At 54.8% G+C, this 57,671-nt stretch carries 52 protein-coding genes, 6 tRNA genes and 1 other RNA gene (2 of these 59 cut by a window edge); 11 read left to right on the top strand and 48 right to left on the bottom strand.

Annotated elements, in window-relative coordinates; translation table 11 throughout:
• From rpoC to VFO10_RS03550, 19 genes are all read right to left on the bottom strand, one after another.
• Window positions 1-1,779, bottom strand: the beginning of a protein-coding gene (rpoC, locus tag VFO10_RS03640) for a DNA-directed RNA polymerase subunit beta' (protein ID WP_325137316.1). 2,355 nt of this gene lie to the left of the window's left edge; only the first 1,779 of its 4,134 coding nucleotides appear in the window; its start codon is at window positions 1,777-1,779; the stop codon falls past the left edge of the window.
• 65 nt (window positions 1,780-1,844) lie between these two features.
• The gene (gene rpoB / locus VFO10_RS03635) at window positions 1,845-5,972 is read right to left on the bottom strand and encodes a DNA-directed RNA polymerase subunit beta (RefSeq protein WP_325137315.1); all 4,128 of its coding nucleotides are present in this window, start codon (window positions 5,970-5,972) and stop codon (window positions 1,845-1,847) included.
• Between the two features lie 571 nt (window positions 5,973-6,543).
• The gene (gene rplL / locus VFO10_RS03630) at window positions 6,544-6,921 is read right to left on the bottom strand and encodes a 50S ribosomal protein L7/L12 (protein WP_325137314.1); all 378 of its coding nucleotides are present in this window, start codon (window positions 6,919-6,921) and stop codon (window positions 6,544-6,546) included.
• A 59-nt stretch (window positions 6,922-6,980) separates the two neighbouring features.
• Complete coding sequence (rplJ, locus tag VFO10_RS03625; protein WP_325137313.1) at window positions 6,981-7,505, bottom strand: 50S ribosomal protein L10; 525 nt, start codon at window positions 7,503-7,505, stop codon at window positions 6,981-6,983.
• A gap of 14 nt (window positions 7,506-7,519) precedes the next feature.
• Window positions 7,520-8,215, bottom strand: a complete 696-nt coding sequence (rplA, locus tag VFO10_RS03620; RefSeq protein ID WP_325137312.1) for a 50S ribosomal protein L1 — start codon at window positions 8,213-8,215, stop codon at window positions 7,520-7,522.
• 77 nt (window positions 8,216-8,292) lie between these two features.
• Window positions 8,293-8,715: a 50S ribosomal protein L11 gene (gene rplK, locus VFO10_RS03615; RefSeq protein ID WP_325137311.1), complete on the bottom strand. Its 423-nt coding sequence runs from the start codon at window positions 8,713-8,715 to the stop codon at window positions 8,293-8,295.
• Window positions 8,716-8,852: 137 nt separating this feature from the next.
• Window positions 8,853-9,398 (bottom strand): transcription termination/antitermination protein NusG, encoded by a 546-nt coding sequence (gene nusG, locus VFO10_RS03610; RefSeq protein ID WP_325137310.1) that lies wholly within the window; start codon window positions 9,396-9,398, stop codon window positions 8,853-8,855.
• Window positions 9,399-9,569: 171 nt separating this feature from the next.
• Entirely contained in the window at window positions 9,570-9,947 is a 378-nt protein-coding gene (gene secE, locus VFO10_RS03605; protein WP_325137309.1) for a preprotein translocase subunit SecE, read from the bottom strand.
• Window positions 9,948-9,980: 33 nt separating this feature from the next.
• Window positions 9,981-10,053 (bottom strand) — tRNA-Trp (locus tag VFO10_RS03600).
• Between the two features lie 75 nt (window positions 10,054-10,128).
• Window positions 10,129-11,322: an elongation factor Tu gene (gene tuf, locus VFO10_RS03595; protein ID WP_325137308.1), complete on the bottom strand. Its 1,194-nt coding sequence runs from the start codon at window positions 11,320-11,322 to the stop codon at window positions 10,129-10,131.
• 112 nt (window positions 11,323-11,434) lie between these two features.
• Window positions 11,435-11,509, bottom strand: a tRNA-Thr gene (locus VFO10_RS03590).
• A gap of 186 nt (window positions 11,510-11,695) precedes the next feature.
• Window positions 11,696-11,772 (bottom strand) — tRNA-Gly (locus VFO10_RS03585).
• 44 nt (window positions 11,773-11,816) lie between these two features.
• Window positions 11,817-11,901: transfer RNA gene (locus VFO10_RS03580), tRNA-Tyr, on the bottom strand.
• Between the two features lie 28 nt (window positions 11,902-11,929).
• Window positions 11,930-12,005 (bottom strand) — tRNA-Thr (locus tag VFO10_RS03575).
• Between the two features lie 95 nt (window positions 12,006-12,100).
• Window positions 12,101-13,024, bottom strand: a complete 924-nt coding sequence (locus VFO10_RS03570; RefSeq protein ID WP_325137307.1) for an RNA methyltransferase — start codon at window positions 13,022-13,024, stop codon at window positions 12,101-12,103.
• Window positions 13,021-14,262: a DUF4388 domain-containing protein gene (locus VFO10_RS03565; RefSeq protein ID WP_325137306.1), complete on the bottom strand. Its 1,242-nt coding sequence runs from the start codon at window positions 14,260-14,262 to the stop codon at window positions 13,021-13,023. The genes VFO10_RS03570 and VFO10_RS03565 overlap by 4 nt, the downstream gene beginning before the upstream one ends.
• Before the next feature lie 5 nt (window positions 14,263-14,267).
• Window positions 14,268-15,653, bottom strand: coding sequence for a sigma-54 dependent transcriptional regulator (locus VFO10_RS03560; RefSeq protein WP_325137305.1), 1,386 nt, complete (start codon window positions 15,651-15,653; stop codon window positions 14,268-14,270).
• The gene (locus VFO10_RS03555; RefSeq protein ID WP_325137304.1) at window positions 15,646-17,943 is read right to left on the bottom strand and encodes a sensor histidine kinase; all 2,298 of its coding nucleotides are present in this window, start codon (window positions 17,941-17,943) and stop codon (window positions 15,646-15,648) included. The genes VFO10_RS03560 and VFO10_RS03555 overlap by 8 nt, the downstream gene beginning before the upstream one ends.
• Window positions 17,944-17,960: 17 nt before the next feature.
• On the bottom strand, window positions 17,961-18,602 hold the full coding sequence (locus VFO10_RS03550) for a hypothetical protein (protein ID WP_325137303.1): 642 nt from the start codon (window positions 18,600-18,602) through the stop codon (window positions 17,961-17,963).
• 85 nt (window positions 18,603-18,687) lie between these two features.
• Between VFO10_RS03550 and VFO10_RS03545 the strand changes: the two genes are divergently transcribed.
• Both VFO10_RS03545 and tadA read left to right on the top strand, forming a co-directional pair.
• Complete coding sequence (locus VFO10_RS03545) at window positions 18,688-19,584, top strand: tyrosine-type recombinase/integrase (RefSeq protein WP_325137302.1); 897 nt, start codon at window positions 18,688-18,690, stop codon at window positions 19,582-19,584.
• Window positions 19,581-20,063 (top strand): tRNA adenosine(34) deaminase TadA, encoded by a 483-nt coding sequence (gene tadA / locus VFO10_RS03540; protein ID WP_325137301.1) that lies wholly within the window; start codon window positions 19,581-19,583, stop codon window positions 20,061-20,063. The genes VFO10_RS03545 and tadA overlap by 4 nt, the downstream gene beginning before the upstream one ends.
• Before the next feature lie 49 nt (window positions 20,064-20,112).
• On the opposite strand, the gene VFO10_RS03535 is transcribed toward tadA, so the two are convergent.
• Window positions 20,113-20,694 carry a sulfite oxidase heme-binding subunit YedZ gene (locus VFO10_RS03535; protein ID WP_325137300.1) on the bottom strand — a complete coding sequence of 194 codons (582 nt, stop codon included), beginning with the start codon at window positions 20,692-20,694 and terminating at the stop codon, window positions 20,113-20,115.
• An 87-nt stretch (window positions 20,695-20,781) separates the two neighbouring features.
• On the opposite strand from VFO10_RS03535, the gene VFO10_RS03530 reads away from it, so the two are divergent.
• Window positions 20,782-21,144 (top strand): hypothetical protein, encoded by a 363-nt coding sequence (locus VFO10_RS03530; RefSeq protein WP_325137299.1) that lies wholly within the window; start codon window positions 20,782-20,784, stop codon window positions 21,142-21,144.
• Between the two features lie 74 nt (window positions 21,145-21,218).
• Here the strand turns inward: VFO10_RS03530 and VFO10_RS03525 are convergent, their stop codons facing one another.
• Window positions 21,219-21,752: a peptidylprolyl isomerase gene (locus VFO10_RS03525; protein WP_325137298.1), complete on the bottom strand. Its 534-nt coding sequence runs from the start codon at window positions 21,750-21,752 to the stop codon at window positions 21,219-21,221.
• Window positions 21,753-21,828: 76 nt separating this feature from the next.
• Here VFO10_RS03525 and VFO10_RS03520 point away from each other — a divergent pair, with 76 nt between their 5' ends.
• A complete protein-coding gene (locus VFO10_RS03520) occupies window positions 21,829-23,022 on the top strand; it encodes a class I SAM-dependent RNA methyltransferase (RefSeq protein ID WP_325137297.1) in 1,194 nt (397 codons plus the stop codon).
• A gap of 42 nt (window positions 23,023-23,064) precedes the next feature.
• On the opposite strand, the gene VFO10_RS03515 is transcribed toward VFO10_RS03520, so the two are convergent.
• Window positions 23,065-23,454, bottom strand: a complete 390-nt coding sequence (locus VFO10_RS03515; protein ID WP_325137296.1) for a CBS domain-containing protein — start codon at window positions 23,452-23,454, stop codon at window positions 23,065-23,067.
• A gap of 232 nt (window positions 23,455-23,686) precedes the next feature.
• Between VFO10_RS03515 and VFO10_RS03510 the strand changes: the two genes are divergently transcribed.
• The gene (locus VFO10_RS03510) at window positions 23,687-24,286 is read left to right on the top strand and encodes a hypothetical protein (protein ID WP_325137295.1); all 600 of its coding nucleotides are present in this window, start codon (window positions 23,687-23,689) and stop codon (window positions 24,284-24,286) included.
• A 285-nt stretch (window positions 24,287-24,571) separates the two neighbouring features.
• Window positions 24,572-25,495: a hypothetical protein gene (locus VFO10_RS03505; RefSeq protein WP_325137294.1), complete on the top strand. Its 924-nt coding sequence runs from the start codon at window positions 24,572-24,574 to the stop codon at window positions 25,493-25,495.
• Window positions 25,496-25,575: 80 nt separating this feature from the next.
• On the opposite strand, the gene VFO10_RS03500 is transcribed toward VFO10_RS03505, so the two are convergent.
• Genes VFO10_RS03500 through VFO10_RS03490 form a run of 3 tightly spaced genes read right to left on the bottom strand, consistent with a single transcriptional unit; the run spans window position 25,576 to window position 28,141 of the window.
• The gene (locus VFO10_RS03500; protein ID WP_325137293.1) at window positions 25,576-26,370 is read right to left on the bottom strand and encodes a hypothetical protein; all 795 of its coding nucleotides are present in this window, start codon (window positions 26,368-26,370) and stop codon (window positions 25,576-25,578) included.
• A gap of 44 nt (window positions 26,371-26,414) precedes the next feature.
• Window positions 26,415-27,281 carry a DUF4382 domain-containing protein gene (locus VFO10_RS03495; RefSeq protein WP_325137292.1) on the bottom strand — a complete coding sequence of 289 codons (867 nt, stop codon included), beginning with the start codon at window positions 27,279-27,281 and terminating at the stop codon, window positions 26,415-26,417.
• 8 nt (window positions 27,282-27,289) lie between these two features.
• The gene (locus VFO10_RS03490; protein WP_325137291.1) at window positions 27,290-28,141 is read right to left on the bottom strand and encodes a TIGR02147 family protein; all 852 of its coding nucleotides are present in this window, start codon (window positions 28,139-28,141) and stop codon (window positions 27,290-27,292) included.
• A 278-nt stretch (window positions 28,142-28,419) separates the two neighbouring features.
• Here VFO10_RS03490 and VFO10_RS03485 point away from each other — a divergent pair, with 278 nt between their 5' ends.
• Window positions 28,420-29,085, top strand: coding sequence for a hypothetical protein (locus VFO10_RS03485; RefSeq protein ID WP_325137290.1), 666 nt, complete (start codon window positions 28,420-28,422; stop codon window positions 29,083-29,085).
• A gap of 30 nt (window positions 29,086-29,115) precedes the next feature.
• Window positions 29,116-29,547, top strand: a complete 432-nt coding sequence (locus VFO10_RS03480; RefSeq protein ID WP_325137289.1) for a hypothetical protein — start codon at window positions 29,116-29,118, stop codon at window positions 29,545-29,547.
• On the opposite strand, the gene VFO10_RS03475 is transcribed toward VFO10_RS03480, so the two are convergent.
• The 5 genes from VFO10_RS03475 to VFO10_RS03455 form a co-directional block, all read right to left on the bottom strand.
• Entirely contained in the window at window positions 29,548-30,339 is a 792-nt protein-coding gene (locus VFO10_RS03475) for a TrmH family RNA methyltransferase (RefSeq protein ID WP_325137288.1), read from the bottom strand. It abuts the gene before it with no gap.
• A 1-nt stretch (window position 30,340) separates the two neighbouring features.
• Window positions 30,341-31,201, bottom strand: a complete 861-nt coding sequence (locus VFO10_RS03470; RefSeq protein WP_325137287.1) for a class I SAM-dependent methyltransferase — start codon at window positions 31,199-31,201, stop codon at window positions 30,341-30,343.
• A gap of 53 nt (window positions 31,202-31,254) precedes the next feature.
• Window positions 31,255-32,361 (bottom strand): alanine dehydrogenase, encoded by a 1,107-nt coding sequence (gene ald / locus VFO10_RS03465; protein WP_325137286.1) that lies wholly within the window; start codon window positions 32,359-32,361, stop codon window positions 31,255-31,257.
• A gap of 69 nt (window positions 32,362-32,430) precedes the next feature.
• A complete protein-coding gene (locus tag VFO10_RS03460) occupies window positions 32,431-33,210 on the bottom strand; it encodes an MBL fold metallo-hydrolase (protein WP_325137285.1) in 780 nt (259 codons plus the stop codon).
• A gap of 39 nt (window positions 33,211-33,249) precedes the next feature.
• The gene (locus VFO10_RS03455; protein ID WP_325137284.1) at window positions 33,250-34,710 is read right to left on the bottom strand and encodes a RecQ family ATP-dependent DNA helicase; all 1,461 of its coding nucleotides are present in this window, start codon (window positions 34,708-34,710) and stop codon (window positions 33,250-33,252) included.
• A 122-nt stretch (window positions 34,711-34,832) separates the two neighbouring features.
• On the opposite strand from VFO10_RS03455, the gene VFO10_RS03450 reads away from it, so the two are divergent.
• Window positions 34,833-36,032, top strand: coding sequence for an aspartate kinase (locus tag VFO10_RS03450; protein WP_325137283.1), 1,200 nt, complete (start codon window positions 34,833-34,835; stop codon window positions 36,030-36,032).
• A gap of 57 nt (window positions 36,033-36,089) precedes the next feature.
• Window positions 36,090-38,834 (top strand): ATP-binding protein, encoded by a 2,745-nt coding sequence (locus tag VFO10_RS03445; RefSeq protein ID WP_325137282.1) that lies wholly within the window; start codon window positions 36,090-36,092, stop codon window positions 38,832-38,834.
• Here VFO10_RS03445 and VFO10_RS03440 read toward each other — a convergent pair.
• The 12 genes from VFO10_RS03440 to VFO10_RS03385 form a co-directional block, all read right to left on the bottom strand.
• A complete protein-coding gene (locus VFO10_RS03440) occupies window positions 38,831-39,649 on the bottom strand; it encodes a hypothetical protein (RefSeq protein ID WP_325137281.1) in 819 nt (272 codons plus the stop codon). The two genes, VFO10_RS03445 and VFO10_RS03440, sit on opposite strands and share 4 nt — an antisense overlap.
• Before the next feature lie 40 nt (window positions 39,650-39,689).
• Window positions 39,690-40,175 carry a hypothetical protein gene (locus tag VFO10_RS03435; protein WP_325137280.1) on the bottom strand — a complete coding sequence of 162 codons (486 nt, stop codon included), beginning with the start codon at window positions 40,173-40,175 and terminating at the stop codon, window positions 39,690-39,692.
• 8 nt (window positions 40,176-40,183) lie between these two features.
• Window positions 40,184-40,759: a GTPase domain-containing protein gene (locus VFO10_RS03430; protein ID WP_325137279.1), complete on the bottom strand. Its 576-nt coding sequence runs from the start codon at window positions 40,757-40,759 to the stop codon at window positions 40,184-40,186.
• A gap of 23 nt (window positions 40,760-40,782) precedes the next feature.
• Window positions 40,783-43,620, bottom strand: a complete 2,838-nt coding sequence (gene dnaX, locus VFO10_RS03425; protein WP_325137278.1) for a DNA polymerase III subunit gamma/tau — start codon at window positions 43,618-43,620, stop codon at window positions 40,783-40,785.
• Between the two features lie 86 nt (window positions 43,621-43,706).
• Window positions 43,707-43,803: signal recognition particle sRNA small type (ffs, locus tag VFO10_RS03420), an RNA gene on the bottom strand.
• Between the two features lie 22 nt (window positions 43,804-43,825).
• Window positions 43,826-43,915: transfer RNA gene (locus VFO10_RS03415), tRNA-Ser, on the bottom strand.
• Window positions 43,916-44,057: 142 nt separating this feature from the next.
• Entirely contained in the window at window positions 44,058-46,856 is a 2,799-nt protein-coding gene (locus tag VFO10_RS03410; RefSeq protein ID WP_325137277.1) for a 2-oxoglutarate dehydrogenase E1 component, read from the bottom strand.
• Window positions 46,857-46,887: 31 nt separating this feature from the next.
• Complete coding sequence (gene lpdA, locus VFO10_RS03405; RefSeq protein WP_325137276.1) at window positions 46,888-48,291, bottom strand: dihydrolipoyl dehydrogenase; 1,404 nt, start codon at window positions 48,289-48,291, stop codon at window positions 46,888-46,890.
• Between the two features lie 5 nt (window positions 48,292-48,296).
• Complete coding sequence (odhB, locus tag VFO10_RS03400) at window positions 48,297-49,544, bottom strand: 2-oxoglutarate dehydrogenase complex dihydrolipoyllysine-residue succinyltransferase (RefSeq protein ID WP_325137275.1); 1,248 nt, start codon at window positions 49,542-49,544, stop codon at window positions 48,297-48,299.
• Window positions 49,545-49,782: 238 nt separating this feature from the next.
• The gene (locus VFO10_RS03395) at window positions 49,783-50,610 is read right to left on the bottom strand and encodes a hypothetical protein (RefSeq protein WP_325137274.1); all 828 of its coding nucleotides are present in this window, start codon (window positions 50,608-50,610) and stop codon (window positions 49,783-49,785) included.
• Between the two features lie 9 nt (window positions 50,611-50,619).
• On the bottom strand, window positions 50,620-50,964 hold the full coding sequence (locus VFO10_RS03390; RefSeq protein ID WP_325137273.1) for a hypothetical protein: 345 nt from the start codon (window positions 50,962-50,964) through the stop codon (window positions 50,620-50,622).
• A gap of 141 nt (window positions 50,965-51,105) precedes the next feature.
• Window positions 51,106-51,615, bottom strand: coding sequence for a polymer-forming cytoskeletal protein (locus tag VFO10_RS03385; protein ID WP_325137272.1), 510 nt, complete (start codon window positions 51,613-51,615; stop codon window positions 51,106-51,108).
• A 77-nt stretch (window positions 51,616-51,692) separates the two neighbouring features.
• Here VFO10_RS03385 and VFO10_RS03380 point away from each other — a divergent pair, with 77 nt between their 5' ends.
• Entirely contained in the window at window positions 51,693-52,400 is a 708-nt protein-coding gene (locus VFO10_RS03380) for a hypothetical protein (protein WP_325137271.1), read from the top strand.
• 79 nt (window positions 52,401-52,479) lie between these two features.
• Here VFO10_RS03380 and VFO10_RS03375 read toward each other — a convergent pair whose 3' ends face one another.
• From VFO10_RS03375 to VFO10_RS03350, 6 genes are all read right to left on the bottom strand, one after another.
• The gene (locus VFO10_RS03375) at window positions 52,480-52,800 is read right to left on the bottom strand and encodes a hypothetical protein (RefSeq protein WP_325137270.1); all 321 of its coding nucleotides are present in this window, start codon (window positions 52,798-52,800) and stop codon (window positions 52,480-52,482) included.
• 86 nt (window positions 52,801-52,886) lie between these two features.
• Window positions 52,887-53,279, bottom strand: coding sequence for a 30S ribosomal protein S9 (gene rpsI, locus VFO10_RS03370; protein WP_325137269.1), 393 nt, complete (start codon window positions 53,277-53,279; stop codon window positions 52,887-52,889).
• 13 nt (window positions 53,280-53,292) lie between these two features.
• Entirely contained in the window at window positions 53,293-53,733 is a 441-nt protein-coding gene (gene rplM, locus VFO10_RS03365; protein WP_325137268.1) for a 50S ribosomal protein L13, read from the bottom strand.
• Window positions 53,734-53,924: 191 nt separating this feature from the next.
• A complete protein-coding gene (gene asnS / locus VFO10_RS03360) occupies window positions 53,925-55,310 on the bottom strand; it encodes an asparagine--tRNA ligase (RefSeq protein WP_325137267.1) in 1,386 nt (461 codons plus the stop codon).
• 35 nt (window positions 55,311-55,345) lie between these two features.
• Complete coding sequence (locus VFO10_RS03355; protein WP_325137266.1) at window positions 55,346-56,626, bottom strand: glycosyltransferase family 1 protein; 1,281 nt, start codon at window positions 56,624-56,626, stop codon at window positions 55,346-55,348.
• 2 nt (window positions 56,627-56,628) lie between these two features.
• Window positions 56,629-57,671, bottom strand: the 3' portion of a protein-coding gene (locus VFO10_RS03350; RefSeq protein WP_325137265.1) for a glycosyltransferase family 1 protein. Its footprint extends 139 nt past the window's final position; 1,043 of the gene's 1,182 nt are visible here — the last part of the coding sequence; its start codon lies off the right edge, out of view; it ends in the stop codon at window positions 56,629-56,631.

Raw genomic sequence — 57,671 nt, 5'->3', positions numbered from 1 at the left:
GGCCAATTCTTTTTTGCCCATGCGCTTGTTGATCGCTTCGAAAGGCAGTTCGCTCGGCAGACTTTCCGACAGGAGCACGCGGCCCACTGTGGTGTCGTAACGCTTGCCGTTGAAACGCACGATGATGGGAGCCTGGAGGCTCACTTCATTATGGTCATAGGCCACGCGCACTTCGTCGATCGAACCAAAGATCTTGCCGGCGCCTTTGGCCGAAATATCTTCCTTGGTCAGATAGTAGATACCGAGAACGATATCCTGGGTCGGCACGATCACGGGTGAACCGGATGCAGGCGACAGGATGTTGTTGGTCGACATCATGAGAACACGGGCTTCCATCTGGGCTTCCACCGAGAGGGGCACGTGAACGGCCATCTGGTCACCGTCGAAGTCCGCGTTGAACGCGAAGCAGACGAGCGGGTGCAGCTGGATGGCTTTACCTTCGATCAGAACCGGTTCGAAAGCCTGGATACCGAGACGGTGAAGTGTAGGAGCACGGTTCAGAAGAATCGGATGCTCTTTGGTTACTTCTTCGAGGATATCCCAAACTTCGGGACGCTCTTTTTCCACCAGTTTCTTGGCGGATTTGATCGTCGACACGATGCCGTGTTCTTCGAGCTTGTTGTAGATAAACGGCTTGAAGAGCTCGATCGCCATTTTCTTGGGCAGGCCGCACTGATGAAGTTTCAGAGTCGGACCGACCACGATCACGGAACGACCGGAGTAGTCAACACGCTTACCGAGAAGGTTCTGACGGAAACGGCCTTGCTTACCTTTCAGCATGTCCGACAGCGAGCGGAGGGCGCGCTTGTTAGGACCTGTGAAGACTTTACCGCGACGGCCGTTATCGAAGAGGGCATCAACCGCTTCCTGAAGCATGCGCTTCTCGTTACGGATGATGATCTCGGGCGCGTTGAGTTCGATCAGACGGAGCAAGCGATTGTTCCGGTTGATCACGCGGCGGTAGAGGTCGTTCAAGTCAGAGGTCGCGAAGCGGCCACCGTCCAAGGGCACCAGAGGGCGCAGGTCGGGAGGCAGAACCGGAATTACGGACAGCATCATCCATTCCGGTTTCGCTTCGTTATTTTTGAAAGCCTCAACGACTTTCAGGCGTTTTTGCAGTTTCTTGCGCGCGGCTTCCGAGGAAGCTTCGAGCAACGCTTTGCGCAGGTCGTCACCAAGGTCTTCGATGCGAAGGCCCGACAGGAGTTCCTGGATGGCTTCCGCGCCGACACCGACGTTGAACGCACCGTTGCCGTGTTCCTGGAGCAGTTGCTCGTACTCGTCTTCGCTGATGACCTGGCCGGCGTGCAGCTTGGTCAGCTCGTCATTGCCTGGATCCAGGACAACGTACGATTCACTGTAAAGAACGCGCTCGACGTCTTTCAAAGAGATGTCGAGGATCGCGCCGATACGCGAAGGCAAGGACTTGAGGAACCAGATGTGGGCCACTGGTGTCGCCAAGTTGATGTGACCGAGGCGTTCACGACGAACCTTGGAGTGGATGACTTCCACGCCGCACTTGTCGCAGACGATACCGCGGTGCTTCATGCGCTTATACTTGCCGCAGATACATTCAAAATCGCGAACGGGTCCAAAGATCTTCGCACAGAAGAGGCCGTCGCGTTCCGGTTTAAAGGTACGGTAGTTAATGGTCTCGGGTTTCTTCACCTCACCGAATGACCAGCTCCGAATCTTTTCCGGGGAAGCCAGCGAGATTTTGATCGCGCTGAAGCTTAAGGGATCCGTAGGCTTATCAAAAAAGTTTACCAGATCGTTCAAGTGAGTTACCTCCATGAGGACGGACGAAACCCCAGGTCAATGACCTGGAGTACCATGTTCGGTGATTACTGGGTGAAGCTCTCAAGACCAATTTCCTGATCATCGCGGATCAGGTTCACATCAAGCGCCAAGGACTGAAGTTCTTTCACGAGAACGTTAAAGCTCTCGGGGAGACCTGGCATCATCATGTTCTGGCCTTTCACGATGGACTCGTACATACGGGTCCGGCCCAGCACGTCATCGGACTTCACTGTCAGGAACTCTTGCAGAGTATTCGCTGCACCGTAAGCTTCCATCGCCCACACTTCCATCTCACCCAGACGCTGACCACCGAACTGCGCTTTACCGCCGAGGGGCTGCTGAGTAACGAGAGAGTATGGACCAATCGAACGTGCGTGGATCTTCTCGTCAACCAAGTGGTGGAGTTTCAACACGTACATCACGCCAACCGTCACGCGGTTATCAAACTTGTTACCGGTACGACCATCGTAAAGGTCGCTCTGGCCATCGGCGTCGAGACCGGCCAGTTCCAGGTAACGCTTGATGTCTTCTTCGCCAGCACCGTCAAAGACGGGATTCGCGAGATGGACACCTTCGCGGTATTTCCGCACGAAGGTCATGAGTTCTTCATCCGAGCAGGACTTCACGAATTCGCGAGTCTCGGCATCGTCCCAGATGGAGAAGATGAACTTCTCGATTTCAGGACGATTGATGCTCTGCTCGATAAAGGTCTGGAGCTTCTCGCCCAAGCCTTTGGCAGCCCAACCCAAGTGGGTTTCCAGAATCTGACCGACGTTCATACGCGAAGGAACACCAAGCGGGTTCAACACGATATCAACAGGGCGGCCATCAGTCAGGAAGGGCATGTCTTCTTCAGGCAGAATACGGGACACCACACCTTTGTTACCGTGGCGACCGGCCATCTTATCACCGACCTGAAGCTTACGCTTGATCGCGACATAGACCTTCACCATCTTGATCACGCCAGGAGGCAGCTCGTCGCCCTTGCGAACTTTCTTGATCTGCTCTTCCGTCATGAAACGGATGAGGTTGATCTTCTCGCGCAGGCTCTCCACGACTTTCGTCAGGGTGGAGTTCTTCTGGGCGTCTTTAACAGCCAGATGTTCCCAGTAGATGTAGTCAAGGTTATTGAGGAAGTCGGCAGTCAGAACCGTTCCCGACGTCGCGATGGTTCCACCATCACGGCCGCGGATTTCACCAGCCAAAGTCTCACCAGCCACGATCTTCACGATCTTACGGGCTGCCGAGTCCTTGATGATGGAGATACGGTCGCTTTCGTCCTTCCGCAAACGGGAAATTTCTTCTTCCTCGATCTGCAGCGAGCGGGCGTCTTTCACAGCACCTTCACGGGCATAGACTTTCGCACCGATCACAGTACCGACCACACCGGGTGGCACGCGCAGCGAGGTATCACGGACGTCACCGGCTTTTTCACCGAAGATCGCGCGGAGAAGTTTTTCTTCCGGCGTCAGCTGGGTCTCACCTTTCGGCGTGATTTTACCGACGAGCAGGTCGTTCGGCTTCACATCAGCACCGATGCGGATGATACCGGCTTCATCCAGGTTTCTGAGAGCTTCTTCACCGACGTTCGGGATATCGGAGGTGATCTCTTCCTGACCCAGTTTGGTGTCGCGGGAGATACATTCGAATTCCTGAATGTGGATCGAAGTATAAAGGTCTTCCTTAACAACGCGCTCGGAGATGAGGATGGAGTCCTCAAAGTTGTAACCACTCCAGGGCATGAAGGCTACGACCACGTTTTGGCCCAGAGCCAGCTCACCCATTTCGGTGGCGAAACCGTCGGCGATGATATCACCCTTCTTCACCGTCTCGCCTTTGACGACGATCGGCTTCTGGTTGATACAGGTATCGACGTTCGAACGCTTGTTTTTCTCAAGCTTGTAAATATCAACCTCGGCACCGACTTCCGTAAGGTTGCCGCTGTTGTCCTCGGTTTTGATGACGATACGTTCAGCGTCAACCGCCACGACCAGACCATCACGTTTTGCAACGATGGTGGCACCGGAGTCACGGGCAACGATCCGCTCCATCCCGGTACCAACGAGTGGCGCACGGGTCTTCAGGAGAGGCACGGCCTGCCGCTGCATGTTCGAACCCATCAAAGCGCGGTTCGCATCGTCATTCTGCAGGAACGGAATCAGGTTTGCAGCGACCGATACGAGCTGGCTGGTGGACACGTCCATCAGGTCGGCTTCTTCCGCACGCACGATCTCGGATTCACCGGCGCGGCGCGCATAAACGAACTCTTCCTCGGACTGGATGTTACTCGCCTGGGCGATCACATGGTCCTGATGCTCTTCGGCTGCGGAATAATAGCGAACCTTATTCTTGCCACCGCTTTCCTCAGTCAGACTGCGGAACGGGGTTTCGATAAAGCCGTAATCATTCACTTTCGCATACGAAGCGAGGGATGAAATCAGACCGATGTTCGGACCTTCAGGCGTCTCGATCGGACAGATACGGCCGTAGTGAGTCGGGTGAACGTCGCGGACTTCGAAGCCAGCGCGCTCACGGCTCAAACCGCCCGGCCCCAGAGCGGAAAGACGACGCTTGTGCGTGACTTCCGAGAGGGGGTTGGTCTGGTCCATGAACTGGCTGAGCTGCGAACTGCCGAAGAATTCCTTCACAACAGCCGAAGCCGGCTTATTGTTCACGAAATCGTGGGGCAGAAGCGTATCCACGTCGCCCAGTTGGAGGCGTTCGCGGATAGCGCGTTCAATACGAAGGAGACCGATGCGGTATTGGTTTTCCAAAAGCTCACCGACAGCGCGGACGCGGCGGTTACTCAGGTTATCAATATCATCGATCTGGCCTTTTTCATTTTTCAGACCGATCAGATACTCGACTGTCCGCAGAATGTCTTCCTTGGTCAGCGTTCTGGTTTCCAAAGGAATATCCAGGCCGAGTTTCTGATTCAGCTTCATACGACCCACGGCGCTCAAATCGTAGCGGTCGGGGTTGAAGAAGAGGTTATCAAACAGCGAAGTCGCTGGTTCGATCGTTGGGGGATCGCCCGGACGCATACGCTTGTAAATTTCGAGGATGGCGTCTTCCTTGGTCTCGATCTTGTCGGATACGAGCGTATTCCGGAAGGAAGCATCCGCGTTCACACCGTCGATGAAGAGAACCGAGAATTCCTTCACGCCGGCTTTGATCATCTTTTCCAGATGCTCAAGACCGAGTTCGGTATTCAGAGGAACGATAGCTTTGTCAGACTTGTCGAGGATGTCTTCGGCGGTGATTTTTCCGACGAGTTCATCCTGTTCCATGGCCACGTACTCGATACCGGCCTGCTCCATCTGGCGAATAGCGCCGACGGAGATACGACGACCTTTTTTCACCAGGACTTTGCCGGTCGCCGGATCCACGAGGTCGGTCAAAGCTCTCTGACCACGAAGGATTTCGTAGTTCAGTTTTTTCTCGAGCTTGCCTTCACGAATACGAACCAGTTCTTTCTTATAGAAACGGTCCAAAAGCTGCTGGTCGGTGTAACCGAGAGCTTTCAGAAGGATCGTGCCGTGCATCTTACGACGACGGTCGATACGGAGATAAAGGATGTCCTTGGAGTCGAACTCGAAGTCGAGCCAGCTGCCGCGATAAGGAATCACGCGAGCCGTGTAGAGCAGCTTTCCGGATGCACTATTGCGTCCCTTGTCATGGTCAAAAAATACACCAGACGAACGATGCAGCTGCGATACGACAACGCGTTCAGTTCCGTTGATAATAAAGGTACCATCGTCAGTCATCAGCGGGATTTCACCGAAGTAAACTTCCTGCTCTTTGACGTCGCGGATGGACTTGACATTGGTTTCTTTGTCGAGGTCCCAGACAACCAGTCGGATCACGACTTTAAGAGGAGCTGCGAAGCTCATACCACGCTGACGGCACTCGTCCACGGTGTACTTGGGCTCTTCAAACGAATAGCTGACGAATTCAACCGATGCTGTCTCAGCAAAGTGAGTGATCGGGAACACCGAGTTAAACACGGCTTCCAGACCCACAGCCTTCCTATTTTGCGGAAGTTCGGTCGCCTGCAAGAACATGTTATAACTGTTCTTCTGCAGCTCGATCAGGTAAGGTATGTCGATTGCCGGGGTAATTTTTTCAAAGCGTTTTCGAGGACGTGTAAAACTGGAAGCGAGGGAGGTCATTTAGCACTCCTATGAAAGGAATCCCGTTTTCTTCCACGCAATAACCGGCCGCACTTCCGGCTTCTCGCGTGGCACCGCAACCGCGCTATCCCATCGATGCCGCTAACAGAAACAGAGTCTCTGCTATACGCCGGATTCGGGAGAGAAACCCCGCAGCCGGGCGATTACGAATAATGTCTCTGGCGAAGAAATGTTTGCTGTCCGCCGTCACTCGCTTCATCAGACGCTGAAGGGTCCTGTAACCGTCGTCACAGAACCTTTAGGCTCAAAAAGGCAAAAAGTACCGCCTATCCTCAACCTCGTCGGAGAGAATAAAAGGTGAAAGGCAGACACCCTCCACGTACGTTGCGGTAGCCTTTTGCATTTAGTGTCCGATGAAACGGGCTGAGGAATCTCCGAACGAACTTAGGCCGCGTCGATCAACTCGACTACCGGCAATTCATTCGTCGTAAATTCGTCAACTTCACATATCCTCAAGGAAGTTAGGATATATGGAATCAAAGCAATAAAAAAGCGGAAAGATGAGCCCTGCCAATTTTCACTAGCTGGCTGCATCTTTCCGATCTGTATATTACTTGAGCTCAACCTTGGCGCCAGCTGCTTCAAGGGTAGCCTTGATTTTGGCAGCTTCTTCCTTAGGAACGTTAGCTTTAACTTCCTTAGGTGCACCTTCAACGAGGTCTTTAGCTTCTTTCAAGCCAAGACCAGTGATCGCGCGGATTTCTTTGATCACGTTGATTTTCTTGTCGCCCGAGTCTTTCAGAATGACGGTGAATTCGTCTTTTTCTTCAGCAGGAGCAGCAGCGGCGGCAGGAGCGGCAGCGAAAGCAACAGGTGCAGCAGCGCTTACACCGAATTTTTCTTCCAGCTCTTTTACCAGCTCAGCAGCTTCCAGCAGAGTCAGGTTCTCAAGAAAAGTAACGACTTGTTCTTTTGTCACGTTAGCCATGAAAATTCTCCTCCCAAATCACATCCAGCTAGCTTCGAACTTAAACGAAAGCCCTAGGATTAAGATGTTTTCTTATCTTTAATTGCGTTAATAACCTGAACCAAATTGCGGTTGACGCCGTTCAAGACGCCCAGGATCCCTCTATGAGGCGCGATGAGCGTCCCGACGAGCTGACCAAGGAGCACTTCCTTGCTGGGCAGATCGGCGATCGACTGCAACTGAGCCTTGCTCAGAGCCGCATCTTCCATGTAGCCGGCAGTCACTTTGAAGTTCGGATGATCCTTTTCAAAGTTCAGTGCAGCTTTGGTCGCCTGAGCCGAGTCGCCGTAAGCGCAGATCACGCCTACTGGGCCAACAAGAGCCTTCGAGAGACCTTCCATTTCCTGGACTTCCAGGCCAATGGCTTTCTTGGCAATGCGGTTCTTGATCACGCGGAATTCAGCACTGGCTTGCCGCAGGGACACGCGCAGCTGGGTCAGCTCTTCTACCGTGAGACCACGGTATTCAGCGACGATCACAGCATTCGATTTTTTGAATCGGGCTGTGGCTGATTCGCGGAGCACTTGTTTCTGTTTACGATCCATGTGTGATTTCCCCCTTAAATCTTAAAGGGCGTCGTATCGACGCGAACACCAGGACCCATCGTTGCGGACAGCGTTACCTTCTTCAGGTAAGTACCCTTAGCGGTCGAAGGCTTTGCGCGAAGCAAAGTGTCAACGATCGTACGGGCGTTTTCTGCCAGCGCCTCAGGAGTGAAGTTGGAACGACCGATCGAGGTGTGCACGATACCGGCTTTGTCCACACGGTATTCGGCGCGACCAGCGCGCAGTTCAGTAACTGCTTTCTCAACTTCAAACGTCACTGTGCCCAATTTTGGGTTTGGCATCAGGCCGCGGGGACCGAGAACTTTACCAAGCTTACCGACAACGCCCATCATGTCAGGGGTTGCGATTACCTGGTCGAAGTCGAGCCAGCCATCGGTGATACGTTTGGCAAGGTCATCACCGCCCACTGCATCGACGCCAAGTCCATTGGCTTCAGCAGCTTTTTCGCCTTTAGCGAAAACAACGATGCGAACTTTCTTGCCAAGACCGTTGGGGAGGACAGTTGCACCCCGAAGGTTTTGGTCTGCGTGACGAGGGTCTACACCCAGGTTCACAGCCAAGTCGACGGAGGCATCCATTTTGGAGTAGGATGTTTCCTTGACGAGTTTGCAGGCCTCGAGAAGATCGTAATTTTTTTCACGATCAACTTTGGCGAGGGCTGCGCGATACTTCTTACCTCGCTTAGCCATAATATTCTCCGTAGTCCAATCGAGCCCGAGGGCTCTCCTACTATGTCAGTGCCTGCTTTATGCAGACGCTATCGAACTTATTTAACTTCCAGACCCATACTGCGAGCCGAACCCATGATGATCTTCACAGCGGCTTCTTCATCGTATGCGTTCAGGTCGTCTTTCTTGGTTTTTGCGATCTCACGGACTTGATCCATGGTCACAGAACCGGCGACAGCTTTACCAGGAGTCTGGGAAGCTTTCTCAACCTTGGCAGCTTTCTTCAGCAAGTCAGAAGCCGGAGGGCTTTTGGTGATGAAGGTGAAGGACTTGTCGGCAAAGACGGTAATAACAGTTGGCAGAATCGAGCCAGCCTGCTTTTGAGTCTTAGCGTTGAATTCCTTACAAAAGGCCATAATATTCACGCCCCTCTGGCCGAGAGCAGGGCCAATGGGAGGAGCCGGGTTCGCTTTACCTGCCGGAATCTGCAGCTTGATAAATCCGACAACCTTCTTTGCCACGTTCTTCGCTCCTTCTTTTTCGCCACTGTGCAGCGATCTGAATCAAGACTTGGAAGACGGGGTTTACGCTATTTTACACGCCCCGTCAAGCATCTAATAGAAAACGCACCTGGTCGAAGAGGTGCGTACCAACTGTTTTAAATTTTTTCGACCTGTCCAAACTCGAGTTCCACTGGGGTTTCACGCCCGAAGATACTCACGAGTACCCGCACTTTACCTTTATCAGGACGAACTTCATCAATAACGCCGTCAAAGTTACTGAATGGACCATCCATAACTTTAACCGCTTCGCCCTTGCTAAAGCGGACTTCCTGGACAACTTCCTTCCGCTGATCTTTCACCAACTCAGGGTTGGTCAGGCGCAGAACTTCATGATCAGGCAGGGCCTTGGGATGGCGGGCATTGCCGACAAATCCCGTAATTTTTGGCGTGCTCTTGACCACGTGCATGCTCTCGTCATCCAGGTGCATCTGGACGATGATATAACCCGGGAACGAAGTACGAGAGACAGCCTTCTTCTTACCTGCCTTATTCACCGACTCACTGACTGTGTGAGGGATGTAGATATCTCCAAATTTCTCAGCCTGACCTTCGCTTTTGGCGCGGTCGATCAGTCCAGACTTGGCCTTCTCTTCAAAGCCTGAGTAAGTATGTATGACATACCATTTCAAATCGTAAGCCATGCTATCTGCCTCGTGTTTCAATGGATTCCCCTGCATCATTCCACAGCGGAACCTCGTGCCCCAATGGCACAACAACAGTTTCCAGGAACTGCATCAAAGGCAAGCGCTGCGGGGTCGCAAACGTTTGCCATATTGTAACACCCTGCCGGGGTTTCTTGCTATCTTAGGTGCTTAGGCGATGAGAAGACCAAGCATCTTGGCCCAAATGAAGTCAAAGATCGCCAGGATGACTGCGAAGATGCCGACAACGACACACACAATCACCGTCATGCGCCGCGTGTCGGGCATGCTGGGCCAGGTCACTTTCCTCAGTTCGCCAATGGAAGCCAAAAAGTACTCGTGACGCTCTTTATTCGATCCGAGATAGAAGGCAGCGGCCACACCAAGAGCCAAACTGGCTGCGGTTGTCGCTGGCTGATACCAGTCAAATCGATCCGCCCAACCCGTTTGTACACCCGCCGTGCCAAAGGCTTTATAGACCGCTAGCGCGACCAAAGCAGCAAAGGCAACGTAAGCCAGTTTGAGCCAATAGGAATCATCTTTATTCATGGGTGTTCTCCGGACTGGGCTGGAGGGGCAGAGCAGGCGAGGAGGGACTCGAACCCACAACAGTCGGATTTGGAATCCGATGCTCTACCATTGGAGCTACTCGCCTAGATCAGAAACTTGAGTCGCTCGAAGCCGACCGCATCCAAAGATACGGTCGGCCTGCGAACTACTAGACTATCAATTACTCGACGATTTCAGCAACAACGCCGGCGCCAACAGTACGGCCACCTTCGCGGATAGCGAAGCGGAGCTCTTTGTCCATGGCGATAGGCTGGATCAACTCGACTTCGATGTCGATGTTGTCACCTGGCATAACCATCTCAACGTTGTCTGGCAGTTTGATACTACCAGTTACGTCCGTTGTACGGAAGTAGAACTGAGGACGGTAACCTTTGAAGAATGGGGTATGACGGCCACCTTCTTCTTTGGTCAACACGTACACAGAAGCTTTGAACTTCTTGTGAGGCTTGATCGAGCCCGGCTTGGACAAGACCTGACCGCGCATAACTTCTTCACGCTTGGTACCACGGAGAAGGATACCCACGTTGTCACCAGCGCGACCTTCGTCCAGCAACTTGCGGAACATTTCAACGCCAGTACAGGTGGTTTTGGTCGTGGGCTGAAGGCCGACGATTTCCATATCTTCACCGACTTTGATGATACCGCGTTCAATACGACCGGTAACAACAGTACCGCGACCCGAGATCGAGAACACGTCTTCGATCGGCATCAGGAACGGACGGTCGATAGGACGCTCTGGCAGAGGAATGTACTCATCACAGGCGTTGATCAGATCAACGATTTTCTGCGCCCACTGGTCTTGAGCGTTAGCCGCTTCCAGACCTTTCAGAGCCGAACCCTTGATGATAGGAGTGTCGTCGCCTGGGAATTTGTAAAGACTCAGGAGTTCGCGCACTTCCATTTCGACGAGCTCGAGGAGCTCTGCGTCATCAACCATGTCGCACTTGTTCATAAACACGACGATGCTTGGCACGCCGACCTGACGAGCAAGCAGGATGTGCTCGCGTGTCTGAGGCATAGGGCCGTCAGCAGCGGAAACCACGAGGATAGCGCCGTCCATCTGAGCAGCACCCGTGATCATGTTCTTCACATAGTCAGCGTGACCAGGACAGTCAACGTGAGCATAGTGGCGGTTAGCCGAGGTGTACTCGACGTGCGAGGTATTAATAGTAATACCGCGCGCCTTTTCTTCGGGAGCGTTGTCGATTTCGTTAAACGCTTTCGCCACCCCGCCGTACGCCAAGGACATAACCTTAGTGATGGCCGCTGTCAGGGTTGTTTTACCGTGGTCAACGTGACCAATGGTACCGATGTTAACGTGGGGTTTTGAACGCTCGAACTTTTCTTTTGCCATGATTTCCTCCCGCTAAAGGCAGAAAGCGAAGTTGATTTCTTCGATATAATAGCTTCTTGTCTATGATTTTCATCGCAGAGACTGTTTTAGGTCTCCCGCTTTGAGGTAAGCGTGGAGCCCAGAAGGGGCTTTGAACCCCTGACCTCGTCCTTACCAAGGACGTGCTCTACCCCTGAGCTACCTGGGCTGATAGCGATTAAAAAAATCGCTGACACGTCCTGATGACCCATCAGAACTTCCCACTGCACATCTTAGATTAGCAATAGGCGTAACTTCCCGCCTGTCTGGCGGTAGGACATTGGCTGCAATCGACCGGTAGTTTGTACCCTTTTATCGAAGCCTTCGTCAATTGCTCATCATCGAGAGAGACGGATGGAGCGGGAAACGGGATTCGAACCCGCGACCCTTAGCTTGGAAGGCTAATGCTCTAGCCAGCTGAGCTACTCCCGCTTTATTCCGACTGATCACGATTCCTAGTCACAGGGCCTTGCGGCTGGTGGAGGATGGTGGATTCGAACCACCGAAGGCTACGCCGGCAGATTTACAGTCTGCTCCCTTTGGCCACTCGGGCAATCCTCCGCTCGTTTCCTGCTTCTAAGCTTCCCAGTGGAGCTGGTGATGGGACTTGAACCCGCAACCTGCTGATTACAAGTCAGCTGCTCTACCAATTGAGCTACACCAGCAACTGGAAACTCGTAACAATAAACAAAAAAATTCGTTTAGCGCCTCGAGCGTTAGAAGGAATTACACTCTCCCCGAGTTTTCTGTCAAGTGAAAGCTACCCCTGCGGGAGAATTTTGCCTGAGGCATGGGCAGCGCGCAGCGCGTGAATAAGAATACCAGCAGCGACCGAGACATTCAGCGACTCCAGCTTTCCACCGTACGAAGGAATCGAAAGCGTGAAGTCACTCTTGTTCAAGATCTGAGCGGCCACGCCTTTGTCTTCGGAGCCCAGCACAAGCACGAGCTTCTCATAACGGGTCGGCATTTTATCAACCGGCGTTCCCACCATATCGGCCGCGGCAATCCAATAGCCGCATTCCTTAAGAGCCAGCAGCGTGCGACCGAGGTTGGTCACTTCGGTGGGCGCGACCGTCGCGAAAGCTCCCTGAGCCGTGCCCAGAGTCGCAGACGTGATGGGTGCCTGGCGATCTTTCGGCATCAGGATCGTTGAAAGTCCGAAAAAAGCAGCCGTTCGTGCGATGGCTCCGAGATTTCTCGTGTCCGTCACATGATCACAGGCGATGATCAGATCTTCGGTCCGAGTGGCAGCTTCACGGAGCAGCTGCTCTTCGTCTTTATAACGAACCGTGACCTTCGCCGCGAAGCCGGTCTCCATCTCCTGGTCCTCTTCACAGGACAAGGTGACACCGTGCTCGCTCAGAAGCTGGTGGATGCGTTTGGTCTCGCGCGAGGCATGATAGATCTTTTGCAGAGCATCCGGCTGAACACGGAGATATTCGCCGAGTGCGGACCAATTGTTGATGAAGAGTCCCTCGCGCCCGGTCTGATGGGAGCGTCGGGCCTTTTGACCTTCGCGCGGGGGCCGTCGTTCGTCCTGAGGACGCGATGGTCGACCACCATCCTGCGCACGCGGCGCCTTACGCGCATCTTCCTGCGGCGGGCGAGACGCCCTCCGCGTGTCTTCTCGGGACGAGTTCGGTTTCGGAGCGGCCGGACGATTCTTCTGTGTTTTTTTCACGTGACCAAATTCTGAAAGGAGCGCTTCAGCTCCCAGCCTTTGCCGCTGGGAAGGAGATCGCCGATCACCTGCAAAAGGAAGAGGATAAGACCTTGCATCTGATTGGCCATCACTTCAGCCTGGCGCGCGCTCGTTCGTGCCTTGGTATAGATGCTCACGATCGCCTCCGGGGCTATCGTGCCGTCCTGCAGGACAAAGACCGGCGAATGCTTGAAGCTATACTGCTGATCCAAAAAGAGTTCAACGTCCAGAACGGGAAATTCAATCCCTTCTGCCGTAAATGCTTTTTTGGCACCATCAATAATGAGGTGATAGGCATCAATCAAACCTTTGAGCTCTTTCGCCATCGGACCGTTGTCCAGTCCACGAGTCGATGTGTCATAGCCGTCAATACGGATGATGTGGTGATTCAGAAGATCAAAGAGAGCACAGAGGCTGTTGGCCTCCGTTAATTTGGAATGCTCCAAAAAGCCATCAATCTGCGGATGCGCCGTGACGAGTTCCACGGTGTCACCCACAAAGGTACCCGGTTTGGCCCCGATGCGATCGAGCACGAAATCCACGCCCGCCATCTGACAGCCCTTATCGAGCCGCTGCCGGAACTGTCGATAGATATCCGCATAGCCCAGACAATCATCGATCAGATTCATCGTCGGGATGTCGATCGCCACAGCGGTCGGGGAAAGATGCTGGCCTGGCTCCAACTGAACATAGACATGATCATAGAGCAGGATCGATTGAAAGATGCTGACGACTTGCAACTTTAATGCATCCCAAAGCTGCGAGCTGCTGAAGACGCGACTCTCCAAAAGCACCCGTCCGAACTTGGTCGTGCGATTCACCTGCACGGCCGCCTCCGTCAGCTGATCCAGGGTGATCTGCCCGGCCCGATAGAGGACTTCGCCCAGTCGATCATCGATCAAATTGGAAGCGGCAAAGACGAGTTCACCCGCTCGAAAATAGAGGCGCTTGACGCTGTCACCAAGATCGACCGAAACGAGTCCGCTGAACTTTTGCGTCACCAGCCCATGAAGCAAGGATACGAAAACCGTGTGGCTGAGACGTCCGGATCCCGCCTGATCACCCCGCATGGCAAGAGCTGCCGCTTCACTCTCCACAATAAGCCGCTGCCGACCGATGGCGCGCACCTGCCAGGCCTGGCCTTCGGTAAAGGCGGCACTTTGAATCTGAAGAAGGCCGGAGGCTGCTTCGACGGTCACTCTTTGATCGGTCGGCATAGTCTTTACCCTTTGGCTTTGGGCTCAATCCCGTAAAGTTTCATCTTGCGATGCAGGTTGCTGCGTTCCAGGCCGATGGCGTCGGCAGTCTTGGTGATATTCCATTGATTTTCTTCAAGCTTACCTAGAATGTACGCTCTTTCAAAGTCTGTTTTTGCCTGTTTCAAGGTACTGGCCGCGAGGAACTCCTGGCTCAAGGGATCCCCGGTTTTTTCACTGGACCCCAGAAGATCCCTCAGAAAATCAGCCTCGATCACCTCGGCGTCCGACATGATGCAGGCTCTCTCCAGCAGGTTTTTCAGCTCGCGGATATTGCCCGGCCAGGGGTATTCACGCATGACTTTTTGGGCTTCCGGACTCAAAATTTTCTGCTTTTCTCCGAGTTCATGGGCCATTTTCGTCAGAAAATACTGAGTCAAATCAAAGATATCATCTCCGCGTTCGCGCAGCGGTGGCAGGTGGAAAGGCACCACGTTCAAACGGTAGTAAAGGTCCTCGCGGAACTGGCCGCTTTTGATCTGTTCTTTCAGGTCCTTATTGGTCGCAGCCACCACCCGGACATCCACCGTCAGGGTTTCCGTACTGCCGACTCTTTCAAAGGCCTGTTCCTGCAGAATTCTTAATATCTTCGCCTGGGTACGCAGGGACATATCGCCGATCTCATCCAGAAAAAGCGTGCCCTGATGGGCCAGCTCAAACTTGCCTTTTTTCTGGGAAATGGCGTTAGTGAAAGCGCCCTTCGTGTGACCGAAAAGCTCGGATTCGATCAGTTCCTCGGGAATCGCCGCGCAGTTTACCGCCACGAAAGGCTTGGCCGCGCGCGAACTTTTTTCATGAATATGGCGGGCCACCACTTCCTTGCCGGTGCCATTTTCCCCGGTAATCAGAATCCACGCATTGCGCGGCGCGACCATATTGATCTGGCGTTTGATCTGGGAAATCAGCGGCGAATTGCCGATCATCTCGGGCACGGTCGACTGCTTGCTTTTTTCATCCTGCTGCGCACGGATTTGCCGCGCATGATCGAGCAGGGGTATCAGCTTATCCAAAGAAAGCGGCTTTTCCAGATAATCAAAGGCCCCGAGCTTGGTGGCACGCACCGCGGTTTCGATCGTGCCGTGGCCGCTCATGATGACGATCGGTGCTTTGGGATTCAGCTGCCGCATCTTCTGCAGGGTTTCGATGCCATCCATGCCCGGCATCCATACGTCGAGCAAAACCAGATCCGGCTGCCTCCGCGTAAAGAGCTGCAGACCCACCTTGCCATTTTCGGCCGTCACCGACTGCCAGCCTTCATCCTCAAAGACATCAGCCAGCGTCTTGCGAATACTTTCTTCGTCATCAACAATCAAAGCGAGGCAGGATTCCCCGTGTTTTGTACCATCAGACATTTGGCCCCCTTTTGTTCTTGGCCTCGTGACAGGGCAGCTCAATAATCAAAACTGTCCCCAGCGGCTGATTATCCGCAATCCGCAGGTAACCGCCGTGATCGGATACGATCTGGTTGACGATCGCCAGACCCAGCCCCGTTCCTTCCTTTTTCGTGGAAAAATAAGGTTCCAGAACGCGCTGTTTAAGATGCTCCGGTATGCCGCAGCCATTGTCGGCGATCTCGACCCGGATGGTGTTATAATCCTCCAAAAGCCGGCTGCGCAGTAAAATTAAGCCTTTTTCCCGTTCCTCGGGTATCGAGGCTATGGAATTGGCAATGATATTCGTAAAGACCCGCAGCATCTGCTCACGATCCAAAGGCACCAAAGGCAGCTGGTTCGACAGACCCGATGTATCGAATTCCACAGTTGCGTAGCTCATGCTGTAGAGTCCGACCACATCCCGAAGTATGGCGTTCACATCCTCGGGCTTCGTTTTGATGGATGGCAGGCGGGAAAATTTCGAGAACTCGTTCACCAGATCCCGCAGGGCGTCCACCTCGGATACTATGGTTTCGCAGCAGGTGACGAAGACTTCCTGATCGCGGCCCTGGAACTGTTCCCCGAAGCGGCGCAGGAGTCTTTGCGCGCTGATCTTGATCGGCGTGATCGGATTTTTAATCTCGTGCGCAATGCGCCGCGCGACCTCTCTCCAGGCCGCCACGCGCTGGGCCTTGACCTGCTCGCTGGCGTCGTCGATCACAACCACGATACCAAGGTCATCACCGTTTTCATCCAGGATATGCGTGCCATCCGCGAGCAGGGTCAGATCCCGGCCAATGTCGGAAAGATCGATTTCCCCGCTGAAGGATCCGTACTGCACGCGCTCACGGATCGGTTTCCAGAGGGCTTCGCTCAGATTGTGCCCCAGCACATCTTCAATCGGCTCACCCAGGGCTTTATCGGCACGCACATTCAAGAGCGTTTCCGCTGCGCGGTTCATGGAGGTCACGCGATCTTCGGCGTCAACCGCAAAGACACCGGCTCCGATGTTACTCAAAATAACTTCCATATACTTTCGGCGGCGATCCAGTTCCTCGTTGGTTTTTTCGAGCTGCCGGGTGAAGTCGAGCACCTTGTTTTCATGCGCCCGAAGATCGGCGATCATGCTGTTGAAGGCGCGGAACAGCTGGCCGGTTTCATCATCGGACCGCACTTCCAAGGCCAGCGAATAGTTACCGACCGCGACCTCGCGCGTGGCATCGGCCAATCTTTGAATGGGCGCGATAATTCCGCGCGCTACATAAAATCCGAGCCATGTCGCCGAGAAGACAATGATGACCACCATCAGCACGAGCAGGATCACATAGCTGAGCCGATTGAGTTCCGCGCTCGGCTTCAGGCTGGCGAATTCCTCGATGATGGTCTCGACGCTCTGCAGGATCTGGGTATCAAAGCGTTCCTCCAGAACGACCATACCGAGAAGCTCCCGGCCTTCCGGATCAAAGACAGGAGCCACGCCCCGCACCACATCGTGGCCTTCATCCGCATCGACGATGGCCCGGGCCGTCAGGCCTGGATTATCCCGGAACCTTTGGATCGCATGCATGGTAAAGCGCTGCTCCCGCGCGGAAAGCGGTGCATTGTCCGTTTCATGATGCCAGATCAGGCGCCCGTCCCTATCATAGACGCGGACATGACCCACACGGAATTCACGGGAAAATCCCCGCAGGCGGCTCGCGTTGATCTCATAATCGGGATAGGGATCATCGCCCAGGTCCTGCCGCACCGGCTCGATCCTTTGAAGAGCGAGGCGCGCGAGACTCGCAAGGCGCCTTTGATCGCGATCGTAGACCATGGCTCCGGCTTCGCGGGTTCTGTGCATCGTGGCTTCCACGCGGGTGGAAAACCAGGTTTCAAAGCTGTCGGTCAAAAACCGGGTTGAGATATAAAAAAGCAGGGCGGTCGGAGCCACCGCGAAAAACACGAGGGCAATGACGAGCTTTGAGCGCAGCTTGGAGCCGATGACGCCGCGCCGCCTATCCAGGACGAGCTTGACGATATTTCGAAAGAGCATGAAGCTCAGGATAAGGATCAGGACGACGTTGACATTGATCAGTCCGAAATAGACGAGGGAATTCAAAAATTCCGGATGCCGCGAAAGGTCGCGGCTCAGATCGAAAAGCCTTCCTTCAAGACGCGAGAGGGCCACGAAAGCCCCGGTCACCAGTATCATGGCAATCAATTCAAAGAGCCGCTTCCGCTCTTCGCGGGATCCCACTCCCACCAGTTTCAGCCAGCCAAGATCCACGCCTTTCTCACCCTTCCCTATTTCGCATCCGTATGCAAAAACACCGAAGCAAACGCATAGGATCGATACAGAAGACGCAATTCCACCTGGCGGTTCGCGTCGTTTTTCAGTTCCTTGAATTCCACGCGGACATTCTGATCCACGACCTTGCTATTGGTCTTCACATTGACCACTTTCATCGGATCATCGGCGCCCATGTCCACGACATCCCCATCGCGCAGATGATGCTCCACGCCTTTGATATCGAGCGTTAGGATCTCCAGCTCAGGGGTCAGGAGCGAGACCAGGATATCACCGTGGACCTTTTGGCCCGTGCGGGTTTCAATTTTATAGGTTTTGCCGTCTTTATCGAGCGACCAGCCCTTTTTCAAAACGCTTGTCGGAATCAGGATATCGCGATCATCATCCTGCCAGCGCCGGGGGCCTTCACCGCGGTAACCGACGAAGTTGATGATCTCCGCGCCTTTGCTCTGACCTTCCAGCACTGCAAAGAGAAGGGTCAGGTCATCACCGCGAATCAATTCGAGGCGATCCTTGCGACTGACTTCCTTTTCCATGCCGTTTATGCGCACTCTCACGCGATCCAGTTTGGGAGTCACGACGGCCTGAGCGGTGGTGACAGAAAGCAGCAGAAGGGGCAGAAGATGCCAAAGTCTCATGGTTGTCAACAATCCCTCGCTCTGTTTAAATGAGGATGCCGTAACGTTAACCCGTAGATTAACATAGCCAGGATACGAAGTCCCCATGACCTCACATGATCCTGATCTCGTCGAGCGGTTCAGTGCGTCTCTGAAGGCCAAAAACAGGCAGCCAGCGACAGTGGAATCCTATTGTCGCGACGCCCAGGATTTTCTGCGGTTTTTAGAAAAAAGCCACCTCACCATCGACAAGGTCGAACCGGAAACCCTGCTTTGGTTTCGTGACCATCTGCGTGATGCCAGTGGTGAACGGGAGAATTCCGTGCGGCGCAAGGTGATTGGCGTTCGGCAGTTTTTCCGTTTTCTGGCTGATGATAGAAAGATTCTTTCCTCGCCCTTTGACATGATGCCGATTCCCGAAAGGGATGATTCCCTGGACGAGGGCTTGAGCGAAAGTCGCTTCAAGGCTCTGCTCGCTTTGGTCGGGGAGCCCGGCATTAAAAATCGTCGTGACCGGGCGCTCCTGTATCTTTTGGCTTACGAAGGGCTGAAGGCCAGCGAGATTATCGACCTTCAGTGGCGGGATCTCATTCAGAGCAAACGCCTTCATACCCTTTCAGTTCCGGGCCTGAAAAGTCGGACGATTCAGCTGCAGGAAGAAACCAGCCAGGCTCTGACGGAATATCAGGAAACCTTTCAAGCCTGGCTGCGGCATCAAAGCGCCGAGGCTCGCGATCGATATCCCTGGATGTTTGTGGCGTTCAAGGGTAAGGAACTGCCTTTGGTCCTGCCGCGCATGACCCGGCACGGCCTTAAATTCATGCTGCATGAACTGGGAATCAAATTGGGGCTTAAGCATCTTCACACCGAAACCCTCCGCCATCACGCGATGTGCTATCAGCTCGCGATCGGCCGCGGTCCCGAGGATGTCATGCAGCATCTCGGTCTTCGTCGCCTGGGCAATATCGGCAAGCATCTGGCCCAGTACCGGAATCCCACATGACCCCAATCGAGCGTGATGAAAAATGGATGCGCTTTGCGCAGTCTCTGGCGGCTCATGCCGGGGCTTTGGGCGAGGTGCCGGTGGGAGCGGTGATTGTTGCGGATGATCGCATTATTGCCACCGGCTTCAATCTGCGCGAGATCACAAAGCAGGCGACGGCTCATGCGGAGCTGCTGGCCATTCAGCAGGCCAGTCGCATTCTGGACAGCTGGCGCCTCAGCGACTGTGAACTCTATGTGACCCTGGAGCCCTGCATTATGTGTGCGGGCTTGATTCATCAGTCGCGTTTGAAGCGGGTGGTGTTTGGGGCCTACGATCCCAAAGGCGGCGCGCTCGGAAGTCTTTATCAGATCAACGAGGATCAGCGTTTGAATCATCGTTACCCCGCGATCGGCGGGGTTTTGCAGCCGGAATGCAGCGCCCAGCTTTCGGCGTTTTTTGCGGCGCGAAGGCTGCAGCAGAAAGCTCAAAAACCCTAGGCAACCTGAACATGCCGCGGACGCAGGGAAGCCTACGATCCGTATCAATTCAGCGCTTAAGGAGCTTTTGGGCCTTCTGGGCCAGGGGTTTCCAACGGAGTATGATGAAGAGCGCAGCAAGCGCCAGGGCCCACGATGCCTCTCCATATCCCGCCTTCCGCGCCAGCATGTAGTGAAGACCAATCAGGAGCACAGCCGGGAACACGAGCTGATGCAGCGTCTTCCATTTACGTCCCAACTTTTTCTGCGCCCAGAGGCTCGACGTCAGAGCCAAAGGAATCAAAAGCACCAGCGCTATCATTCCAAAGCGAATATGCACACGCTTGGTAAAATCATCGGCCAGCTCGCCCCAGTCCCAGCCTTGATCCAAAGCCATGTAAATCAGCGAGTGAATCAGCCCATAGAAAAAACCCAGGAGCCCCAGAATTTTTTTCCAGGGCTGGAAGGCGCGCAACTTTCCAATCTGCACAAGCGGACGAACAGCCAGACTGCCCAGCAGAAAGCCCATACCCCAAAGACCAGTCAGATGCAGAACATCGGTCACGGGATTGGGACCGCTGCCTTTGACCGTGAAAACATAAGTCAGCCATAGAATAGGCACGAGTCCCAGTGACCACCCGAAATATCGCATGCAATCGCTCCTTCCGCTGTACCTGGTTCCCTGAGACTGATAGATTCCCGAAGTTCCATCCTCGATCTTGCACTGTCAGGAGAAAATATGTCTTACGATTTTTACAAAGTCATGCACTTCCTAGGGCTCTTCATGTTCTTCACCGCGCTCGGCGGGCAGTTCGTCCAGGCTATCAACGGCGGTGATCCCAAGCAACAGCCGGGTCGACGCTGGATGGGAATGTTCCACGGCATCGGTCTTCTTCTGGTTCTGGTGGCTGGTTTCGGTCTTTCGGCCAAACTCGGCGTGGGCTTCCCTGGATGGGTCATTGCCAAGCTGGTGATCTGGGTGATCCTGGGTGGCATCGGGGCTCTGGCGGCACGCAAACGTTCCTTGGCGGGCATGCTGTGGGTCTTGACGGTTACGCTGGGCATGGTCGCAGCCTACCTGGCTCGCGTGAAACCCTTCTGAAAAGAGAAGGAGTCACCGGAAAAAGAGAAGGAGCCGCGGGAAAAAGAAAAGGGCCGTCTACGGCCCTTTCAATATCACAGTGGGGTTTCCACCACTTCAGCCTTGGTGATCGTCACAGAGTCGATAGGACGATCCTGAGGACCCGTCTTCACCTCGCCAATCTTCTTGACGGTTTCGAGACTTTCTTTGTCCGCTGTGCGACCAAACACGGTGTATTGGCCGTCCAGATAGGGCACGCGCTCCAAACAGATGAAGAATTGTGAACCAGCAGAATTGGGATCGTTGGTTCGTGCCATGGAAAGAACGCCTGGCTCATGCGGGCGATTATTGAATTCAGCGGGAATGGTGTAGCCCGGGCCGCCGATGCCGGAACCCTTGGGACAGCCGCCCTGAATCATGAAGCCTTTGATGACCCGGTGGAAGCTCAGGTTGTTGTAAAAACCGGCTTTGGTCAGCGAAATCATATTCTTCACATGGCCAGGAGCCACGTCAGGAAAGAATTCCAGATGGATGGGACCATGGTTGGTTGTCAGGTTGACTTGGTATCGGTTCTTGTTAAAGTCTATCGTCTTCTCGATATCTTTGACTTGCTGCTTCACATCTGTCATAAGCCATTCCTTTATACTAGTGCCCTCTGCAAAGAGGTGTTCAGAAATACCTGAATCCAGGGCGGGAGTAAATAACTTGAACGCTTCCTATATCGCAATCTGCTCGCAAGACATCATCGACGCCACGGTCCAGGAACTCGAAAGCTATGGTGCCACCAAAGTCGAAAAAGGCTATAAAGCCGTCTACTTCGAGGCCGATCAGGAGCTCGCGTATCGCCTGCATCTCATGCTGCAAACGCCCAGTCGCATCCTGGAAGTCGTGCGCCGTGGAGGAGCGGGAAGTCTGGCAGTTGTGACGAATCAAGCTCGCAAGGTCAAGTGGGAAGAGTACTTCCGTCCCGACAGCACCTACCTCGTTGAAGGGGTTGCGGGTGATCGTGGCCCCACAGCGCCCACCGCAACGCTGATTAGCAAAGCTGTGCGCCTGGGCATCGAAGATGCGTTCAAGAAGATGGAGCGGCCTTTGCCCAAGGTCGATCTGAAAGATCCCAAAATCAAGGTCGTCGCCTTTTTGCTCGGCGGGGAATTAACCATTAGCGTCGATTCCTCGGGGAAATCCATGCACAAGCGCGGCTATCGCGGTGAAGGTCACCCGGCGCCGATCAAGGAAATCCTTGCCGCCGGACTCCTGCGCCTCGCCGGTTATGATGGTTCGCAGAACCTCTATGACCCGATGTGCGGCAGCGGCACGATCGTGATCGAAGGCGCGTTCATGGCTTTGGAAAAGGCGCCTTTGATCCACCGGAAAAAAGGCCAGTTTGGCTTCGAAAATTTTGCGAAGTTTGATGCACAGCTGTGGCGCAAGGTTCAGGACGCTTGCCGTGAGCAGCGTCTGAGTGAGCCCAAAGCCGGGCTTTTCGCCAGCGACATCAGCCGCAATTATATAGACGCCGCGCGTGAAAACGCCCTGAGGGCGCGCGTGGAAAAATACATTCAGTTCCGCAGCGGTTCCTTCTTCGATCTGAAAGCACCCGCTGAAAGCGGTCTTTTGATCAGCAACTTTCCTTATGGCGAGCGTATCGGCAAGAGGGATGAAGAGGAGCTCATCAATTTTTATAAGAAGGTGGGTGACACCTTAAAGCAAAAATACGCAGGCTGGACCGCAGCGCTGTTGGTCGGAGAAGACACTCCCTATAAGTTCATCGGCCTGCGCCCCCGCAGAAAGATTCCGATCGACAACGGCGGCATTCCCTGCCGGCTTTTGATTTTCAATCTTTATGCCGGCAAGAAATATAGCGATCAGGACCAGCAGGACGCGGACGCAGAATAAAAAGCCCCAGGCGGCGAACACTCCTTCGCCGCCCGCTCCTCCTCAACTTTCCCCCAGCACACGCAAAGCATCCGTGTAGGTGAAAATTCCGGTGAGCCTGCTGCGACTGTCGCACACCAGGACGGATCCGATATGGGCCGCGGCCATCTTTTGAGCCACATCGCGAAGCGATTCCGATTCGGACACCAGGACGGGATCATAGACCATCGCATCCTTCACCTTCAGATCCTGGCCTACGCCCGGCAGCGTGCGGATGTAAGTCAGATCCCGTTCCGAGAGCAGTCCCACGATACGACCACCCGAGAGCACAGGCAGATGACGAATATCATGCCGGCCCATAATTTTTCGGGCCTCTTCCAGCGGCTGACCTGGTTCGATGGAATGCGGTGTGCGGGTCATGAATTTTGCGATGGGTTCGCGGTTTTTTTCCATGGACTCTCCCTCCTTCGTGATTTACACAGAAATTTCAGCCTTTCGGCCCTACCCCACCTTTATTTTCCAGTCATCTCCGGTCTCTGGATGAATTGAACGTACACAGAGTGACCGTAAACCGGCGCGATCCTGGCGGAAATCGCCCCCTTTTTTTTGTGTATCAAGACGCGCCCGCCAATGACCGAACAGTTACATAACACTCAGCAATAATCGTGCAAAAAGGGAGAGCAACGTGAGAACGTTTTCGTCAATTTCGGTTTTGGCGTTCTGTGGCATGCTCGCGGCCTGCTCGGGCAGCGAATTCAAAACCGGCTCAACATCTTCTGGAGAAAGCCCTGCAACGCCGGAAGCCGTCACTCAGGAAACCATCGACTCCACCGCGGAGCAGGTCCCTGGCACGATGCCTTCAGATCCCATGGACCCTGCAGCGCCTCCCGCGACGCCTTTGGTCAACGCCGAGGATAAGACAGCGCTGAACGAATGCATCAAACAGTGGGGCAATTCGCCCTTCACGCCGCAGGAAATCGCACAGCCCAAGCTTGTCGACATCTCGGATACGGTGAACAACAATAGCGTGATTTATACCGACGATAAGATTACGACCAAACCCACGCTCTTTCTTGTCAATTTCAATATCACCGTTGGTAACAACGGGCAGCTTGCTTTTCTGAATCCCAAAGGCTGGTATTGCTTCAACGTGAAAGCCAAGGTCATCAATAATTTTGTGATCAATGCCGCCTGCGATACGCATGTTGCGATTGTTTCCAAGCAGGCCCAGAACGATAAGAACTTCATGATCACACGGCAGCAGCCCTGTCCCGCTGCGCCCTGATTCTTACGTTTCACTTCTGACACGCGTTACTCTCCGCAATCTACACAAGTTTTCAGGGCGCTTCGGTTGAACACCGCAGGCGCCTTGTTCATTTTCCTTTAAGGATTTCCAAGGATTGGAAAAACCCCAATGCTATCAGGGTCTACACAAAATCTGCAGAAATCACTTTTTTACCGGCCGGTAATTGCCTGCGGTAAGGGGCTTTATCGCAAGGGGAAAATCAGGGTAGCTTGGAATGAGGGGGGCAGCTCCGAAGGGTAGGATGTAGTTCTTGGAGGAGATAACATGAAACTTGGATTTCAACATTTAGTCTGCCTTGGTTTGCCTTTCGTTCTGGCTGCTTGTGGTAGCGATACACCGTCCTTCGTCGAGAAGCCAGAAGGCATTATCACTCTTACTCTGGATAAATCCGCAACCGATGACGATTCCTTCGATATGGATGAATTGATGGGTGAAGACGCTGAAAGCGCCGACGCCATCGCCTACTCAGGTGACTTTTCTGAAACAGGCGAAGCCATGGATGCGGCGGAAACCGGGGAAGCCATGGATGCGGCGGAAGACGTCACCAAAGGCAAGAACGGTCGTGGCAAAAACAAAAACAGCAACAACGTGGCCAGCAACGACAGCTCCGACTCCGCATCATCAGCCGATGCCATGCCTGTGACCAACACGCCTGATTCTGCTAGCGGCAGCAACACACCTGACTCGGGCACAGGAACAGGCTCGGGTTCCACAGGTGGCAGCACAGGCAGCACGCCTGATTCCAGCTTTGACAGCAAAGCCGTCGCCAAAGCCTGCTTGCCCCACTTCCGCGGTCTGAGCCAGAAGATCAAAGTGGTCGACCCCTCGGCTACAAACGATTTGCGGGTGGCTCCTGGCACTGTGCTCGCCTTTAAGCTGACTGGCAACTATTCCAGCATGAATCTTTATCTGCCCGCAGGTAACGATGTCCCAGGTGTCTGCTTCTTCGTGGCTGGTAATAAAGCTGAAGTGAAGTTCACGACAGGTTCGCAGATCAACGGCCTCGCTTACATAGCCGCAGGTAACCAGTCTTCGGGTGCGATCGAATTCCTTGGAGGAAGCCCTATTCGCTCGCATATCGAACTCAAAGGTAACCAGGCTGCTCTGAATGTGGTCGGTCTTGATTCCAAACTCTGTCAAGGTGCGAACCTGAAGGGGAACGATCCTCAGTTTCAATGTAATCCCTGATCTCTGAAGTCCCTCGATGCAGTATGAAAAAAGCGGAACCCCACCGGGATTCCGCTTCTTCCTTTGAGCCTAAAGAAGGATCAAGGCTTCTGACACGAGACAGCCGCCTGATCACAGGGATAGGTTCCCTCACCTTTCATGACAATGCTCGGCTGATTGCCATTGGCATCGACCTGAAGATTTTCGATCACGCCGTCCTTGCTGATGGAACCCTCGACCAAAGCCTTGTTGCCGCGAGCTTTGATAAAGATCCTGCCCACCGAGACGCCGATATCCATGGTCACATGACTCTGATTTCCAGCCAGGAAAAGGCAGATGGCCGATACGCGTGCACCGGGAGCGTCGCCGGTCATCTTCAGGTTCACGACGTTTTGATTGCCGGTCACCTTCAAGGCAAAGGCATCACCAGGGGCCATGGTCAGACTCTTTTGATTGCCACTGACTTTGACGCGACTCTTATTGATACCGGCCGCGGAGGCGCATTCTCCGGCATCAGCATCACCGCCTTTCCCGGCTTCTTTGCCGTTTCCCTTGTCGCTGCCCTTATCGGAACCTTTGCCGCTGGTGCCATCCGATGAATCCGTGCTGTCATCACCCCCCGTGCCGGTGGTGGTTCCACCCTTCCCGCTGCCGCTGTCACCGGCATCGGCGCCGGTCCCTGCTCCGCCGCCTGAATCCTTGCTGTCCACACCGGCGTCCGGACCCTCTACCGTGGCCGTTGTGGTGCCAGGAGCGGCTGTGGCGTCTGCATTGGGATCCACGATCTTGATGTCGTAGTTGTCACCCGCATTCTTGTCTTCCGAAAACTTACCCTTCGAGCAGCTGATGGACAAAATCATCCCGAGTCCAATAACCAGGTTTGGCCATGGTTTCATTTTTTTCTCCAATGTGTCTTAGGCGAACGAGCTGGAATCTATTTTTAAGGCAGTTTGACCTTTGTATCCTCGTCATTATTATCGCTGCTTCCCGCTTTGACCACGACGTCATCGACGTCACCGACCGCAGTCTTGTTACGGAAGACTCGCAGGTCATAGGTTCCAGGCTCAAGGAAGGCGAGCTTGAACTGACCATTCTTAACAGTGGTCGAGGTGATGGCGTTTTCACAGGAGTCATCGCTGTCCTTGGTCGCGCCATCGGCGTAAACGCAGACCACGGAACCGTTCTCACCTTCACCCGCGGCGCTGCCGGACTTGCGGTCGTCGGTCATGCGCAGGACGGGTTTCAGAAGATATTTGCTCTTGCTGCCGTTGCCGGCGGACTTGATGGACTTGCGCAGGTCGAAGTCGATCGTGAAGGCCATGGGCTCGCCATCAACCTTGGTAAAGCTGGTCATAAGTTTCAAGCCCGACTCCGAGCCGCTTGGAATCACGAGCGAGTGTTCCACGCCCTCGTTATCAACCAGGCGTCCAGGGGCTTCCTCGGCCAGGATTAAACGGGTCTGGGTATAGGTTCCAGCCGGTAGATCCTCGATGGAGGCCAGCAGCTCGGTGGCTCCGTTCTGCAGCTGCAGCAGGTCGATTTCCGCATCAGTTTCCAAAGGAATGCTGATCCAGCTGCCTTCAGCCTGCGCAACCTGAATGCTTTCCACAGAGATATACACATGCCGCGCCTCTTCCACCGGGGCATCGGTGATCGAGAAGGTCAGGGCCGGAGACTTTGCAGGATCAGGAGGCTGCTGGCTATCAGGATCCGTTATTTCGGGATTGCCGCCAAGGGTTCCTCCACAGGCGTCGATAACGAGCACGCACACTGCGGCCTTCATGATGTTGACTATATCCTTCAGCATTCGTGCCCTCACTCGGTAAAGGGAAAGAGTTGGATGTTAATCTGATAGATCTCATCGCCGACTCCGGCCCGATCCGCTTCATCCAGGAGTTGCAGTTGGAACGTGTGGATCATCGCGCGCAATTTCTTCGCGGTTTCTTCATTCACACTGACAGTCACAGCACTCACGTCACGCCGCTGGCCGCTGATGGAAGTCAAAGCTGCCTTGGCGTGATCGATCATACTGCTGTGGTAACTGACTAGCGCCATACCTTTGATGCGGTGACCCGTGCTCACGCGGTCTTTGGTCTGGCGATAGGTTTTTAGTTCCGGATCAAAGACGATCAGGTTGAGCCGTTCCAGAAGTTCCAGGCTGGTCTTGACCTGAGCCGGCTTCAGGTTCGGGATGATGCGCTTGGCAATCCAGTTCACATCCGCTTGGAAGCCTTGAGTGCCAATCAATTCCCAGATCACAGGATTATACCAGACCGAGAAGTATTCCAGCATATCCTTGTCGAGCTCATCGGGCAGCGTTTTCCTTTTGAGCGTCTGCAGCTTTTGAAAGTATTCCTCGCGCTTGACCGAGGTCTTCGCGTTGCAGAAGGATACGAGGGCGCTCAGATAATGAGCCTCAGCGGCTTCAAGGTCCAGCTTTTCTATGACGCTCACTGCGGCCTTGTCCGTCAGGGGACGATAGCCATGAACGATCTGGTGCATGACGGTCGTGGCTTTGAAACCAAGGTCCTCAGCAAATTTTTGATAGGAATACTCGCCCGCCTCTTTTCTGTGCTCATAGAGCGCCTTGAAGAAGAGGCGATAGTCGAGATAGGCACTCGGCTTCACATCCTTCTTCACGATCTCTTTTAGTCCTGGCTTCTTCAATCTAAAGCTCCATTACTCTGACGCATGAATCGAGGGTCTGGTGTACTTATCGGATTTTTTATTCAAAACTTTAGCACTTTTTGTGTACAAAATATTTTTCCAACCCACTGTTTTCGCTTCACTTATCAAAATCATTGGAAATGACACCCTGAAAATTTGTGTACGGGTCAAATGAGGGCAGGCAAGGCCCTGTTATGACTTTCGAAGGGAGCCGTCTTTAAAATTTTCCCAGCGAGGTCCGATAGTGTCACTACGGTTTTCAATTCCTGGAGGGACCAATGAAAATGAAACCGCAGTCCATCATCCAGCCACTCTTTGTGTATGGATCCATTGTATTGTTACTCGCGTGTAATACTCCACCCTCTTCGGAGTCCGAAGAGGAAGGTCCTGCGGATGTGGAAGCCGTCTACTTCAATCTCTCTAAAGACGCTCAGACCGAAGTCCTGGGCACCCAGATCAAATCCACGAGTGACATGCGCAAGGAACTTTTGGCCAAGGCGGATGCGGATGGCGACGGTCAGCTGAGCGAGGCCGAGAAAGCCAGTCTGCGCGCCGAGCTGAAATCCTTGAAGGATGAGATGAAGGCCGAACTGAAAAGCGAAGTGGACAAGGACGCGGATGGATCCGTCAGCGATGACGAGAAAAAAGCCGCCTTGGAATCCATGGGCCAGAAGATCAAGGAAGCCATCCAGGACAAACATGAAGAACTGCGGGCGGCACGACAGGCTGCTCGTGAGCGGATTAAAGCCGCCTGCTCCCAGGTGCGTGGCCAGGGTTCGGACGAGGACCTGGCGGCCGATCTGGAAGCCTGCCGCGCTGTGGCTGCCGATGAGCGGGAGAAGCTTCATGCGCTTCTGAAAGACAGCCTGGAAGCCTTGAAGGCTGAGATCGAAGAACTGAAAGGCCTGCTTGTGACAGTCGAAACGCAGACCGCAACGCTTTAACCATCGAGTGACCACGATAGGAGAGGGACCATGAAAGTTAAGTACATGAGCATGATCGGCTGTCTTTCCATGATGTTGATGTCCTGCGGACTTTTGGAAAGCGAGAGCAAGGGCCGCCGGAACAGGGACCTGACGTCCGAGGCGCAACCCGGCACCGGCGATGCGGTCGCGGACGAAGGCGACCCCGCGGCCAAGCCGCCCGTGGATCCGACCATGCCGCCTGTGGATCCTGCGATGGCTTTGACCGGCAAGGATCTTTACGCGAAGCTCTGCGCGAGCTGTCACGGGAAATTCGAAGAGTCTGAAATCGGTAAAACCCAGATGAATAAACTGAACATGGCGATTGCCTCAGTTCCGGATATGGCGGGTCTGAAAGACACCAAGGAAGTGGACCTGGAAGCCATCGTCGCCGCCTTGAGCGAACTGCCTCCTGGCAAGGGCAAAGGCAAGCCCGCCGAGTGATTACGGCGTCCAACGCTGCCGCAGGGCCTCATAGAGAATAACGGCGCCCGCCACCGACACATTCAAAGAGTCGGCAAGGCCCTGCATCGGAATCTTCACCGGAATATTTTCAAGCTTGCTCCAGGCCGGGGAAAGACCCCAGGCCTCGGATCCGAGTACGATAGCCAAAGGACCTCGCAGATCGGCCTGGAAATGATAGGCTTCCGCAAAAGGGGATGCGGTCAGAATCCGAATCTTCTTCTGCGCGCAGTAGGCCGCGAAAGTTTCATGATCGGTGATGATCAAAGGCCGGGTGAATAGAGCGCCCACACTGGCCCGCAAAGCATTTGGATTATAAGGATCGGCCTTGGGATCGAGCACGACGATGGCATCCACGCCGGCCCCATCCGCGCTGCGCGCGAGCGCTCCGAAATTCCCGGGTTTTTCGATGTTTTCCAGCACCAAGAGCCAGGGATCGGGTTTATTCGGAAGGCTTGTGAAATCAAAAGTCTTCTGCTCCAAAACCGCAACCAGACCATCACTGCCTTCACGCACAGCGAGCTTGGCAAAGACCTCGCTCGTGATGTTCAGCTTCAGCCTGTCGTCGATACGGGTGCTCAGGTCCCGGGCCTCGGGGCTTAAAACGTCATGACAGACGTAAAGGGATCTCAGAACATAAGCACTCGCCAGCGCGCGATCGATTTCCCGCGCGCCTTCCAGAACGAAAAGCCCGGTCTGCCTCCGCGCCTTGCTTTCCCGCAGTTTGATGACATCCTTGATCTTCTGATTCTGGGGGCTTGTGATGGTGATCATGTTAATCCCGAATAAACCAGGTGTTGGATCCGCTGGGCAAAGCCCGACCGGAATCCTTTTCCCGAACCAGCATTTCCTCTTCGATAAAACGTCCCGGAACCGGGCCGATCAGCGGCAAAAGGAGATTCCGCATGGCCACGGGCGTATAGCCGTTGGAGTGCGAACTCAAGAGAATGAATTTGAAATCCGGCGCCAAAAGTTCTTTCAGCCCATCAAGCAAAGGCACAAGGTGCTCTTCGATCTTCCAGACTTCATTCTTCGTGCCGCGGCCAAAGCTGGGAGGATCAAGAATGATACCGTGATATTTTTTCTCGCGCCGCACTTCGCGCGCGACATACTTTTGAACATCCTCGACGAGCCAGCGAATTTCCGCCGAAGCGAGTTCGTTCAGCTCCGCATTCTGCCGGGCCCACGCGACCGAAGTTTTCGAGGCATCGACATGAGCGACCTTCGCTCCGCCCTGCGCGGCCGCCAGGGTCGAACCGCCGGTATAGGCGAAAAGATTCAGAACGTGAAATTCACGACCCTCGCGGGAGCCATCATAGCAAAGCTTACGGATGCGCTGCCAGTTGCTCGCCTGCTCGGCGAACAGCCCAAGGTGACCAAAGTCGGTCAGGTCCATCTGCAGCCTCAGTCCACCGTAATCTATAACAAACTGATCCTTCATCTTCTTATTGAAGAAGGTCCATTTGCCATCACCACCGCTGAAGCGTGCATAGCGCGCATCCACACGGTTCCATTGTTCTTCACCGAGCCTGGGGGTCCACACGGCCTGGGGCGAGGGACGCACCATGCGATAAGGTCCAACCTGTTCAAGCTTTTGAAAGTTTCCGGAGTCGATCAGTGTGTAGGTCATATCCATGGGAAGAGGAACCTTGTGCAGGGGGCCCCGAAAGGCCCCTTGGAGGCTGGAAATTAGAAAGTTACGCGCTCATAGGGAAGACCGAGGGCTTCCGCAACCGCACCGTACGTGACCTTGCCTTGATAGGTGTTGAGTCCCAAAGTCAAAGCCGGCGAATCGCGCAGAGCCTTTTCGAGGCCTTTGTTCGCGAGTTCCATCGCATATTTCAGCGTCACGTTGGTGAGCGCATAGGTCGAAGTCTTGGGAACGTCACCCGGAATGTTCGTCACACCGTAGTGCAGAACGTTTTCTTCCACGAACACGGGATTGTCGTGCGTGGTGGGACGAATCGTTTCAATACAGCCGCCCTGGTCGATCGCAACGTCGACGATAGCCGAACCTGGCTCCATCGTACGAACCATGTCACGGGTCACAAGGCGCGGGGCTTTCGCACCGGCGATCAGAACCGCACCGACGACGAGGTCAGATTCCGCAACAGCGTCGGCGATATTTTCAGGGTTCGACATCATGGTGTCGATGTCATGGCCGAAGATATCATCAAGATAAGCAAGGCGCGCGGCATTCACATCGAGGATGGTGACGCGAGCGCCCAGGCCGATCGCCATCTTCGCGGCATGCACGCCGACAACGCCGCCGCCCACGATCGAAACGCGACCGCGACGCACACCGGGAACGCCGCCGAGCAGAAGGCCTTTGCCACCGGAATGCTTCTGGAGGCACTGCGCACCGACCTGGACCGACATGCGGCCGGCGACTTCACTCATCGGCGTCAGCAAGGGCAAGGAGCCGTTGGCGAGCTGAATGGTTTCATAGGCGATCGAGTTCACGCCGCGCTTCACCAGTTCATGACCCAGTTCCTGAGCCGCTGCGAGGTGAAGGTAGGTATAAAGAATCTGGCCTTTGCGCATCAGGGCGAATTCCTGCGCGATCGGCTCTTTCACTTTGATGATCATGTCGGCGCTGCCCCAGATTTCTGCGGCGGATCCGATCATCGTGGCCCCGGCGGCCAAATATTTTTCGTCAGGGATCCCAGCGCCGAGACCGGCACTTTTTTCGACCAACACTCGATGGCCTGCGTCCACCAACATTTTTACGCCACCTGGAACGATGGCCACTCGATTCTCGCGGTTCTTAATTTCCTTGGGAACACCGATGATCATACGTGCTGACCTTTGCCTTAAAATGTCTCAAAAAACGCTGTGATTGCCCCTCGCGATCACCGCACGTTCTTACGATACGGTAGCCCCCAGGTCAATCGTCATTCCATCGTAAGCCAGCTCCACGCCCGGCGGCATTTCTGCGTTATGTTTGGCATAGTCCACATCATGGGCCAGATGGGAAATGATGCCGCGTTTCACGCCGAGTTGGCGAAAGAGTTCAATGGTTTCCGGGATGACACTGTGAGCCTTATGGGTGCCAAAATGAATTCCACTGGCCACCATGGTATGAATGTGTCCGCGCCACTTTTCGATGACATCCGCGGGGAAGCGTTTGAAATCCGTGGCATAGACGAAGTTTCCGAAGCGAAACCCGCAGGTGTTGACATGGCCATGCGGAAGGCGGACCGGCTCAATGACGAAGCTGCCCAGGTTAAACTGATTGAGCGGCATGGCTTTCAGGTTGACCTGGGGCGTAGCGCCTTGATAGCCCGTGTCCTCAAATGCGTAGCGGAAGCGTTCCCGAAATTCGGCGTGATACTCTTCCATCAGATAGCAGTCCACAGCCTTGCGGCTGCGAAAGTAAAAGCCGCGCAGATCATCGAAGCCCTGCGTGTGATCGGCATGCGTGTGCGTGTACAGAACTGCGGAGATATCGACGATGCCGGCCGCCAGGACCTGCAGCCGCATTTCGGGAGAGGTATCGATGAGCAGGGTTTCGGAACCCTCTTGCACCGCTATCGAGGCACGGGTCCTCTTATTGCGAATATCCGGGCTCCTACAGACAGCACAGGGACAGCCAATGACCGGCACGCCTGTGGACGTACCCGAGCCCAAAATCGTAATTTTCACGAGAATCGCTCCCTCTTGTGGGCTGCCTCGGGCGTCTCTTCAGCGGAAGTAACCTTCGATGTAAAGTCGCGGGCAGCTCGCCTGCTTGACAAGTTTGTGCATGGCGTTGAGCTTATCGAATTTCCATGCTACCTGCTTGCGGAGAGCTTGTAAAAGGCTATCCAGAGTATGGGCATCATCCCCTGCGGTCACAAAGGATTCCCAATCCCCGAAGATGCTGCTCTCGGGCGGCAGGTCCGTGAGGCAGAAGGCCTGCTCGCGATACAGAAAATCCATAGCGGTCCGAATCGTATCGCGATCCAGATCGGTTTGCACAACGAGCTTCTGCAAAAGTTCCGTCTCGCGATAGCCGCTGCGCTGCTGAAAAAGATCGAGCAGTATGCCGTGGACCTTCAAAAGATCCATCTCGGTCGGATAGCTTTTCTCGATCATGAACTTTTGAATGTAATAATCGCGCGGGCCATAATGCAGATGACAGAGGGCCTGAGCACCGTCGCGTCCGGCCCGGCCGATTTCCTGAGTATAGGACTCGACCGAGCATGGCATGTTTGCATGATAAACATAGCGAATCGAAGGCAGGTTGATGCCCATGCCGAAGGCTTTGGTGGCGACCATCACCTGCAGTTTCTGCTCGCAAAAAGCCTCCTGCGCCCGCATGCGTTCATCATTCCGCATGCCGCCATGGTAAAGGCCGACCGGAATTTTCGCCTGCCTGAGCTTATGGAACATCTCTTCGGCGGACTTCCTGGTCGCGGCATAGACGATACCCTGCCCTTCCGCTTCCTTCAGGCTTTCCACGACCCGCAGCTTCTGCGAATCCACCTTATCGTGTCGATGCACGATGAGTTCAAGGTTATCGCGTGGCGCCGCGCGCAAGATCTGTTTGGGTTCCCGCATGCCCAGGATGCGGATGATCTCGCGGCGTTCATCCGCCGTGACGGTGGCCGTCAAAGCCATGCGCGGCGCGGGGCCGATCTCATCGAGATAGGTGCCCAGGCGGCGATACTCGGCGCGGAAGCCCATACCCCATTGATGCACGCAGTGCGCCTCATCAATGGCAATCAGAGCCAGAGGAAGATCCTTCAAAAGATCACGGAAGCCAGGCAAAGCCAGACGCTCCGGTGATACGTAAAGGACTTTCAGCTTCTGGGCGAGAATCTTCTCCCGCGCTTCGCGTTTTTCATCCATCGACATCATGCTGTCGAAGGACAATGAAGGAATGGAAAGTTCCTGCAGCTGACGCTGCTGATCGCGCATCAGGGCGATGAGCGGCGACACCACCAGCACAAGGCCAGGGGAAACCAGAGCGGGAATGAGATAACAAAAGCTTTTGCCGCCACCGGTCGGGACGACGACGAAACAATCGTGTCCGTTCAAAACTTCGGTAACGGCTTCCACTTGATAGTCATAAAGGCGAGGAACACCTAAGCGCGCGGCCATCTGTTCGAAGAGAGGACGACCCGGCGAGGCGATTCCAGCCTGGAGTATATTCTCGTGCATTGCGCTTCCTGCGGAGACCATGCCGGCCCAGCAATCTTTGCTTTTCAAGTCCGGGTATATCTTGTAACAGATAGCTGCTATTTTTGCATAAGTTTGTGCAATAGGCGAGAAGGATCAAAAGCTTGAGTCTTTTCATACAAAAGTATGGCGGCACGTCCGTGGGCACGTTGGAGCGCATTCGCAGCGTCGCTGAACACATTGCCGCCACGTATCGTCAGGGTCATCGTCTGGTCATCGTCGTCAGTGCCATGGGTCAGCAAACGGACGAGCTTCTCGATATGGCTCTGGCTTTAAGCCCGGAGCCGCCGCAGCGGGAAGTGGATATGCTGCTGTCGGTTGGTGAGCGCATCAGCATGTCGCTGCTCGCCATTGCTTTGAACGACATGAAGGTGCCGACCGTTTCCTTTACGGGTTCGCAGAGCGGCATCCTCACCGATGATACGCATGGCAACGCCAAGATTCAAAGGATCCTCGGCGATCGCATTCGCAAAGCGCTCGATGCGAATAAACTCGTCATCGTTGCGGGATTCCAGGGCATGTCTGAGGCCGGCAAAGAGATCACCACGCTGGGTCGCGGCGGATCGGATCTGACTGCTATCGCTCTGGCCCATACGCTGAAAGCCGATCGCTGCCAGATCTATAAGGATGTGGATGGGGTTTGCTCGGCGGATCCGCGCCTTGTTCCGGCTGCGAAGGTGATGCCGACCATGAGCTGGGATAGCCTCAGCCACCTGACCTGGTATGGGTCCGGTGTGGTGCATAACCGCGGCGTTCACCTCGCCAAGAAATTTCAAATTCCGCTCGAGATTCGCTCGAGTTTCAATCTGGAAACCCCAGGAACCCTGGTAGGGGAGAGCAGGACCGTGGAAAAAGCCGTTGTTCACGCCATCACGCATCGCAAGGATCTGAGCTGGATCCGCCTTCTCGGTTGCGAAGCCGGAACGATCAGTCCGGTCCTTACGTACCTCTACACTCTGGGTGAACATCCGCTTTTCGTGCAGCAGCAGGAGACGGATCAGGGTTTCACCATGGACCTCGTGCTCGGCAGTAAATTCAAAGACAAGCTCGCCGCCTTTTTGCAAAAGGAGGCACCTGCTGCGAAGATCATCGAACGCGGCCATGGCCTCGCCTGCATCACGCTCGTCGGCGATGGATTCTGGCAGCAGCCTGAACTCCTGGCCCGCATGGTGCAAAGCCTTGGCCGCAAGCCTTTGCTGTTCGACTGTAAAAACGCATTTGCGAATCTTCTTATCCCTCAGGAAAATCTGGAGGCGAGCCTGCGCGCTCTGCATCATGATTTGATTGAGGCGGTTGTTCTGTAGACGTGAACTTTGACCCTCCTCGAAGCCTCTGTGATAATGGAGCTTGAGGAGGTTACGATGCATCACCAGGCCCTCACCATCCTGCTCTGTCTCCTGCTGCTCTCCCCTTTGAGGGTTTTTACCCAAGAGCTGCATTTTGAAATCAACTCCTTGTCCGCCATCAAACGCGCGCTGCAGACCGATCCCCGGGCTTTGAAGCAGTCGGCGGAAAGTCGTCTGCAAAAGTACAGCGCCGCACCACGCGGGGTTGTCTGGGTGCAGGCTTTCGTTGCCTACACACTGGCGGTCAATGAACTCGGTTCCCTGGAGCCCCTGCGTTTGCGTTTTGCCGAACTGGAAGCGGCCATGCAGGAAGCGGAGAAACTCGGACTCTACGAAGAGCTGATCCTTCTCCGCTACGTGTGGATTTTCGTTCCGAACCTCGAAGGGAGAATCCGCGAGGAGCTGCCTTCTTTGAAAGAACTCGTGACGCTCGCGGACCGATACCGGATTCCCGCCGCGCAGGTCAAAACCCGCATGGACCTTTCCTATAACATGCGGGAGCGTGGTGATACCAGACAGGCCCTGGCGCTGCTGAATGAGATGAATGATATCGTCAAAGCCCATCCGGAAATCGATCTGGTCGACAGGCTCATCGTTCAGAATCAATCGGCCATTTCCTTTCTCAAGCAGGGGCAGCACGAACAGGCTTCCGCCATTCACGAGGCCATCGCCGCTGTGTGTCGACGGGAGGGATTCAGTTATCTCGGCTCCATCATGGAAAATCATCTGGGTGACTATCATGCCGCGAAAAACGATGCGGCCTCGCTCGAACAGGCGGAAATGCATTATCGGAACGCCCTTCAGATTACGAAAAAACAAGGCAATGAATGGCTGGAGGCCACTGTGTCTTTGAATCTGGCCCAGGTTCATCTGCACCGCGGCGAGCGGGACAAGGCCCAGGCTCTGGCGGAAAAAGCCGGAGCGCTCTTTAAATCCAATGATGATAGCCCCGGGGTGGCCGACGCCGCCAATACCCTCGGTTTGATTGCGATCGAAAACCATCAGTGGCGCGAGGCCATGACCCAGCTGGATCGAGCCGAAAAAATATATAGGGAAACCGACTACAGGGAAAGCATTCGGGGGATCATGGAGGCCCGCTCCCGACTTTATGAGGGCATGGGCGATATGAAGCGGGCCCTGGATCTCCTGAAGGGCTTTGTTGCGGAATTCAAGAAGGATGTGAACGATAGAAATCAGAAGAGCATTGCCGAGCTGCTCGTGAACACCGGACTTAAAGTCGAGGCCGAGCGCAACAAGGGGCTGCAGAAGGAGAATGAACTGCAGGCCCAGGAAATCTCGGCGGCGCGGAAGATTCGTGTGGCTCTGGTCGTGGTTGCTGTTCTCGCTTTAGGCATCCTTCTTCTTCTGATTCAAAAGCATCAGGGTTCGCTGCAGATTCAGGAGAGCAAGCTCAAGATGCAACGAATCCTGGATCATATCGAGGAAGGGATATTCACCATCAATGCCCAGCTGCATATCGAGGGTGAATCCTCCGCCTATCTGCAGCAGATTTTTGAACTGCACGAAGCCCCGACGGGACATGATGCTCTGGATATACTTCTGGGCCCGAGCCAGCTGAATGCTGAAGAGCGCAGCATGGTGCGGGAGGTTCTTCGCGCCTGTATTCATGAAGATGCCGTGGCCTTTGATCTGAACGCGGCGCACCTGCCGAAGGAGCTGCAGATCCATGGCCAGTCCACGCGCACGGTTCAGGTGCATTGGACTCCGCTTTTTGATAAGGACAAAAAGATTCATGGCTTCCTTGTCAATCTACACGACGCCACCGAGGAACGACGCCTCGCTGCGGCTGTCGAAGCCGAGAAGAGCAAGAGTCAGGAGCGTGAGCATCGCATTCTGGAAATCGTGCGCGCCGACCGCACGGCCCTGCGCAAGGCCTTTGCGGACGCGCATCGGGTGATTGATAACCTTGAGCAGAAGTCTTTGACGGAAGAGCAGATTCAGGATGCGTTCCGTGATCTGCATACGATCAAGGGCGTGGCGCGAACCCTCGGCATGCGGGCCATGAGCCTTGGCAGTCATGAATTGGAAGGCAAACTCCTGGACTTAAGGGGCGAGGAGACGGTCGATGTTTCCCTTTGGGAACAGCACCTTGGACAATTCCGTTCGATTGTCCAGGACTACGAGACGCTGGTCCAGCAGATCGAACAGGGGAACGTCATCAATCATGCGGAAGACGGCAACCTTGCGCGTGAAGTCGGTCGTCATCAGAACATGGTGGCGAAGCTGCTCAAAAGGCAGAAGGTGGACTGTGAAAGTTTCGAGGTTATTGATGAGGTGGTGCACTGGCCCGAGCAGCTTCTGCAGGCCACGGGTGAGGTGCTGGTGCATGGCCTGACCAACAGCGTGGATCATGGCTTCAATCTTCCCAAAGTCCGCGGCCTTCAGGTTTCTTCCGCCCGTTTCCGCATCCGGGCTCAATTGGAACACGGAGGAACGATCCGACTCGAAGTGAAAGATAACGGCCAGGGTTTGGATCTGGATCTTCTGAAAGCTCTTGCGCGGCAGAGAGCCTGGTCCGGTCAGACCTTTGCCGAACTCACGCCTATGCTGTTTTTGGATGGGCTTTCGACAGCGGAAAAGGCCACGGCCACGAGTGGTCGTGGCGTCGGCCTCGCGGCGATCCGGGCGATTGCTGAGAAGTGGCAAGGATCGGCGGAAATCATGCCGAATGCCAGCGGCGGGGGCTGCTGCCTGACGGTTCGCTTGAAAACATTAAAACCACTGGCAGCTTCCGCTTAATCCATGGGAGCGGAAACACCCACGAAGAGGCCGGGATTGTTCGATGAATGCAGGCGGAGGAAGGTGAATCCCAGCTCCGGCTGCAGTCCGTCGCGGCGCCAGATGGCGGCAATTCCAAAGCGCAGATAAAGACCGACGCCATCATCAATGCGATCATTCAGGACCTTGCCTTCATCCAGACCGGCAGGCAGGGTCACAGTCGCATTGCTGAGACCAAGGTCGGCATCCAAACGCAGGGCTATCATTTCGTAAGGTGCGATCAGATCGCTGACGCCGACGCTTAAACCGGCGCTGGTCACGGAAACGTTCGCGGCGGCAACGCCGGCTCCCAGGTTATCGGAGGCCTTGCCGGAACCGGTCAGGTAATGCAGGCGGCCGGTCAGGAATAAATCCCTCCAGAGAAGCCAGTAGATGCCACCATCAAGGCTCGTACCCACGAAGCTGTCGCCGATTCCAAGGTTGATCGCACCAAGGCCCACGCCCCAGGACAGTTCGGGAAGCGGAGTGATGATGCGGAAATGCTTTTCGGGATTGCGGGCTTTCTCGTCCTCGATCACTTCCATTTCATAGGAGCGGTAAAGAGGAGCCCATCTCTGCGTGATCTTGATCATGCGGCTTTTGTTGCGGATTTCCACCACTTCACCGACGGCTGCGAGCTGGCCGTCACCGGAAAAGACGCCGACCTTATCACCGATGGTCAGACGTTTGGTTTGAACTTCACAAAGCGTCTGCTGCTTGTCACATTTGAAGGGCATGGCGAACGCGGGAGCGGCCACGAGAAGGCACAGGAGACTACTGATCCATGGCATGCGCATGAGGGAAGGCTCCTCCACAGTCGGTTTCAGGTCCAGGAATCTATTTTACCAGATCCGGACCGTTTTCCGCCATGAGCTGAGTCAGGCGCTTTTGAACCTCCTCATCCATTTCCAGGATCGAGAACTCATCATGGAGCGTGCCTGCGAAGACCTGCATGGCTTTGTTGTAAGCGACGCGCACGGAACCCTGGGGCAGAGCGCGCAGAATATCGACGATGCGCAGCCAATCGGAAGCTCCCTGTGCGACAGCGGGATCGACTTTCATCAGGTAAAGCAGCGAGGGCTCCTTGCCTTCGGCTTTTAGTGGGGGTTCCACGACGATGATGGGTTCGATGCGATCGGCCAGCTCGGACCGGCCCAGGGCCTTGGCGGCTATGATTTGCGCCTGTTTGGAAACGGCGAGCGTCGGTTCCACGAAACGGGTCAGTCCGAAAAATCCTTCCGGGTCTGACGGGAAGCGCATGATGCCTTTGGCGTCGAAGGTTTGCAGAAGGACGGTGATGCGGGGGGCTTTGAAAGGCTGCATGCCGAATCCTATTTCCCAAGCTCATCCAGGATGAGGCCTGAAATTTTTTGAATGGTTTCCAAAGTGCCGATGTGCTGCGTGGCCACTGCTTCAATATCAGCGAGGCCGTTGGGATTCAACTCCTGTTTCAAAACATCCAGCGCAATGGCCTCTTCGTGATCGCGCTTATTGTACTGGATGACCCGCGGCAGGGCGGAAAAGTTAATGCCCTCCTGGGTCAGAAGCTCTTTGGTGTGCTGCCAGGAATCCAGATTTTCCTGCAAAGCGCTGAGGCAGCTGTCGACGACGAACACGAGGCCGTCAATTCCCTTGAGGAGGACCATGTTGAACGTCGGATAGAGGCCGTGTTCGGGCATGGTGTAGACATGGAGTTTGACGTGAAAATCCTTGAGCTGACCCAAAGAGAGCGGGATGAATTCATAGGGCGCGAAGTTATCGGCGATGAATTCTGCGGGCTCCCGGGTCAGGCGGATGGAACTTCTTCTGTAGATGGAGCGAAGGTTCGCGGTCTTACCTGCGCCCGGGGCGCCGAGATAAAGGACTTTGCAATGGATTTCGCGTGTTTCGAAGTTTGCATAGGCCATCGGCGCTCTTCCCATTCTGTGGACTATTGAAGCTCGATTTGTTCAATTGTACCACCAAAACGGGAAATTACCTCACGGGTCATGGGGTGTTCCTCCAAACGCGCGCGCAGATGCTCACGGGCGACTTCGCGTTCGCGGTTTTTGACGTCCAACAGCGTTTCGCCTAGATCCGGCGCCTGGCCGGCTGCCGATTTCCCGGGATGCGCATCGGCTTTGGGCACGGCTTCGAGTATGCCTTTGAAGCCGAAAAGCTGCGTGAACTGTTCCATAAGACGTTTGCGAACGTCCTGCTGAAGCAGCTTGCCGCCCGCCATGCTCGTGGGTTCGACCGCTAGGCGGATCCGCTGCGGGGTGTATTCCAAAAGATAGGCTTCCTCGAGAACGCGACCCTGGAGTGGTTTTTGTTTTTTCCATTCATCGACGAATGCACGCCAGTTTTCGGGCCAGAACGGTTCCCAAGGCGCTTCGGCGACCGGGGCCGGCGCAACTTCGACTTTCGGAGGCGCGGGAGGCGGCGCGGGAGTATTCGCATCCCTGCGAGCCATCTGCTTCAGAAAGCTTTCGTTCTTCGGAGGCTCGGGCGGCGCGGGCTCGTCCATGGGTGCGGCCACGGCGCCTTGCCTGGCGGCTTCTTCCTGCAGAACCCAGGGCGGGACATCGTCGTCGCTTAAATCAAAGGGAGGCGGTTCAGGAGGCATGGCCGGACCATTCATGCGAGTGGTTCCGCCTGTTTTAATAAGTGCTGCAGGTTTCGCTTCTGCGCGCGCCGCAGGCTGAGCCTTCGCCGCTGAAGCAGAGTTCTGCGCGGCCGAGTCCAGGAGCGAGCGCAGTGATTTGGGAGCCGGGCCTGCTGGTGCGGGTTCGGCTGCAGGTGGCGACGCGCTTTCCATTTGAGATGGTGGCGTATGTTCCGCTGCAGGCTTTGCTTTCTCAAGCAATGCCGTAATTTCAGGGTTCGATGACGCTGGCCTGGTATTTTCTTCAGGTTTTGCAGCTTCAGCAGCTGGCGTGTGAGCGACTGTCTTCGCAGACTCAGGCTCGCCGGGAGAATTGGATTTCGCCGTGTGGGGCGCTCCCATCGCCGAAAGTTGGGCTTCCTTCGCTGCACGCAAAGGATTTAACGTAGGCTGTGCTGCTGCCGCAGCAACCTGAGCGGCTTGAGCCGCTTGGGCCATGGCCAGTTTCTGTACAAGAGATGACGGCATCGCACCGGTCTGGGGCATCGGCTGCGCTGAAGATTGACTGATAGCAGGCTGCGCTGAAGACTGACTCATGGCAGAACCCAGCGGCTGTGCCGAAGACTGACTGATCGCTGCTGAAGTTGGAGGCAGTGGCGGCTGAGATATTGCCATCGGCTGCGCCGAAGCCTGGCTAATTGTCGACGGTCCTGAAACTGGAGGCCCTGGCTTATCAAAGCCAGCCTGAGACGGCGATACACCCACCTGTGGTGATTTGACTCCCGTCTGACTCATCGGTGTTGAAGCCAAAGGCTTATCAAGCGAGGCCTGAGGCCCTAAACCTTTCCCCACAGAAGGCGCCGCAGGCTTCGCCATAGGCGCAGGCTGAGGCGCTGATGTCGGTGCCGCGGCCGGACGTGCAGCTGGTGCTGACGCCGACGGTGCCGAAGTCTTCCAACGCTCCCGCAAATTAATCGCAGGACCTTCCGCGGGCGCCGCCTGAGGCGCAGGACGTGCGGCGGCGATCTGTGGCATCGGCTGACCGCTGGCCATGATATTCATAAGTGTCTGCAGATCCGGGAGCCCCGGATCAAAGCACCACTCCAGACAATAATTTTCCAAAATAAAACGATCCAGATCCGCATGCCGCAGATCATCGAGACATTTCGCAAGCTGACGGAAAAGGCGATTCAAATCCATCGGCGCCGCTTTTTCACCCAGCTCCAACAGCATCTGCTGCTCCCGATCCTCCAGCTCCAAAAGCTGAAGATCGATCGCCTGACCCTTCAAATCCCTTAAAATAAAGGCATTCCGACAAGCCTTGGCCGTTTCCTCGACCAAAGTGCTCATCGCGAGGCCTTCCTGATCCCAGCGCGCGATCACTTCCAAAATCTGCGATGCATCCTTCCGCAAAAGACCATCGAGCAGCTCCAGAACCGGCAAGGCCTGGCTGCTGCTGCCCACCATGTTCTTCAGAGCCTCAAGGCTCACCTGACCACCGCCCACGGCAATCGCCTGATCGAGCATGGTCAAGGCATCCCGCATCGAACCACGACCCTCTCGGGCCACAATCGCCAGCGCCCCTTCATCGAACGGAATCCCTTCCGCTGTCAGAATCGAACGCACGCGATCCGCAATCACCGGCCGGCTGATCTTCTGCAGGTGAAAAGTCTGGCAACGGCTCTGGATGGTTTCCGGAACCTTATGCAGCTCGGTCGTCGCAAAAATAAAGACGACATGCTGCGGCGGCTCTTCAAGCGTCTTCAAAAGCGCATTGAAGGCACTGATCGAAAGCATGTGCACTTCGTCGATGATGTAAATCTTATAGGTCGAACGCTGCGGAACATAGCTCAGCGTCTCCTGCAAAGCCCGCACATCATCCACGCCCGTATTGGACGCTCCGTCGATTTCCAGGACGTCCTCATGATTGCCGGACGCAATCGCCACGCAGCTCGCGCACTCGTCGCAGGGCTCCGCTGTGGGTCCATTCTCGCAATTGAGAGCTTTCGCATAAATCCGGGCACTGGTGGTCTTGCCGACTCCACGAACGCCGGTAAAGATCACGCTATGCGGTTCACGACGGAGGCGAATGGCGTTGGTCAACGCGAGGGTTGTGGATTCCTGACCCACCATATCCACAAATCGACGGGGGCGATATTTACGGGCCAAAGAAACGTAAGACACGGGGAACTCCCTCGGCAGAAAAAATTCTGGATGAATGTTTTTCGCTGATTGGGAGCGGAAGAACAAGATGCAAAAAAGCGCACTGTGATAGCTGGATGGCCCGAACACCTACTGACACCCGCTACCGTTGCTACCTTCCGGTCCTGGCGGGGTTCACGGAGCAATACCATCCGGAATCCAGCTATCACACTGCGCTTCAAAACACTGGCGGAGAGAGGGGGATTCGAACCCCCGAGGCAGTTTCCCACCTACACGCTTTCCAGGCGTGCGCCTTCAACCACTCGGCCACCTCTCCTAAACTGACGAATCTTGCGTCAGCGAAGTGGAAAAGACGCTAATGATTTTGGGAAGTGAAGTCAAGGCGTATTTGGACGGCAAAGGCAGGAAGGATGAGGGAAACAGGTCTCCGGCCATAATGTGACCGGAGACAGGATGCGTTACTTGGTCTTTTTGGCTTTTTTATCAGCCTTTTCTGGCAGCGTCAGCGCTTCCTGGAGGATGCGCTTCTGCTCCTTCTCGTGCACCTTGGTGTAGCCTTCTGCCGTGGTACCCGCATCGCGGCGACCGCAGTAGTAGAGCTCCTGAGTCTCGTTGCAGAGAGCCTCAAGCCGATGACGGATGAACGTCCAGGCGCCCATGTTGGAAGGCTCTTCCTGCACCCACAGAATCTCTGTGGCTTCAGGATAGCTGGCCATGATCTTCTTCAGCTGCTCTTCCGGGAAGGGATAAAGCTGCTCGATACGAACCAGGGCCACCTGCTCGGCCACGCCGAGCTCATTGCGCTCCTTGTCGAGTTCGAAGAAGACTTTACCCGTACAGAAGACCACGCGGCGAACCTTGCTCTTGGTCTTCTGCGAAAGATCATCAATGACTTCCACAAAGCGGCCATCGACGAATTCCTTGGTCTTCGACACCACAGCCGGGTGACGGAGCAAACTCTTCGGTGTCATGATCACCAAGGGTTTGCGGAAGGGACGATGGAGCTGACGGCGCAGGATGTGGAACAGCTGAGCCGGAGTCGTCAGGTTAGCGACCTGAATATTGCTGTCCCCGCAGAGCTGCAGGAAGCGTTCAGGACGCGCGCTGGAGTGCTCAGGGCCCATGCCTTCATAACCGTGAGGCAGAAGGAGGACAAGGCCCGAGGCCTGTTTCCACTTGGCTTCCGAAGCGGCGAGGAACTGGTCGATGATGATCTGAGCGCCGTTGCAGAAGTCACCGAACTGAGCTTCCCAAAGGACGAGAGCATCACGATCCGCTACCGAGTATCCAAATTCAAAGCCCATCACGCCCTGCTCGGAGAGCGGGCTGTTGATCACTTCCACCTGAGCCTGTCCTTGGCCGAGCTGATTCAAAAGTTCCAAGGGCTTGCCGGTTTCAAAATCCCGAATCACAGCGTGACGGTGCGAGAAGGTCCCGCGTTTGCAGTCCTGACCGGACAGGCGAACATGCTTGCCCTCCAGCGCAAGGCTTCCGTACGCAAGCATTTCAGCAAGGCCCCAATCTATGTTGCCTTCGCCTTCCACCATTTCCTGGCGGGATTTCAGCAAACGCTCGATCTTGGGATTCGGCTTGAATCCAGCGGGCACCTTGGTGGCGTTGGCCACGATCTCTTTTACAACGTTGACCTTGATTCCAGTCTCAGCCGGACGGAAGAGATCCTCTTCGGTGGCCTTCACATGCTTGGTGCTGTTTTCAAGCTCACGGGGAACGGTCGGGAGTATCTTCACCTGACCCGCGCGAACCTTTTCCATTCCGGTCTGCAGCATATCGCGGAAGTTCTTCATTTCCGCGACGATCGCATCCTGGGTCATCACGCCTTCTTTCACCAGTTTTTCGCCAAACTGCGTGAGGACGGTCGGATGATTGCGGATGATCTGATACATGACCGGCTGGGTGAAGCTCGGTTCATCGGTTTCGTTGTGACCATGACGGCGGTAACCGATCAGATCGATCACAACGTCTTTCTTGAATTTCTGACGGTAGGCGGTTGCCATGCGGCCCGCCCACACCACGGCTTCGGCGTCATCGGCATTCACGTGCAGCACAGGGGCGCGCACGATCTTGGCGATGTCCGAAGAATAGCGGCAGGAGCGGCCTTCTTCCGGATCGGTGGTGAAGCCGACCTGGTTGTTCGAAATGATGTGAACCGTTCCACCTGTTTTGTAAGACGCCAGCTCGGAAAGGTTCAAGGTTTCAGCCACCAGACCCTGACCGATAAAGGCCGCGTCGCCGTGAATCAAAACCGGGAGCACCTTGTCACCATGCGGATCGTTCAGCATGCGCTGACGGGCGCGGGCAAAGCCTTCCACGACAGGGTTCACAGCTTCAAGGTGCGAAGGGTTCGGTGACAGGTAAGCGCGAACCTTGTCGCCGCTCATCGTCTCGATCAGCGACGCATAGCCCTTGTGATACTTCACATCGCCGTCGATGCCGTAGGTTTCGATCTCGCTGCCTTCGAATTCCTTGATCATGAGTTCGTAAGGCTTGCCCATGAAGTTGGCGAGAACGTTGAGGCGGCCGCGGTGGGCCATACCCATTTCGATCTCTTCCACCTGGGATTTCGCTGCTTCATCGGCAACGACATCAAGGAGGACCATCATGGTGTCGAGACCTTCGATCGAAAAACGCTTCTGACCGAGGTAGCGGTCCTGAAGGAATTTCTCGAAGCCTTCGGTCTGGGTGAGTTTTTTCAGAATGCGGACCTTGGTCGCATTGTCGATCGCGGGACGGTTGCGGGTGGTTTCCATCTGCTGCTGCAGCCATTCCAGGGCTTCATTATCAGGAAGTTCGCGGAAATCAGCACCGATGGTGCGCGTGTAAGTATCCTGAAGGAGCGAGTGCACTTCACCAAAGCTGACAGGACCTTTGACCGGCAGCGTCGCCGGATGAAAGGTCTGGCTGTCTGTGACGTTACCGAGACCTGCCTTGGCTGGCAAAAGGTCGCTGGCCAGAGGAGGCTTGGGGGCCAAAGGATTCAGGTTTGCTGAGAGATGGCCAAGACGGCGGAAAAGGTTGATGAAGTGCTCAACCCTGGCTTCCGAATCATCCTGGGCACCGACGCCGGCCGAGACTCCCTTGGAACTCGATGCGGCGAATTCATATCCTTCAAAAAACAGCTTCCACTGAGGGTCCACAGCATCCGGATTATTCTTGTATTCCTTATAAAGGCTCTCCAGGTAGGCTACGTTAGCACCATTCGCATAGGTGAACTTCCCGCCGTCGATGACACCTTTCATCTCTTGAATCCTTCTTTAGGTGGATGACCCGTTAACTATGTAATGATCTCTTGTCCACAGCCAACGCTGCTTCTTTAATGACTTCCGCCAGGGTCGGGTGCGCGTGCACCGAACGGGCCACATCTTCTGCGCTGGCCGAGTATTCGAAGGCAATCGCCAGCTCGCCAATCAATTCAGAAGCAAAAGGACCGACGATATGCGCGCCGAGCAAACGATCGGTTTTCTTATCGGCAATCAGCTTCACGAAGCCTTCGGTTTCGCCATAGGCCATGGCGCGACCATTCGGAGCGAAGGGGAATTTACCGATATTCACTTCCAGGCCTTTGGCCTGCGCATCCTGCTCGCTGATGCCGATCGCCGCGACTTCCGGCCAGGTGTAGACCACGTTCGGAATCGCTTCGTAATTCATATGTCCAGGCTTGCCCGCGATCATTTCCGCACAGGCGACGCCTTCCTCTTCGGCTTTATGGGCCAGCATGGGGCCATCGATCACATCACCGATCGCATAGATACCGGGAACGCCGGTACCGTAGTGGCCATCGGTCTTGATCTTGCCGTTTTTCTCGGGCGTGATGCCGACTTTATCGAGGCCGAGGTTTTTAGTGAACGCGCGGCGGCCCACGGCGACCAGAACCTTGTCGCAGTCGATGCTCACGACCTCGCCGCCTTTATCGGCGACGACGGTAAGCTTCTTGCCGCTTTTCTTCAGCTCGGTGAAGCGGGTCTTTTCATGGAATTCCATGCCTTCCGCGCCGAGCGTTTTTTTCATGGTGCGGATCACATCCTTGTCCATCATCGGCAGGATGGTTTCCGCGGCTTCGATCACCGTGACTTTCGCACCGAGACGAGCCCAAACGCTGCCCATTTCGAGACCGATGACGCCGCCGCCGATCACCACGAGGTGCTCGGGCACGGCTTCAAGGGCAAGCGCGCCGGTCGAGCTGAGCACCTGCTTTTCGTCGAAAGGCGCGATCGGAATTTCGATTGGTTCCGAGCCGGTTGCGATGATGGTGTATTTCGTCTGAAGGGTTTGCTCACCGCCTTCATTCAAAGCCACCTTGATCGTGTTTTTGTCGACGAAGGAACCGAAGCCCTTCACGTAGGTGATCTTGTTCTTCTTCATCAGGAATTCAACGCCCGTGGTCAGCTTCTTGACGATGCCTTCCTTGCGCTTCATCATGACGCCAAGGTCAAAGCCCACTTTTTCCACGACGACGCCGTGGTCTTTGAGCTTATGCTTCGCGTGCGAATAATTTTCACTCGACTGCAGGAGCGCCTTGCTCGGAATGCAGCCGACGTTGAGGCATGTTCCGCCCAGGGTCCCACGGCTTTCGATCACCGCGGATTTCAGTCCCAACTGCGCCGCGCGGATGGCGGCTACATAACCCGCCACACCACCACCGATCACCACCAAATCAAATTGAGTTTCCGCCATAGCCCTTATACTCCAAGCAGCAAACGTGCTGGGTCTTCAATGTTTTCTTTGATCTTCACCAGGAACCCGACTGCTTCCTTGCCGTCCACGATACGGTGATCGTAGGACATCGCAAGGTACATCATGGGCCTTGCCACGATCTGACCGTTCACCACCACCGGACGCTCTTCGATCTTGTGCATGCCAAGGATCGCGCTTTGCGGTGGGTTCAGAATAGGCGTCGAAAGCAAGCTGCCGAAGGTTCCACCATTGGAAATGGTAAAGGTACCGCCGGTCAGATCATCGAGCGAGATCTTGCCATCGCGGCCTTTTTTCGCGTACTCGGCAATCGCGCCTTCAATCTGAGCGAAGCTCAGCTTATCGACGTCTCTTACCACAGGAACCATGAGACCACGATCAGTCGAGACCGCGACGCCGATATCGTAATAATCGTGGTAAACGATATCCGTTCCATCCACGTAACCGTTGATGGCGGGGAATTGTTTTAAGGCCTGAACAGCCGCTTTCACGAAAAAGCTCATGAAACCAAGGCCAACGCCGTGCGTTTCCTTGAAAGGATCCTTATAACGCTTGCGCAGCTCCATGATCGCGCTCATGTCCACTTCGTTGAATGTGGTGAGCATGGCCGCTGTGTGCTGAGCTTCCACGAGGCGCTCTGCAATGCGCTGGCGCAGACGGGTCATCTTCTCACGACGCTCCGTGCGTGCTCCGCTTGGAGCTGCTGCTGCCGGAGCTGGGGCCTTGGGCGCTGCAGCGGGAGCGGCAGAAGGCACAGGAGGCTTGGGACTCTCAAGATGAGCCACCATATCATCCTTGGTGACGCGACCACCGCGGCCACTGCCGGGGATGCCCGAGGTATCAATTTGATGCTCAGCGGCCATACGGGCGACGGCTGGGCTTTGCGGACGTGGATCAGTTCCCGCTGCGGCTTTGGCTGCAGGAGGTGGTGGCACTGCAGGTGCAGAAGGTTTGGCTGCAGCGGCCGGTGCGGCTGGGGCGCTGGCGGCCGGAGCTTTCGCAGCGGTATCTATGGAAGCGAGAACTTCACCGACGGCAATCGTTTCGCCTTCGTTCTTTTGAATGGTCAAAGTCCCTTCAGCTTCGGCAACGATTTCGACAGTGGCCTTATCGGTCTCGACTTCCACCAAAACCTCGTCACGCTTGACGAATTCGCCGGTCTTTTTGCGCCATTTATAGACCTGTCCTTCTTGGACGGATTCTCCTACGACCGGAAAACGGACCTCAAATGCCATATCGTCTCCCTACATGCTTGGGTATTGGGCGGCAGTTGTTCGCCATATATCTAAAAGTTGGCTTGAGCAGACCCTGCCAGCAGAATGAAATAGCAACTATAAGCCAAACAAAAAAGCCAAAACAGACAGACCCGTCCGCTTTCTATATTACCGCGATCCCGCCCATCTGAAATCGGCAGTTCCTGCCGGAGGCTGCCGCGACCGACAGGGTGGCCACTCATGCATAAGAGCGAGCTCATCACTCGGGTTTTTGATAATTCTCAAGGATCTTGCTGAGAACGCCGCGGTGGTAGTCGGGCCGAAGATTCTGCGTATCCTCTTCGAGAATATACAGTTCGACTCTGTGTTCGCTGGCGGCCAAAGAATTGCGAAATTGGGTGGCTTGATCGGAGCGGATTTGGGAGTTTTGGCCGCCATGATAAAGATATATCACTTTAGGCAGGCCACTCAGATCCCAAGCTGCTGAACGCTTTTCAGCGAAGTTCGGGTCACTGCTGCCCGGCATGGCTTTGACACGAGCCACGAAGTCCTGATCGGCGCTGTCTTTCATGGCCAGCTCCATATCATAAATGCCGTTGCCGATGATCAGAATCTTCCAGGGGTACTGGCGTGCAAGGCGCAGAGCCATGACACTCCCCTCGCCCGTCGACCAAAGGCCTTCCAACCGGCGATCCTCTTTCTGCAGAAAGTCCACGGTTTCCTTGACCTGATTCAGCGAGGCATCGTCGCCCAGGGTTTCCGTTTCCGGTCGATTGATGGCAATGACATTGAGCCCATGATTCAGGAAAGCCAGGGCTGCCGGGGTTTTACAGACTTCTTCCTTGCTCCAGCTCTTCGGTCCGGGATTCAGCAAAACCATGGAAGGTGCCGCTGTGCTTTGGGTGCAGGTGAACCAGCTGATCTTGCCACCCTTCACAGCCTGCTGACCCTGGGCCTGGACATACTTCGGAAGACCGTCCTGGCCGGTAATGGGATCGACGACGACCTTATCCGAAAATACGGCTTCGTTACTGGCACAGGCCATGAAATGCAGGGAACCAAAGAGCGCGAGAAGATGAAGTCGCATGCGGCATCCTTAATTCGGGTTCTCATAGAACACATAATTCGTGGCGAAATCGCTAATTTCGAAATAAACCTTCTTTTCGTCCTCGTCGGCGACCAGGTTGAAATTCTTGTCCATTACGCCATAGCCAAAGCGATAGGCACGGGATTCGCCCTGAATGCCCTGGCCTGTTGCCGTTGCCGTGGTTAATTTATCAATATTTATGAAGCGATACATCACTTTCCCGTCGCTGATGATATCCAAAACGCCGTTGGTACCGGTCCAGTTCTGAACGCTCCGGGAAATTTTATTCTGAAATTCCTGAGTACATCCGCTGAAGCTGAGTGCGAGCACGCTTAAAGTCACAAGCCTTTTCATGGCATCCTTCCACCACAATGCAAAACCAAAGACCTTGAAGGGTCATAGTCCGATAATGCCGAGGGGAAGGTTTCGCGTCCAGAAAATACCGAAATCCAGGCTTCCGTGGGAAGCCTGGAAAAACCGGGTTGCCGTGTATGATCAAAGATTGGCGTTAATTTCGGGACCGTTCATGCTCATATCGACTTTGGACAGTTCTTCAGGGCGAATCGTGCCACCCAAAACTGGCGTCGAGTAGGCTGTATGATCATGATTGGCCTGGCGATCCATAATGCGGTTCGGATCCATGGTCGTGCGGCCGTTGAACTGGGCACCTTCCTGGACAACCAAAACCGGGGTGATGATGTCACCTTCGAAAACACAGGTCGGGCTCAACTCGACTTTGCCGTGTGCTTCGACTGTTCCACGCAGATGACCCTGAATGACGATGTCTTCAGCTTTCACTTCCGCGGAAATGATGGCTTCCTCTTCGATGATCAAAAGACCTTCAGAGACGATTTCACCATCGACTTTGCCGCCGATGCGCGTGGCGCCTTTGCAGTAAAGCTTGCCCGAGAAGTGACAGCCGCTGGTGATGATAGTCACCGCATAGTCTTTCGGATGATCCTTTTTCCCAGGGCCAGTGCCCCCTTTTTTCTGCGGATTGAACACGGCTGAGTCTCCTATTCAGTTTCCATCGAGACTTGTTCATAATAGCAAAGAAGAATTCCCAGCAATGAGAGAAAAAAATGCCGAGTTTCCTTCACCAGCCGAGTTATGAAGATTTTCCTCTGCGCCTCTCTCAAGGCCTTTGGCAGCACCAGAGTCGCTGGGAGCCTACAGATTTCGACTATTTCGTGAGGGAGAGGCAGTCCTGTCCTCAGCAAATATTCGCAAGACCGAAACTCTATCGCCACCGCCGTCGCAAGAATCCGACCTTGGATGCATGCTGGATTTATAAAGCCGAGGAAAATGGTCCTCCGCTTGGCTGGGCGGAGCTGCAGTCATTTCCCAGCAAGCATTATGGAAAGGGCTTTGTCTTTTTCTCACTGGATGGAACCGGCGACGAACGCGGGCAGGAAGCTTTGGTTTCCTTGACCAGCCTCATTTTCACGTTAAGCCGGAACGATCATCTGCATCTTATTCCCGCGCATCCTGATCGCGCTCTGCTGGACGCCCTGTCCCACTACACGGGTACTTTGGAAACTCTGCATAGCCTCCCCCTACACGCCTGGCATCCCCGCTCTGGGCCTCTCATCAGCTTTTACAGCCTCGAAGTCGACCGCAGCAGCTGGCGCAACTGTGTGGCTCTGCAGGAGGCCATGCGTTCGATGAAGCACATTGAGATGCGGATGGAGCGTCTGGAGCGGCTCGATCAGAGTAAGCCTAAAAAACGGAAGAAAAGGCCGTTTCTGGTGCGGCTGTTCAAGCCGAAGGTGGATGATTCGCTATTTTGAAGAGGCAGGGGCGGGGCAACAAAAAAGCCAGCGCAGACCATAACGTCTCGCCGGCTTTAATGGATTGCTGGATTTTCTATCAGGCCTGAGCTTCCGGTACTTCGAAAGCTGAGCCATCCTTTGGGTACCACTTAAGCAGGGTCTCAATCATTTCGTGAGCCTGTTTTGCGCTCGAAATGTTGAATTTACTCTGCTGGCGATAGACCCCGTTACGCTTCTGGTAACGACGTATGGAAACTTTGGGTGGTCCATAAGCGTCAGTATTTTTATCCAATTCCTGGTAGAGGAACATGATGGTGGTCCAGCTACCGCGAGTCAGGATATTTTTATCCAACTGCTTGACGACAACCTTATCGTCTTCTGTGTACTCAATATCTATAGCGTCAATGGTTTCAGCCATAAGAGCACGGTCCTTCGCGCAAGAGCAACGGCGCTAAGCATCGCTTGAGCGCCGAAACGAAACCCACAAAACTCGAACGGCCAAAATCAGCGTTTCGAGAACTGGAAGCGTGCACGTGCCGACTTAAGACCGTACATTTTACGTTCCTTCTTCCGCGAATCGCGAGTGATCAGGCCTTGAGCCTTCAGCACCTTGCGGTATTCGGGATCCATGTCGGACAGAGCCTTGCTCAGAGCGTGACGGATGGCACCGGCTTGACCGGAAAGGCCGCCACCCATAACGTTCACGAGAATATCCCACTTGCCTACGTTGCCCGTGAGTTCGAGTGGTTGACGAACAACCATCTTCGAAGTGGCGCGCAGGTAGTAATCTTCGATGTCGCGCTTGTTGATCGTGATCTTGCCTTTGCCTGGTTTCAGGTAAACGCGAGCGATCGATGTCTTACGCTTGCCAACAGCATGAATAGCTTTCGTTGCCATGGTCGGTCCTTCCTTACTTCACAAGTCGAGCGGGAGCAGCAACGGGCTTCTGAGCCTCGTGAGGATGCTCATTGCCAGCGTAGATTTTCACGTTATGGAAAACCTTGCGACCGAGTTTGTTGTGGGGCAGCATGCCGCGCACAGCGTGCTCAAGAACGCGCTCTGGTTTGTTTGCGAGCAAATCCTTGGCCACGACAGCCTTAATACCGCCAACGTAACTGGAGTGGTGGTAATAGAATTTGTTTTCGAGTTTGCGGCCTGTGAACACGGCTTTGGAGGCATTCACCACCACGACATTGTCACCGTTGTCCAAGTGAGGGACGAAGCTTGCCTTGTGCTTTCCACGCAGAATGTATGCGATTTGGGAAGCCAATCGGCCGACTGACTGACCGGTAGCGTCGATCAGAACCCACTGCTTTTTGATATCAGAGGGTTTAATGCTCGTGGTCTTCATGGAATAATACTCTCCAGTTTGTCCAGCAATACCAATAATACTCGTATCGTTAAGCTGCCAACCGGAGACTGTGTATCCTATGGCAGCTCTTGCTCATGAGCTATCGCCCCACAAGGCGATCCTTATAGAGGCACGGACTATATCTGATAACCTCAATTCAGGTCAAGATCTTGTTCTTCACCCGGTCGCGGTCAAAACGCAACACCCTGCGGGAAACGCGGGAAGGGAATCACATCCCGAATGTTGGCCATACCTGTGACATACTGCACAAGGCGTTCAAAGCCAAGGCCAAATCCTGCGTGAGGACAACCGCCATAACGGCGCAGATCAAGATACCAAGCCAGATCATCTGGGTTGATATGCACATCTTTCATTCTCTGCGTCAGAACGTCGATGCGATCTTCACGCTGTGAACCACCGATGATCTCGCCAATCCGCGGGACCAAAACATCCATCGCAGCAACCGTCTTATTGTCGCGGTTAAGGCGCATGTAGAAGGCTTTGAAATCCTTGGGATAATCCGTCACAATCACAGGCTTTTGGAAGACCGTGTCCGTCAAATAGCGCTCGTGTTCGGTTTGAAGGTCGATGCCCCAGGACACGGGATATTCAAATTGAACCTTGGCCGCGGTCAATTCCTTGATAGCGTCAGTATAGCTGATACGACCAAAGGCCTGCTCACTCAGGCTCGCAATCATTTCGGGCGTCATATTTTTATAGTGCTGACCCAGGAAACCCAGTTCTTCTGGACAGCGGCGCACGATCTCGCGGAAGAGGAAGCGCAAAAATTCCTCAGCCAGGACCATGTCATCCTGAAGGTCTGCAAAGGCCATCTCCGGCTCGACCATCCAGAACTCGGCCAGGTGGCGCGTGGTGTTGGAGTTTTCCGCCCGGAAAGTGGGACCGAAGGTGTAGATGTCACCAAGGCCAAGGGCCATGGCCTCGCCGTTGAGCTGACCCGAAACCGTCAGGTTGGCCCTTTTGCCAAAAAAGTCCTGCTTGAAATCAATCTCGCCCTTGGCATCACGCGGCAGCTTGTTCGGATCCAGGGTCGTAACCTGGAACATCTCGCCCGCGCCTTCGCAGTCGGACGCGGTAATGATAGGTGTATGGGCCCACTGGAAGCCATGGCTTTGAAAGAATTCATGGATAAGGAAGGCCAGCTGATTACGCACCCGATAAACGGCACCGAAGGTATTCGTGCGGCCGCGCAGGTGGGCGATGTCGCGCAGGAACTCCAGGGTATGGCCTTTCTTCTGCAGAGGATAATCCTCGGGGCAGCTGCCATAGACTTCGAGCTTGTCGACATGAACTTCCCAGTCCTGGCCCTTGCCTTCTGATTTTTTCAGAACGCCGTCCACGCGAATCGCAGCGCCGGTGCTGACTTCTTCGAGCTTGCCGAAGCTTGGATTATTGGCGTCAACCACAAGCTGCAGATCGCGCTGGCTGGATCCATCGTTCACGACGACGAAAGCCACGTTTTTGGAAACCCGCTTGGAACGAACCCAGGCGCGAACTGTAACGGATTGTCCGTCACGACCTTGCTGCAGAATATGTTTGACTCGTTCACGTAGCACGCTCGTATTCCTTCCCTCTGGTGTCCAAGGTTGAGTCATAGTTGTGCAGTCCCTCGTGGGTGCAGGACGGGAGGGTTCATGATTGGACCCTGACTGCGTAGCCGGGGACGCTCGATGGGAAGCTCGGACGACTGCTTGATGTAACGCTCTTCCCTTTTGATCATCTGCTGCCACTTTTCAAAAGGCATGCAGGCATCACCACGACCTTGACCCGTTTCGCAGTAAACTTCGTAATATACTGCCAGCACATTTCTGGCAACTCTGTACCAGTTGAACTTCTTCACCTGCTCGAAACCGCGGCGGCGCATTTCCTCACGCAGGCGACGGTCGCGAATGACACGAGCCAGAGTTCCAGCCAGTTGAGCACAGTCATATGGACTAACCATAAGAGCGGCATCCCCGACGACTTCCGGCAGCGAGCTGGTGTTGGACGTCACCACAGGCGCGCCGCTCGCCATCGCTTCCAGGGGCGGCAGGCCAAAACCCTCGTAAAGGCTGGGATACGCCACGACCAAAGCGTTGCGATAGTATTGCTTCAGCTCGTCATCACTGACGAAGCCCTTGAACACGACATCGTTATGAAACTGCTTGATTTGCAGGCGTACGGCCGCAAACAGCGGACTCTCACCGCCGATCAGGATCAATTTCGTCTTCAGATCGGGGTTATCCGTCCTCAGCTGCTCATAGGCTTCGATCAGCGTCGCAATATTTTTCCGTGGCTCAAGCGATCCCACGTAAAGAATGTAATCGCCTTCCTCTTCGATGCGACGATCGGCAACCGGCTCCGAGCCAAAGGTTTGATCGACAGCCCAATAGATGAGCCGCACCTTGCTGGCATCGACCTGATAGAACTGAAGAAGGTCATTGCGCGAATTGTTGCTGTTCGTGATCACCCGCGACGCGCGCTTGGCCAGACGCGGGATGGCGACGTTATAAGCTGTGTGGAAGAGATAGCTGTACCACTGGGGATTCACGACGAAGCAAAGATCGTGAATGTGGACGATGGACGCGCCTCGATAGAAAAGCGGCGCCATGTTCGCTGGTGAATGCAGAATATCCACCTCGTGCTTGCGGGCCAGGCGCGGCAGCACGAACTGCTCCCAAAGGTGATTGCGCAGGTTCTCACCGACCTTCAGCCGGCTCGTGACCAGCTTCACGTTGGGATAATTCCATTCCTTCGCCTGCTCCTCGCCGGTGAAGAGAATGTATTCATTTTCCCGATCAATCTCGAAGAGGGTTTTAATCAAATTATACGCAGCCCGTTGAACGCCGGTTCGCTTGGCCACCAAAAAACGCCCGTTAATACCTATGCGCACTCTTAACCTCGCTCGCGTCCAGAATCATTCCGCAGGGGGCCAGTCGATGCCAGCGCGGTTACTGCTGGATCCGAGCTATCAGACAATGGCTGCCGTTCACAGAGTTCGTAGACCTTCAATGTTTTATCGATCATTTGATCCCAGGAAAAACGCCGGGAGTGAACCAAACCCTTGTGGTGCAGGATGTCGCGCAGGCCGCGATCATAAACGCCCTGCTCCAGGGCTGCGGCGATAGCCTTATAGTCGAAGGGATTGGCAAAGATGGCATTGTCACCGACCACCTCGGGCAGACTCGACGAACGCGCGACCACGACTGGCGTCCCACAGGCCAGAGCCTCGAGCGGCGGCAGGCCGAAACCCTCGTAAGTGGAAGGATAGACAAACAAATCCGTCAGGGAATACACGGCCGGAAGGTGGCATTCCTCGATGAACTTGGAAAAATAGATCAGATGCTTTTTGCCGTAATTCTCGGCGATTTTTATCAAATTGGCGTCCGTGGGACTGGCCAGGACCAGCGGCACATCCACGTTGGAATAGCAGTAGGCGCGCACCAATTGATGCACGTTCTTATGCGGTTTATTGTTGGAGACGCAGAGGATGAAACGTTCGGGAAGCCCATAGATATCGCGGACATACTCCAGATACTCACGATCCATGATCGGCCGATAATCTTCCGAGACCCCGTTATAAGTCACAAAGATTTTCGAAGGATCCAGGTTCAGGGTGCGAACGATTTCCTTCTTGCTGAACTTGCTCACCGTCAGGATAAAACGCGAGCGCTTGATGCTGCGACGCACCACAAGCTGGTAATACATCTGATGAAATAAGGTATAAAACTGCGGCAGAACCATATGATTCAGGTCGTGAATGGTCATCACCATCGAACAGGGCACGAAGATCGGCGCCACGAACGATGGGGCATGGAAGAGGTCAATCCGCAGCTGGCTCAAAAGCTTCGGCAATTCCCGCTGCTCGCTCAGACTGATCCAGGGCGCCTGGGCTGGCACCAGCTCCATATGCTCCGGCCACTCTTCCGAAAAAAGCG

The sequence above is a fragment of the Oligoflexus sp. genome, from assembly GCF_035712445.1.
Taxonomy (GTDB): domain Bacteria; phylum Bdellovibrionota_B; class Oligoflexia; order Oligoflexales; family Oligoflexaceae; genus Oligoflexus.
The sequence above is the reverse complement of the archived record's forward strand: the minus strand, read 5'-3'. Positions and strand labels throughout refer to the sequence as shown.

Coding starts and splice junctions, on each gene's coding strand:
- rplL (WP_325137314.1), bottom strand. CDS start 6,921: ATGGCTAACGTGACAAAAGAACAAGTCGTTACTTTTCTTGAGAACCTG.
- VFO10_RS03430 (WP_325137279.1), bottom strand. CDS start 40,759: ATGGCCTATGCAAACTTCGAAACACGCGAAATCCATTGCAAAGTCCTT.
- VFO10_RS03495 (WP_325137292.1), bottom strand. CDS start 27,281: ATGCTGAAGGATATAGTCAACATCATGAAGGCCGCAGTGTGCGTGCTC.
- VFO10_RS03410 (WP_325137277.1), bottom strand. CDS start 46,856: ATGAAAGGTGTCATCGACGGCGGGAAGTTCACCTATGCGAATGGTGCT.
- VFO10_RS03505 (WP_325137294.1), top strand. CDS start 24,572: ATGAAACTTGGATTTCAACATTTAGTCTGCCTTGGTTTGCCTTTCGTT.
- VFO10_RS03515 (WP_325137296.1), bottom strand. CDS start 23,454: ATGGAAAAAAACCGCGAACCCATCGCAAAATTCATGACCCGCACACCG.
- rplA (WP_325137312.1), bottom strand. CDS start 8,215: ATGGCTAAGCGAGGTAAGAAGTATCGCGCAGCCCTCGCCAAAGTTGAT.
- VFO10_RS03550 (WP_325137303.1), bottom strand. CDS start 18,602: ATGAGACTTTGGCATCTTCTGCCCCTTCTGCTGCTTTCTGTCACCACC.
- VFO10_RS03475 (WP_325137288.1), bottom strand. CDS start 30,339: ATGATCACCATCACAAGCCCCCAGAATCAGAAGATCAAGGATGTCATC.
- nusG (WP_325137310.1), bottom strand. CDS start 9,398: ATGGCTTACGATTTGAAATGGTATGTCATACATACTTACTCAGGCTTT.
- VFO10_RS03560 (WP_325137305.1), bottom strand. CDS start 15,653: ATGTCTGATGGTACAAAACACGGGGAATCCTGCCTCGCTTTGATTGTT.
- VFO10_RS03535 (WP_325137300.1), bottom strand. CDS start 20,694: ATGCGATATTTCGGGTGGTCACTGGGACTCGTGCCTATTCTATGGCTG.
- rpsI (WP_325137269.1), bottom strand. CDS start 53,279: ATGGCAACGAAAGCTATTCATGCTGTTGGCAAGCGTAAGACATCGATC.
- VFO10_RS03525 (WP_325137298.1), bottom strand. CDS start 21,752: ATGACAGATGTGAAGCAGCAAGTCAAAGATATCGAGAAGACGATAGAC.
- rplJ (WP_325137313.1), bottom strand. CDS start 7,505: ATGGATCGTAAACAGAAACAAGTGCTCCGCGAATCAGCCACAGCCCGA.
- VFO10_RS03435 (WP_325137280.1), bottom strand. CDS start 40,175: ATGCAGCCTTTCAAAGCCCCCCGCATCACCGTCCTTCTGCAAACCTTC.
- secE (WP_325137309.1), bottom strand. CDS start 9,947: ATGAATAAAGATGATTCCTATTGGCTCAAACTGGCTTACGTTGCCTTT.
- VFO10_RS03480 (WP_325137289.1), top strand. CDS start 29,116: ATGAAAGTTAAGTACATGAGCATGATCGGCTGTCTTTCCATGATGTTG.
- rplM (WP_325137268.1), bottom strand. CDS start 53,733: ATGAAGACCACGAGCATTAAACCCTCTGATATCAAAAAGCAGTGGGTT.
- VFO10_RS03395 (WP_325137274.1), bottom strand. CDS start 50,610: ATGCGACTTCATCTTCTCGCGCTCTTTGGTTCCCTGCATTTCATGGCC.
- VFO10_RS03375 (WP_325137270.1), bottom strand. CDS start 52,800: ATGGCTGAAACCATTGACGCTATAGATATTGAGTACACAGAAGACGAT.
- VFO10_RS03390 (WP_325137273.1), bottom strand. CDS start 50,964: ATGAAAAGGCTTGTGACTTTAAGCGTGCTCGCACTCAGCTTCAGCGGA.
- VFO10_RS03530 (WP_325137299.1), top strand. CDS start 20,782: ATGTCTTACGATTTTTACAAAGTCATGCACTTCCTAGGGCTCTTCATG.
- VFO10_RS03500 (WP_325137293.1), bottom strand. CDS start 26,370: ATGAAACCATGGCCAAACCTGGTTATTGGACTCGGGATGATTTTGTCC.
- VFO10_RS03440 (WP_325137281.1), bottom strand. CDS start 39,649: ATGCGCATGCCATGGATCAGTAGTCTCCTGTGCCTTCTCGTGGCCGCT.
- VFO10_RS03565 (WP_325137306.1), bottom strand. CDS start 14,262: ATGCCGACCGATCAAAGAGTGACCGTCGAAGCAGCCTCCGGCCTTCTT.
- rpoB (WP_325137315.1), bottom strand. CDS start 5,972: ATGACCTCCCTCGCTTCCAGTTTTACACGTCCTCGAAAACGCTTTGAA.
- VFO10_RS03545 (WP_325137302.1), top strand. CDS start 18,688: ATGACCTCACATGATCCTGATCTCGTCGAGCGGTTCAGTGCGTCTCTG.
- VFO10_RS03485 (WP_325137290.1), top strand. CDS start 28,420: ATGAAAATGAAACCGCAGTCCATCATCCAGCCACTCTTTGTGTATGGA.
- ald (WP_325137286.1), bottom strand. CDS start 32,361: ATGATCATCGGTGTTCCCAAGGAAATTAAGAACCGCGAGAATCGAGTG.
- tadA (WP_325137301.1), top strand. CDS start 19,581: ATGACCCCAATCGAGCGTGATGAAAAATGGATGCGCTTTGCGCAGTCT.
- VFO10_RS03445 (WP_325137282.1), top strand. CDS start 36,090: ATGCATCACCAGGCCCTCACCATCCTGCTCTGTCTCCTGCTGCTCTCC.
- tuf (WP_325137308.1), bottom strand. CDS start 11,322: ATGGCAAAAGAAAAGTTCGAGCGTTCAAAACCCCACGTTAACATCGGT.
- VFO10_RS03470 (WP_325137287.1), bottom strand. CDS start 31,201: ATGGATATGACCTACACACTGATCGACTCCGGAAACTTTCAAAAGCTT.
- VFO10_RS03380 (WP_325137271.1), top strand. CDS start 51,693: ATGCCGAGTTTCCTTCACCAGCCGAGTTATGAAGATTTTCCTCTGCGC.
- VFO10_RS03455 (WP_325137284.1), bottom strand. CDS start 34,710: ATGCACGAGAATATACTCCAGGCTGGAATCGCCTCGCCGGGTCGTCCT.
- lpdA (WP_325137276.1), bottom strand. CDS start 48,291: ATGGCGGAAACTCAATTTGATTTGGTGGTGATCGGTGGTGGTGTGGCG.
- odhB (WP_325137275.1), bottom strand. CDS start 49,544: ATGGCATTTGAGGTCCGTTTTCCGGTCGTAGGAGAATCCGTCCAAGAA.